The sequence below is a fragment of the Bacillus cereus group sp. BfR-BA-01383 genome (genome assembly GCF_022663495.1).
Lineage (GTDB): Bacteria > Bacillota > Bacilli > Bacillales > Bacillaceae_G > Bacillus_A > Bacillus_A cereus_AU.
The window spans coordinates 1-57671 of record NZ_JAKUFP010000003.1 but is presented as its reverse complement, the minus strand read 5'-3'; the positions used below and the strand labels follow the sequence as shown (position 1 = coordinate 57671).

Below are 57671 nucleotides of genomic sequence, written 5' to 3'. Positions count from 1 at the left end.
TCCGTATACTGATTCTCTGCATTTAACTTGCTAACTAAATGCTCTAACAATACTAGTTTTTTCTTCTTTTGACCTGAAATCCATTTTAAGCGGTCTTCTTTATCGAAAAAGTTACGGATGGTCGTATCTCTAAATTTCATTTCACTTTCGGTCATTTTGTTACCCTCCAGCAGTTTTTATATACTACAACTTTATTGTTTGTCCTTAGCATTTTTCTTCATTCTTCCACTTACAACATCAATAACGTAATATCCACTAATTAACACATAGTAGAATGTAAGCATTCCAAATATATCTTTCATACTTGTGTATTCTTTTTTATCAAACAAGATAGGTGAAAGGGCGTAAACAAGAAAGATTATTAGCGGATTTACAATAAAATAATAAGTAAGTTTTCCTTTCATCATATCAACTCCTCTACTCTATGTTTCTCTGTAAATTGTTGTAATTCCTGTTCTTTCATTTAGACTGCACATGCGATATGGTGAAATTAAGGAGAAGGATGCCTGGAGATAACATTCCACTCTAAAATTGATAATTTTTTCTTATCTATTTTAATCTACTTTCGAATTTCTTTTTCTGTTCCTATCCCATGTTTAACTATGAAAATCCTTATTTTCATTATCAGCTCTAGGTATTCTGAATATTAAGTCAAATGATGTTACACTAAAATATAAGTATTTTGATAGATACTTTTCACACATATCTCAGCTGTATCCAAAAAAACTTTTCTTACATCAGGAGCTACTACCAAACAAAAAAAACAGACTGTTATGTTCCTATAACAGTCTGTTTTAATAATCAATTTGTTTTAATTATATCTTCTTTTATTCATCACTAACATCAGTAATCCAAATACAATCAAAGCTCCACCTAAAAATGGTTCATATGCTTTATGACCACCAGTCTGTGGTAACTGTTTTCCAGCACCTTCTGATTTTTCGGGTGTTTGTCTTTCCTCTTTTGCGTTCTCTGAAGGTTTTACTTCTTCTTTTACCTCAGGGTTTTCTTCTTTCGGGTTTTCTTCTTTCGGGTTTTCTTCTTTCGGGTTTTCTGAAGGTTTTACCTCTTCTTTTACCTCAGGGTTTTCTTCTTTTGGATTCTCTGAAGGTTTTATCTCTTCTTTCACCTCAGGGTTTTCTTCTTTCGGGTTTGCTAAATGATTTTCTTCTTCTTTTATCTCTGGCTTTTCTTCTTTCGGAGTCTCTAAATGATTTTCTTCTTTTATCTCTGGTTTTTCTGGTTTCGGTTGTTCTTCTAACTCTTCTGTTGTTTCCCAATTCTCTTCTAGAGTTTCTTCTTTACCTTCGCCTTCTACTTTCGGCTTTTCTTCTTTCGGAGTCTCTAAATGATTTTCCTCTTCTGTTATCTCTGGTTTTTCTGGCTTCGGTTGTTCTTCTAATTCTTCTGTTGTTTCCCAATTCTCTTCTAGAGTTTCTTCTTTACCTTCGCCTTCCACTTTTGGCTTTTCTTCTTTCGGAGTCTCTAAATGATTTTCCTCTTCTGTTATCTCTGGTTTTTCTGGTTTCGGCTGGTCTTCTAACTCTTCTGTTGTTTCCCAATTCTCTTCTAGAGTTTCTTCTTTACCGTCGTGTATCTTCACATTTGTAATATCATATCCATTAACTTTCGATTGATATCCCGATACTGGTTGTTCTTTCACTTCATACTTATAAGCTTTTCCTTCAGAATCAAAAACTCGTAAGTTTTCAAACTCATATTTCCAATCACTTGTTTCCGTTACTTCTTTCGTTTCAATTACTTTACCATTTTGTATTAAATCTACTTTAATCGCTTTTGGACGATCATTTACTTTGTCGCCTTTCCACGTTTTCGTTCCTGCAATAGATGTAGTTGCATTTAAATCCCCTTCAGCGCCACCTTCAGCTGTAATATTTTCAACTTGGGCAACTTGTGAATCAGAGACTGGTTCATTATCTGCTACCTGATATTCAATCGCATACTTATTTTCCAGTTTCTTAATTTTCTTTCCAGCTTCTGTTATATCAGCTTTGTAAGAAATCGAAAACCTAGTACCATTAGCTTTGTCTTTATTGAAAATAGCTGTAAAAGTCATATCATTCACAAACTCTATTGTTCCATATCCTTGACTCTCAAAATCTTTTAATGAAAGTGACTTTTGGCCTGCTGCATTATCGACACTGATAGAAAAGCTATCTTTATTAAACTTTTGGCCTTCTTGCAGACTATCAGATAACTTAATGTCTGTATTTAAAACTTCTTTGTTATAATTGACCATTAAAAACCAACGAACCTCATCAGTGTTATCTGGTTGAATATCCCCGGCTTTGTAAGAAAACGGTCCTTTATGATTTTCTCCACTACCTCCACCACTGCTTGGTCCAGTAATCGTTACTTTTTGCATTTCTAGATTTGTTCCTAGGTTAGTTTGAATTTCTTTCTTTTGATCTGTTTCCACATTTGTAGCTTGAACATTTATAGTAAAGAATCCTCTAATATTATTACGCGTACTTACTTTTTCATTAAATATACATTTTGCAACGCCTGCTGATACTTCACAAACACCATAATCATCTAATGGTATTTTCCCATTAAACCCTTTAAGTTCTGGCGGTAATGTTAATGTCAATACATCTCCAGGCTGTAGCTTATAACCATCTTTTTCACTAAAATTGACATTGATTTTAGTTCTTTCTCCATAATATAAATCTGTTTTTTCAATGTTAAAACTATCCACAAATCCCATTGCATTTAACTCTTGTGCTTTTGCAATTGTTGGCACTAAACTTTGAGCTATAACAACCACAAAAATTAAAAAAGTTGAAATCCATTTTTTTGAATTGATATTCATATTTCCTCCTATTATCATTAAATAATTATTGCTCCTTGCTACAACAATCGAACGAACTTACACTCCGCCCTTAAAAATATCGCAACAAAAAGTTTTTATATAAGCTCCTTTTAAAAATATTAAAAAAAGTTTTTCTTTTTCTTATCCTTTAATGAATAGCATTCTAAACTAGTAATTAAACACATTAAGTGAATTGATTCTATACAATTGTATAGACAACTTACTCTCCAAAGTGATAACACCTCTCTAATTAATTAGAGAGGTGTTATCAACGTATTTCTAGCTATTCAAACATAAAAGAAACGATAAAAACTAGTTGTTTGACTCCATTACAATATTATTCATTTATAAGAATCAAAAACGGACCGAACCGTTCGGTCCGTTTTTGATTCTACCATTTGTTCTACACTATTACAATATTATTCATTAAAATACCTTTGAATATTTTAATGCAATCTCTATTTCACCAAAATAATTCTCACTATACAATATTCACTGACTTGTAGGATAGTAATACTTTTCATAAAAAATTGTTATATAGCCTTTTATGTTCCAAAAAGCTCACAGATCAAACGCACTTTCTTCTTTATTATTTAACAATTTTGATTACGATTCCTCAAAAGGTAATTTTATCTTTAAAATCATGTTTTACAAAATAACCCCCAAAAATAATTGTACCATTGTCTATATTTATAACTGGCGTAACTATAACTATTCTACTAAGCTCAGATTAAATGTAATCCAACAACAATTCTTTCGTTTGGATTCCATAATAAATGTTCACCCCTCCGAGAATTTGGCAAACCTCTATCATCTACAATTCATTACAATATCATAATAAAACGAAAATTTCTACATTTTGTATATTTTATCCATATAAATTTACCTAAACAGATTCTCTTTTTCATGAGTAAACATATATAGAACTTAACTAATATATCATAAATTTATTATTCTAAATAACAAAATGAAAATTATAAAATTTCACATATAAAAGCTTCTTTTTTATATTAATAAACCCTTTTATACAGTAGGCATTCCGTTTCCTACTCATTCCCTTAGTACATTTGAATTAACTATGGGCATACATATATTCCCCTTTGTTTCTAAGTACTTTTTTATTAAATTATAAAATAATATGTTTACCATAAATATACACAACTTATTATATATACGAGTAAAAAATACAGAATCAATTATATTTACAAGCTTGTAACTTGCTTTAAATAAATATGTATATAATAATATGTAAGTAACATTTAATTCTTGTAGCATGAGAAAAGCAAAAAACTTATGACTTGCTATACATTTATCATTTTATAGTAAACATATATAACAACAAATAATCTAAAAAAACTAATTTTAAGAATATAAAAAATCCAAAGTGAAAAAAATAATAATTCGAAATCTTAAATTTGAGAGGTACATTGATCATGGTTAAGGTAGATAAGGTAAAAGAAAAAATAATTGAAAAATCTTTATATCTATTTAATACGCAGGGGATTTCCCGTACATCAATTCAGCATATAATGGACGCTACTTCTCTGCCTAAAGGCGCTATTTATCGACGATTTAAAGGTAAAGAAGAAATTGCATTGGCTGCATTTCATAAAAGTGGAGAAATTATATGGAAACATTTTTATGAAGCTATAGAAAGTAAAGAGAAAGTCATCGATAAAATCATTGCTATTTTCCTTGTATACCAAGATGCAGCCAACAACCCTCCAATACCTGGTGGGTGTCCTTTACTTAATGTTGCAATTGAAAGTACAGATGTCTTTCCTGAGTTACATATGGCAGCAGCAAAGGGATATGATAATACAGTAGCACTAATGGAGTCTCTTATTAGAGAAGGAATAGAAAAAAGGGAATTTAATAATGATATAGATGTTCTATCACTTGCTTCTTTTCTTTCTTCTTCTATGCAGGGAGCTATTATGGCTAGTCGAGTATCAAAAAATAATATACACCATCATTATTTTCTAGTACAAATAAGACAACTTCTTAATTCATATTCAATGTAAAAAGAGACACAACATATATGTTATTAAAATTAAGATGGTTCAAGTCGGAGGAAGGCACCTTAGGGTGTCTTTTTTATATAGCGCATAATATATTATTATTATATAGTGATTTATATTAGACAGGAAAATAATATGGATTTCCAATTATACATACCAACCCCCTTTCAAGGGGTGCCTGAAATCGGATTTATTATATTAGGAATTGTAATTTTGTTATGCACTGGACTAGCGCTTTTCTCAGCATGGATTCAAAGTCTAATTCCTAATCAAATCAGACATCTGATTAAAATTTATTTTATGGTCCTAATACTTGTATTTATTACCATAGCAATTAAAAAAACTGGATATATAACAGCTTTATTTTAAAAGTAGTTATGAGTATGTCTTTCTTTATGACGTAGCGTCAAAGAAAGGCAAATTTACAATGCTATGCCGACAATCTTCTCAAAAGGAATTTACTATATTCCTAACCTCAAAAATTATATAAATAATTATTACTTCAAAATCGATACAGTAGGTGAAAAATATGTTTTACGATGAGCAAAAGATTATTGCTGAAGGTTTAAAATCACCATATTACTATAAAAATATTTTATTAGAGGAATATCACGCTTAGTTTGAGCAAATCTTAAAATCTATCCAGCATGACCTAAAATTGTTTCACAAAAATTTAATTTATACAAAGAAAATTTTTGATTTTATTAATTTTAAATTTAAAACTGAAGTTGTATTTCCAGAGCTGCAAAAAGCCGCCGCAAAAGGATATAATAATACTATATTATTAATAGGATCTCTTATTGAAGAAGGAATAGAAAAACAAGAGTTTAAAGAAGATGTAGATGTTTTATCACTCGCGTCTTTTCTTGCATCGTCAATGGAGGGAGCTATTATGGCTAGTCGAGTGTCTAATAATAATGAATACTATCATTATTTTATTGAACAAGTGAAATATCTTCTGACTTCTTATTCTAACTTTACATCTAGTTGTAGTTGAACGCCTATCTCTGACCTAGAGTTAAACGGCTACATTTTTAAAAGTACAAGTTAGAAATACTATATATTCCCATTAACTTAATGATATAAAGTGAAACTTTAATCAGTGGGGGTTTTGTTCATCCCCCACTGATTATTAGCCCTCATCAATCGGGCGTTTACGGGCAGTTAATGCGGGATAAACTACTCCCAAAAGTATAAAACGTTATTCTTTCTAGATAAGATAAATTAGAAAGAATAACGTTTTTTTGTACTTGAGGGTATTATAAAACCTCTTATGTTGATGGTGATGACCACTTTGTTCAAACGGTCACTTCTTATAGTAATAAAAGGATTATCTTAATTTGACAATCCTTTTAATAAATAAAGTTCAAATAATTCTGCGATTTTCTCTTTTTCTAGCGGTTCATGGTTTTTTTCCCAATCAAAAATAAGCGATACGTATAAGCGAAGCATAATAAATGCTGTAATTTCTGGATTACATTTGCTAATTTCACCTTTTTCAATCGCCATTTCTAAATAGGATTGAATAACAGAAACGATTTCCACATCAACTTGTTGCATCACTTCTTGTACTTCTTTCGTTCCCATATCGCGCTCTTCTTGAATTAATTTAATCATGAGCTGATGTTCTTTTCTAAATTCTAAGATGCTATATAATGCTCTATGTACATTTTCAAAAAATGAAATATCTGGACGAATTGCATCTTTTGCAACTTGCCTCATTTCTGTAATTAAATTAGAAATAATTTCGCCAAACAGTTCTTCTTTATTTTTGAAAAAAGTATAAATTGTTCCTTTTCCAACATTCGCTAATTTCGCTACTTGATCCATCGTTGTTGCTTTATAACCGAACGCTGAAAAAGACTTTGTTGCAGCTTCAATAATAGAACGCTTTCGATCTATCGCCACATCTTCACCTCCAAAAATGACCAATCGGTTAATATAGTCAATTAGTACACTTTCGATATTACCACACGCTTACATTCTATACAAGTTCTCTTTTTTAATTATTCCCAGTATAAAAAAATTCCAGTCAAGTTATATAATACTGTCATAGTGTATCAGAAGGAAAGGGAAAAAGAAAAGGTGTTCTTAAGATATACAACTCAAGAACACCTATTTATTATTTCAACATAGAAAGCATAATCTTCTCTAACTCTTCTTTATTTACATTTTTATCGAACACTGCTTCTCCCGGATCATCTAAACTATGATTAATAATGACAATTTGATACGAGCTATTTTTCCCTTTTGCAGGAACAATCATCTTCATACCTTGTAAATTACTATCCGAGTTATGAGTAGCATAGAATATTTGATTTCCTTCTAATTCGTACTGTTCAATGTTTTCTTCTACAACAAACAAAGCATGGAACGGGTCTTTACTTTCTCCAAATACTTGTGATTGATACGTTGTATAGTTTCCTTTTCCGTTTGTATACTCTAATTCAATAATTAACTCAGGTCTTCTCTTAATAAAATAACTTACCCTTTCATCCTTCAGATTGTATCCTTCGATTGTGTAAGTTGGCTTCTTAATTTGAAAATCGACATGTTGCTGAGCTTCCTTTACCGTGTAATTTATGGATTCATGCACTTTGTCATCAAACGGTTTTGATTGATTATAAAGTGCATATAATTTGTCACGATCGGCTTTTGTTAAACGCTCTTCTTCAAAATATGATGTATCGGATTCATAGTTTCCCGTAGCACCTTTTTTCTGTATATTAAGTACTTCTTTATACAATTTTATGTACTGTTCGAACTCATCTTTCGTTAAAGCCTTTTCAGCTAAATATAAATAATCTGTCTTTTTTTCATATACCCTGTTTGAATAGCTGAATTCTTTCCTCGCATTTTCTTCTGTACCAAACAGCATATCTACAGCATTTTGGAAAGCATCCTTTGACTGCTCTACCTTATCCTTTTGTTTTTCTTTCCCTTCCGTTGCACTTGCATTGAATAAAGAAAGGGATGCAATAGCAACTATAACAATAACTCCAAGTAAAGAAAGACGATACGATTTCTTTTGGAACTTTTTAATCATAACGATTCTCCTTTTTAGTGTTCGTTTATTTCTACTTAAATTTGCTAGACTTGGTGCTTGATAGGAATAATGCTCTAAAAGGGTAATAATTGTATGACCATATGCAATTTGCTCCTCTTTATCTATAAAAGTAAGCGCATATGCATCACATGCCAATTCTTGATCTTCTCGCATACAAAAATAGGCGTACCAAAGAACTGGATTGAACCAATTTAATAGGAGTAAACTGTACATAATCCAATTTACAGCTACATCGTTTCTCTTAATATGAGCTAACTCATGATAAAAGACATATTGTAATTGTTTTTCATTTAATACCTGCATATGTTTTTTTGATAGTAATACTTTCGGACGAAAGAAGCTAAAAACAGTTGGACTCGAAATCTTTCCTGCTAGACGTAATGAAACTGCCCTCTTCATTTTCATGGACTGCTTACAGCGATTAAATATTTTAACGACCTGTTCATCCGTAATATCCGGTTGTTTCTTGACGTACGAATATAAACGGCTATTTGTAACAAACGTTATGACTGCTAATACGATTACCCCAGCTAGCCAAACATATAGAGCAAGTTTGTATAAAGAAAATGTAGTATGTTGTTCCGCACTCGTGCTTACTTTCTGTTCACTATTTTTTGCCACCGTTTCAGAATTTGATTTCAATTCCACTGTCTGGTCGCTTTCTATGTTCACCATATTCTCAGTAGACGGCGTATTTTTTTGAATAACTTCCGATACACTAGAACTATAGGAAAGTAATGAATAAATGCTATAAGAGCTATCTGGTGACCATGGTAAAAGAAGTCTTATCATTAATACGATCCACAACATATATTGCCACCGGGGCGTTAACTTATTTCTAAATAGAATTTTTATACATAAAATAAATCCAACTAATATACTAGCCATAAGTGACGTTTCTATCAGCCAATTAAAAAAATGAGGAAGGTATACATTTATAAGCATGTCTATCATTTTTATCTATCCTTCCTCTTGTTCTCCTCTGTCTTCTCATCTAAAATGCGTTTCAGTTCATTAATATCTTCTGAAGACAATTTTTCCTCTTTTAAGAAATTGACAAGTAACGGCTTAAACGCCGCGCCGCAAAAACGCTTTAATAAAGATTTCGTTTCAACTTGTAAATAATTATCTTGTGATACTAACGGATAATATGCGTACATACGCCCTTTATCCTGATGATAAGAAACGGCTTCCTTTTGTACCAACCGATTAATTAATGTACGGATTGTTTTTGGTTTCCAGTCCATTGCACCTTCTAGTTCTTCTATAATTTCATTCGCTGTTTGTGGAGAATTCGACCACAGTACTTTCATAATTTCTAATTCTGCTTCAGATATTTTAGGTAATTGATTTGTCATCGTATGTTTCACTCCTCGGTATTACATTTGTAATCCACTTTAAAGATTACAAATGTAATACTTAATTGTCAACCATATTTTAGAAAATAGATTTTATCCCTGTATAGATAAACCTTACTTACCAACAACAAAATTTCTCTTTTTCAAATAATCAAATGAAAAAACAAGAAAATCTTTACAATTAATAGTAATATAGAAAATAGACGAGTTTATCAAAATAGTGGAGGCTTTTTCAGTCATGATGCGTGCGCTTCGTTTAAATATAAAGCAAGCTTTTTGTAATCGTGTTTCTTTAATTATTATGTTTAGTGGATTAGCTCTTATTTCTATTTATCATTATTATTATGTAATTCGTTATATTGGAGACGGAACGGATGCGTTTGTAACAACAGCTTTTAAATGGATTGGATTTCGGGATAATGAAATGGATGTTTATTTATTATTAATGCCCGTTATTGCCAGTCTCCCCTTTAGTACGAGTTACAACTCGGATAAATCAGATGATTTTAAACCGTTTATTAGTAAAAGGATTTCTTTATTCCCTTATTCAGTTACGAAATATATCGTTACATTTTTTTGCGGAGGAATTCTTTATACGTTTCCATTCATCTTATCGTTATTATTTTGCATTTTAACCATTCCAAACGGAGCACCTGCCTTCGGTACTGGCATAATAAACGACAATGGGATGTTCGCAAACTTATATTACGATTCTCCCATCACTTACATTATTGTATATATCGGCATTAATTTTTTATTTGCAGGTTTAATGGCTCTTTTAGGACTCGCTGCATCTGCATGGTCACAAAAAGACTATATGGCGATTCTATTTCCATTTGCAGTTACCTCCATTCCTTACGTCCTGTTAAATACAATATTCCCTACAATCGGCGGGGCACCTATTCATTTATATGATCCGAAACAACCATTGCAAGGCATGTCACCGTATATTTTAATGATGCAATGTGCTTTCTTCCTCTTCGTTAGCCTATGCATGTACATAAAAGGCGTACAGCGTGATAGAAAAAGGTACAAAAGAAGACTGCAAAGAAGAGATCGGTGTAGAAAAGCGTTTCAAGCATAAAAAACCTAATTTCCACACGTTATCTTGGAAATTAGGTTTTTTTTATTCATTTACGGCGTACCAGCCAATCCCCATAAAATAACGACCGACGCAAAATAAATTGCTTTAATACCTACAACTAAACATAATGAAATAATTGCATATTTACTTAATTCTCTTCTTGCGCCTATTAAAGTGAAGATAACTGCCAAACTAAATGTTATATAGGACGCGGCTGTATTTATTAAGTTATACGTAATGTCCAAATTTTGAGTAAGTCCTGTTATATCGGCAGCAAATTGAAGCAAGACAATACTACTAAAAAACATCGCTAGCTGGTTCATTAATTTTCCATGTATTTGTGCTTGCATCGTTAACCCCCTCACAAAACAGAATATTCAATTAATTTTATCACCATATTACAAAAAAAGGAATTCCCTCTTCATAATTATATAATGAGGCAAAAACAAAAAAGAACGCTTAGTCACCTAAGCGTTCCCTACTTTAAGAAGCCTTCTTCAAATCAATTTGAGCAAGTACTGGGTCGTGATCACTTACACGTCCGTGCTCTGTCATAATGTTTGAGTTTAAGTGTACTGGGTCTACAATTGTGTGCGGTGCGATGTTGTTTGTTACTAAAATATGGTCTAACACTTGTGCATTTCCTTCATGAATGTACGTGTAACGATTCTCTTTCGGCACTGTGTTTAACATGTCTTTTAAAATTGTTCCTTGCAGTGCTTCTAACGGTTTAGAGAATTCAAAGTCATTCATATCACCTAACACAACAACTGGTGCATTCGTATTCTTTTTCTGAATACCTTGTACGAAATGATTTACTTCTTGTGCTAACTGGATTCGTTTTTCTTCACTCTTTAATACGAGCGGTTGTACTTTTCCAAATGGCGTTGCATCTCCTAGTTTTGAGTTTAAGTGGTTTGCAACGACAACAACGTTTTGTCCTTGGAACGTAAATTCCGCTGCTAACGGTTTACGTGTACTTTCAAATAACGGATTTTCGTCTCCGATGCGTACTACATTTTTATCAAGTAACTTCGGTACTGTTGCTAATTTCACGCGTGATGGGTTATAGAAGAAACCGACGCGAATGTTAGCTCCTGGTGCTCCTCCGTCTTGATTGTTGTTTGGAGCAATCTCTACATACTCATACTTCGGACCACGAATTTCTACCACTGCATCAATGATACGTTTTGCGCTTAATGAAGCATCTGTTGTACCGTCATTAATTGATCCATTATTATCTTGCATTTCCTCTACACCGATAATATCTGGCATTTTTAAATTGTATTTAATAGAATACGCTAACGCTTTTACTTTTTCATCTGTTGTTTCTTTCTTATTCGCCGAGAAGTTTTCGATGTTATATGTAGCAACTGTTAATTTATCAAGACGCGGCTGAATATTTGCCCCTACCTGCTTAAATCCACCGTCTACTACAGATGGTAATTCTGTTACTGGCGAAATACGGAACGAACCGTAATCATATCCTACTACCCCTGTTATATCTCCAGTGAAAGTATCGCCTACTTTTGCCACATAATCACGAGGTACTTTTACAGAAAGACGCTCTGGGTTTAATTGATTTTCATCTAAAAGAGGTGTGCCATATTTCGTTACTACTTTATCACCGCCATTTTGTACTGTTACATATAAATTCCCGTTTTTCTGAGGAGCAATAACTTTTGGCGTTGGCATCGTAACGCGCATACCTTCTACACTTTCATAAAAATCGATTGCATCTTCAGTTGGATCAAATAAACCGAATGCATCATTATCAATAATTTGATCAGGGATTTTCACACCGTTTTCCCCTAGTACAATCGGTGCTGGTAAAGGTTGATCTTTTGCGATTACAGCAACGCGGCTCGCCTTAATCTCAGTCGTTGTTAAATCTGTTTCAAACCGTTCTGCATAGCCAGGCCCAACATATTCTTCTACTTCTCCATCAACTTGAATAAGATCTCCTACCGCTACATTCGCATCTTTTTTGTATACGTAAATACCTTCTGATGTAGCTGGGTCATTATCCGGTTTATTATCTTCTATATAAAAACCATTTTTATCAAGCGCTGTTACAACGCCTTCCACATTGTTTACTTTCTTCCCTTTGTAAGGAGAAATATGTGATTTCCCTTGAATATCATGAATACGAACTGGTTCGTTGTTTACGATAATAAATGAAAATGTCGAAACTGCTGAAGAAGTAAGCCCTTCTTTTTCTGCAATTGCTTTAATTACGCTATTTTCATTCACTATGATTTGTCCGTTATAACGAACGCTTTTATTTGTAGGATTAGAGCCATCTAACGTATAGTAGATTGTTGCTCCTTCTGTGTTTGTTGTTAATGTTACCGCTGTTCCTTTCGCAACTTCTCCTCCATTTGGTGACGCTACTACATCGCTAACACGGTTTTGTTCTTCTCCTTGAAACTTATGAGCTGTTACTGATTTTAAGCCAGGGCTACTAAAATATAATTCAAGCGTCCCTGTTAACTGTACTTTCTTCCCGATATTTTCAGGGTGATCTTTTAAGTTTACTGCTGATCTCACATCGCCTTTTGGCAACTGAACAGGCATTATTTTATCTGGATTCGTTTCGTTTGGCGAATCAGCAATTGCCACGTTTGTGTCGTCAAACTTAGCCGGATCCTTCGTGTATTTAGAAGGACTTTGCGTATATCCAACGATATATCCTTCCACTATCCCCTTCGTTTTCCCTTGCTGCTTAAATACTTGAATTGCTTTTTCTACTGACATAGAAGTAGTTTCTTCCGCCTGCGCTAAAGTTCCAGTAAATGAAAGCAATAGCAAGAGTGATAAAAAGACACTTAATAATTTCTTCACAGCCATTTCCTCTCCCTATTTCATATTTTCTCAACATGTCTATCATATCAAATGATTCGTTATATAGAACGTCATTCCGACAAATTTTACAAAAAATTTATTTAATTTACAAGCTTTCAAACTATAATACAAAATAATAATTTTACACCTTCTACGAATGTATTTTATAATATGAAAGAATGAAAAAACAGAAAATATCGAAATTTCATTGACATGTAAAATGGATTCATTTAAATAGGAGTGATTGGATGGAAGTACAAACAGAAACATACCGTGCAGCTATGAATGGAACATTAGAACGTCATTTTTCAGATATGATTGCTGTTATACCAACTAGAATTACAATTGATCAGCTAAAACAACGGCTAGAAACTATCTCTACTAAAGTTGATGAATTAAAAATTGTTTATAGTGATGAGACAAGCCTTATTGTTGAGTTACATATGGATGAAAAAGTCATACCGTATGAACTGCATATTGATGAAACGAATGATCCAGAAGAATATAAAATGTACAATAGACAAGATTCCACAATAGTAGATCGTACTTTTGAAGATGCGGCTTTCGGCACTGAAATTTTCACTCGTACGCTATTTGTAGGCGATGTACTGGACTGCTTTTTCCAGCAGTTACAATTTTTATGGCACCTCGCACCAGATTTGTTATTTGTAATCGATTCAAGTGCAGCAATGAAAGTGATATCTAGAAACTATATTGAATATCACGTTGAAAATGAATTGTTACCTGACATTCCTGACTTATACGTTATTCATTCCATATATGAAGACGATAAAGAAGGCGAGCCTACGCAATATTGGTTTCATACACACGGCCTTTTAAGAGCAGGCGTAACTGAAATAGAATTAATTATTCCAAATCGCATTTCTTCCTACTACGGCATTGGCGATCTTTTTCAAACATTTGCTAATAATGCCGTTGAGAATGGCCAAGTCCCAATGAATGAGCCTATCGTTATCGCACATAGTCAGCAAGGTTCCATACATACAGTAGCTGTTCCGTGGGAAAAAGGTTTATCTTATATCGGACGTAAAACGAGTATGGATCAATTATCTTCAATTGAAGATGAAGAAGTGAAATTACAACCAATAGATGCACAAAACGTATTCCTTGGCGGGATGGATGCCCGAGATGAATACCATCAATCTCCCTCTGTTCTCTTGTTCCAATATAATACTTCAGGAGAATATATAGAAAGCTTTTTCAAAGAACACGAAGAAGCTACAGGGCTCATGTTCTATAAAACAAATAGTGAAACGGCTCGTATGGCTTATAATGCAAAAAATACTTTCGGGTATTTCAGCAACATTTTTCAAATTGAACAATCAAATGAAGATTTCCGTTTCCTCGCTAAGTTTGGTGTCTCTTACGAAGAAGGAAAAAGTGAACATATGTGGTTTGAAATGCAAAACCTTACGGAAGATCTCATTCAAGGAATACTCATTAATGAACCGTATTTTATAGAGGAGATGCATGAAGGGAACTCTTATCATTTAGATTTTGACAACTTAACAGAGTGGGTTATTTATGCGGGAGATGCCGTTATAAAACCAAATAACTTATATATGTTTATTGGTTAACAAGTATTTCATATAATAAAAGAAACGCCTTCAATTATATTGAAGGCGTTTCTTTTGAAGTATTTTATTGTGCTATTAATTCCGTCTCCATTACTTTCTCCAAATGAGATACTACACGCTGTGCGGCTTTCTCACCTTGCTCAATACAGTCCGGAAGACCAGAACCAGCGTAAGAACTACCTGCCAAGTATACACCTGGCAACTCTTTCTCCATAAATGTTGTAAGTTTCTTCATTCGCTCGTTATGGCCTACTGTATATTGAGGCATCGCTTCTTTCCAGCGGCTCACAAGTGTGAAATCTGGATCCATTGTGACGTCCATCGTCTTTTGTAAGTCCTCTAAGACGAGCTGTACAATTTCCTCATCGGTTTGTTCTACAATCGCTTCATCACCAGGTCGTCCAACGTAGCAGCGAAGGAGTACTTTCCCTTCTGGCGTTGTATGCGGCCATTTTTTATGTGTCCACGTACATGCTGTAATCGTATAATCGCTATTTCTTGATACAACAAATCCTGTCCCATCAATATCTCGCTGAATGGCTGATTTCGGGAAAGTAAGTGCCACGTTTGCAACTGATGTAGACGGCATGTTGCGGAAGAAACGGAACTGCTTGTACTGGGCAAACATAGATGGCAATACTTTATGCGAGGCTGCCATAACAATCGCGTCTGCTTCGATTTCTTTTCCGTTACTAAGCGTAATCGTATAAACGTCAGCAAGCTTCGCGATTTTTTCAATACGTGTTCCCTTCATTACCGTACCTTCATGAATCTTCACTTCAAGAGATTCTACTATAGATTCTAAACCGGTTTTCACCGTTTGGAAGATTCCCTTTTTCGGTGCAGCCTTCTCTTTTTTCGGAGCAAGCGTACGCATGCCAAGTGAAATACTACGATGTTTTTGCTCCATTTGATATAACTGCGGGAATGTAGACATAAGACTTATTTCATCAATATCCCCCGCATAAACACCCGATAGTAATGGTTCTATTAAATTTTCAACTACTTCATTTCCGAGGCGATGTCTGAAAAACTGCCCGAGTGATTGGTCAGATACTGGTTTTGATCTAGGCATTAACAGATCAAAACCAGCTCTTAATTTACCAATTGGGGAGAACAAACCGGAAAATAGAAACGGAGTAATTTGCGTTGGAATTCCCATCATTGAACCACTCGGCATTTTATATAACCGATTGTTGACGAGGACGAATGATTTACCGGTCGTATTCTCTACAATTTCATCACCAAGGCCTAATTCTCTCACTAATTTAGCTGCACTTTCTTTTCTTGCTAAGAAAGAATCCGGTCCGCGTTCAATTGTAAATCCATCTTTTCGAACGGTTTGAATTTTCCCGCCAAGTTTACCCGATGCTTCTATAAGTAATGTATCGATCGGCAAGTTTTTTTCATGAATATTTTTTTGTAAGTTATACATTGCTGTTAACCCAGTGATGCCACCGCCGACGATCACAACTTTTTTCCTCAAGTAAGCTCCCCCTTTCTTTTTACAATACAGATTCTTTTTTCTTTAATACAACATCTGTTAAACAATCAATAAACGCGTCCGATGCATTTGGCATTTCTGGACGATAATATTTCGCGCCAATTTCATCCGTTACAACTTTACACTCAAAGTCATTGTCATATAAAACTTCTAAATGTTCCGCAACAAATCCAACTGGTGCATATACGAATGAACTGTATCCATACTTTTCATTTAGTTCTCTCGTTAAATCTTGTACATCCGGACCAATCCAAGGATCTGGTGTATTTCCGGCACTTTGCCAGCCAACTGCATAATTTGCTACTTCAGCACCGCGTGCGATATAATCAGCTGTTTCATTTAATTGATCTGGATATGGATCGCCCATTGCGATAATTTTTTCTGGTAAGCTGTGAGCAGATACGATTAACACTGCTTTTTCACGTTCTGCTTCTGACATACCGTTATATATACCTTTCACTGCATCAACCCAGTACTGAATGAATTTCGGTTCTTTATACCAGCTATCGATGCCATGAATGGTTAAGTTTCCAAGTTTCTCAGCTTCTTCTTGCGCTCGTCCAACGTATGATTTCACACTAAATGTAGAATAGTGAGGCGCAAGAACAAGTGCAATTGCATCTTGTATACCGTCGTTATGCATAGCTTGTACTGCATCTTCAATAAACGGTTCAATATGTTTTAAGCCAAGATACATATGGTACTCTACTTCATCTTGCATTTCATTTAAACGCGTCTCTAACTTCTTAGCTTGCTCTAATGTAATAGTAGCTAAAGGAGAAATACCACCAATTGCACGGTAACGCTCTGTTAAATCTTCTAGCATTTCAGGACTTGGCTTTCTTCCTCTGCGAATATGTGTATAGTAACGTTCAATATCTTCTTCTTTATATGGCGTTCCGTATGCCATTACAAGCAAACCAATTTTCTTTTTCATACAGCAATTCTCCTTTACTTCGCTAACTGCCCTTTAGAGTATTCATGAATAAATGTAGTTAAACGTTTTAATGTATCTGGATTTACTTCTGGGAATACGCCGTGACCTAAATTAAAGATATAACCTGGCTGCTTCATCCCTTGATCTAAAATAGCTTTTACATGTTCTTCAATAACGGGCCAAGGTGCTAATAAGAACGAAGGGTCCATATTTCCTTGTACCGCCTTATGAACGCCACGTGCGCGTGCTTCTTCGATTGGTAAGCGCCAGTCTAAACCGACTACATCAAGCGGTAAGTCGTGCCATTCGTTCACTAAGTGTGCAGCTCCTACGCCGTGCATAATCATCGGAACACCCATCGTACGAACTTCCGCAAAAATACGCTCCATCGCTGGTTTAATAAATACGCGGTAATCTGCTACATTTACTGTTCCAACCCAAGAATCGAAAATTTGAACTGCTTTTGCTCCTGCGTTAATTTGCGCTTTTAAATATGTAATAACCATATCTGCAAGCTTATCCATTAAAGCGAACCAAGCTTTCGGCTCAGCGTACATAAATGCTTTCGTATTATGGTAGTTTCGAGAAGGACCGCCTTCAATCATATAGCTCGCTAACGTAAATGGAGCTCCTGAAAAACCGATTAACGGTACATCTAACATCTCTGTCGTTAATAAACGAATCGTATCTAGAATGTAAGGTACGTCATCTTCTGGATTGATTTCTCCTAGTTTTTCTACGTCTTGTAAAGAACGGATTGGATTATCAATTACTGGGCCAATACCAGATTTAATTTCAACATCCACACCAATTGCAGGTAGTGGTGACATAATATCTTTATAAAGAATTGCTGCGTCTACATTATATTGATCAACTGGTAACTTTGTAACGTAAGCACACAACTCTGGATTATGTGTAATTTCAAATAGAGAATATTTTTCTTTTATCTTTCTATATTCCGGCTGTGAACGACCTGCTTGACGCATATACCATGCTGGTACATACTCTGTACGTTCCCCCCTACATGCTTTTAAAAATGTCTCATTTATAGTTCTTACCAAGACCCTTGCTCCCTTCCTTGCCAATGCTTCGAATACGTGCGATATTTATCTTTTTTTACTATACAGCTTGTAAAAACAAAATGCATAATATTATGTACGTTGTTCATGAAATTGACACAAACATATGTAAAACCGCTTACTATTTTCACAACATTCTTATTATAGCACAGAGAAAAACTATGGTTTAGCTACTTTTGACTTTTCTCCTTCGCGATTCGTTTGTGTGTTATATGGTACAACGTAAAAACTCGGTTTTGAAAATATGTTAACAAACTTTTCCTCATATTCTCCAGCACCTGTTACAGTGCCTACATGCGTATGAATTCCGTTTTCCACTCTGTAAATTCGATACATAACTCTTTCATCTGGAAGTGGTGTCCAGCTTAATTTTGTTTTAAATAAACCGAAAGGACTAAACGATAGTTTCATTTTTACATCTTCAATCCTGCGCAATCGAATCGGAGCACCGATTGTTTCCACTCCTTCTGGTTTCATAAACTTCTCTTTATGCTCTACATTTGCCTTCGTTAAAATTTTCTTAAACAATTTCGTTGCGGACGCACTTTCCCCTTGCAACTGATGCTCTTTATCCGTGCGGTCATAACCAATCCAAACAGCGCCCACTAAATTCGGCGTATAGCCAACGAACCACATATCTCTAGCTCCGTTGTCGTCATTTGGCAATGAAGTTGTACCCGTCTTTCCAGCTAATGCACCGTTATATACCCCTGCTTTCGCTGTCCCTTCCTTCACAACTCCTTCTAACATTTTCGTCATATACCATGCCGTTTGTTTCGAGAAAATATTCGTTTCTACTTTTGGTGATTCCCCAATGACTGCACCGTGTCTATTTAACACTTTATCAATAACGTGAGGCTCAATAATATTGCCATTTGCTAAAAATGCACGATACATTTTCACAAGATCCAACGTTGAAACGCCATTTTTCAGCCCGCCAAGCGCTGTACTTAGACCAGCGTCTGCAATATGAACATTTCCTTTCTCTAAATATTGCTTTCCTTCTTCTACCCCTAACTCATTTAATAAAGAAACTGCCGGTACATTCGCTGATTCTACAATCGCATCGTACATCGTCATTTCTTTCGAATACTCATGATTGTAATTTCGAGGCTCATACCCTTCAAAAGAACTTCTTTCATTCGTTAATAAAGAATATGGATTATACTTTTTCGTTTCTAGTGCTGGCGCATACACTAGAAGTGGTTTTAAAACAGAGCCCGGTTGTCTTTTTGCAAAGACACGATTAAACCCTCTCGGGACGTACTTTCTTCCGCCAATCGCAGCTTTAATCCCGCCCGTGCGATTATCCATTAATAAAAATGCCCCTTGCGCCCCATTTTCTTTACCAGGGAAATTTCTTGCATCTTGAAACTGGTTATACGCTACCTTTTGAATCTTTTCATCCATCGGTACGACAAACGTATATCCTCCGCGAAGCACTTCTAGATGAGATAATCCGTATAAACGTGCTGCTTCATCTATGACCATATCAATGTACGGCATATATGCGAGTTCATTCTCATCTAAGTTTTTATAAAGAGCAATTGTCTTACCTTGATAACGAACACTTTCTTCTGCATTTAAATAGCCTTGTTTATGCATCAGTGACAATACGAGATCACGGCGCTCTTTACTCTTCTCCGGAGATAAGTACGGTGAATATCCGTTTGGTGACTTCGGGAGACCTGCAAGCGTTGCTCCTTCTTCTACTGTTAAATCCTCTACATTTTTATTAAAATACAGCTTTGCTGCCGCTTGAATACCGTAAGCCCCATGGCCAAAATAAATATGATTCATATACATTTCAAGAATTTGCTGCTTCGTATATTTTTGCTCTAATTGAAGAGAAATCGCGACCTCTTTTAATTTACGAGTCAATGTTTTTTCACGAGTTAAAAAGACATTTTTAGCAAGTTGCTGTGTAATCGTACTACCGCCCTCTACCTTTTCACCAGCTAACGTATCTTTATAGAGAGCACGCAATATAGATGGATAATCAACCCCTTGATGCTCATAAAAACGAGAATCTTCCACCGCAACAAACGCTTGCTGCACATACTTCGGAATTTGCTCGACTGGTACGAGTTCTCTATTTTCTACATATAATTTCGTAATTTCTTTTCCTTTCTGGTCAACGATACGTGATGAAGAGTGGAAAACGAGCTGTTTTTCATCCATCATATAGCCACCAGCTAACACAATAAGTTTATAAATTACAATTGCTAATACAAACGTTGCTAACCCACCTAATAAAGTCCACTTTACTTTCTTCATACATCGGCCTTCTTTCCAAATGATGGTACATTTATTATTTGAAAAAGAATTATCTTTATGTATATAATCTTCGAAGTTTTTCTAAAGAGTTGGTATAATAAAAACAAACTATAAAGGGGGCATTAAAATGAAGGCGATTATTTCATACGAAACACCTCTAGAACAAGCACATTTCACTGCAAAAAATGATGAGAAAAATATGTTTTATAAAGAAAATACTGAAGAATCTGTAGAAGGCTCACTTCAGTATGACGTACTAGACGCTGTTGGCGAATTTAAAGGACAACCTGGCTATATCGTTTGTAACAACATTTCTGTAACAGACGAAGGTCGCCCTGTATTTGAAAACCGTTTTAAAAACCGCGCAGGCCTTATCGAAAACGAGCCTGGATTCCAAGCGATCCGCGTTCTTCGCCCATTAAGTAACGATACATATGTCATCTTAACAATGTGGGAAACAGAGCAAAACTTTAAAGACTGGACAGAATCACGTTCATTCGAAAATGCTCATAAAAAACGCCCTGCACAAGCAGAGGGACAAGCTCCGGCGCATCCACATGCGGAAGGGCAAAAAAGCATTTTCTCTCGTCCATCTTTTGTGACTACTTTTGATGTGTTAGTTTAAGTTTCGGAGTTCGGAGCTCAGAGCTAGCGACGCATGAAATTATATCAACGATTTTCCGAATATATCTATCATATCTTTGAATATATCAACGATTTTTTCAATATATCTATCACATCTTGAAATATATCAACGATTCGACTAAAGATATCGATTTTACGACAAAAAAGGAAACACCATTACACACTGGTGTTTCCTTTTTCTTTGTACCAATTATATATACGAAGTGCGTCTTGTTTACGCATATGTTTTACTTCATATCTATGCCCCGCTACTGCTGACGCAGCAGTACACAACTCGTCTTTCTTTTGAAAATAAGATTGATTGTATCCAACTACTTGCACATGTCTTCTACGCATGATCCCTGTATATTTCGCAAGACGACGGTACACCATCGTTAATTGATTTTCTCTCATCATATAACCGCCGCTTGTGTACCGAGCGTATGCAAGTATTGTACATACGATACTTAGCGGTATCAGAGTGAACAATGCGGTATGTTGTTTAAAATATATACTCGCACTGACAATTGGTACAGCGAGCACCGCACTTGTAATCCAACCCATTATTACGTAACGGCGTAATGCCGCTTTCGGTAAATGAACGATTTCCTCTTCCATTTCATACGGCAATTGTAAATAGGTAAGTAACTGCTGTACATCTTTTTTCTTCATAAAAGGGTGTAACATCACTTCATTCCCCGCGGATTCTATACTTTGAATGACTTCCACTTCGACAGAGCAATAACCGAAAGGCTGCCGAAGAATTCCTTCTTTCACAGTAATTGCTTGAATGCGGTGTAATTTTAACACAAACTCTTTCTTATCAAATAGCCCTTGAACGATACGAATTTCATTTCTGTTTCGCTCAATTTTAAAGTTCGCATATTTCAACGCATAGCCGGCTGTAGAAATGACCCACGAAATTGCCATTAAAATCGCGGCCATAACGATTAATTCATATACACCGTTATCCATCACATACGCTTCCACTTTATTTATGAGACATTTTGGTAGAAATTCATTAAACTCTGAGTAAATAAGAAGTAGTCCAGAAAATACTAATCCGAATTTACCAGATGTAATGGCTGCGAATAAAATTTCTTTCGTTGTTAACTGATACACCGTCTTACTTTCTTCTGCTGCGGGCACTTCTTCAGTCACAACACTTCTTTCTTTATGTAATAAGGCAATTAGTTCCTTCGCTTCATCCTCTTTAATACCCGCTAACATCACTTCTGGCTCAGTACCGCCGCCAGCTACTTCAATATTTAGTTTCGTAAGTCCAAATAATTGATAAATAACGTTAGAAGACGTACTAATATTTTGCACACGGTCTTTATTTAAGTAGCTTTCTTTCTTAACGAACACACCATGTTTTATATGTAAAATATTATTTTCAACCCAGTACACTTTAAAATACCATTTTACAGCTGAGAAAATAGCCATAATAGTTAAAAGGAACAATAAAACAAAATAAAATAAATACCACGGTTCATTCTCGTCTGAACGAAATAGAACAAGAAAAATAAAAGGCAATAAACCTGCAATTCGAATACCTAATACTATCGTGATTGGATGTTGCCTCTTATACATCCTCATCACTCACCTTCGCAAGTTCCCCAATTTGTCTTTTCAACTGTTCTGCTTCTTCTTTCGTTAAACCTGGAATACTATGAGAAGTTGCCGCTGTTGAAATATGTAATTCTGCTAAATTATACTTTCTCATAATTGGTCCTTGTTCAATCGTTACGTGCTGTACACGGATCATCGGAATAAGCACACGCTTAACAACGAACATTCCCTTTTGAATCTCAATCTCTTCTTCATTTAATCTGTAACTATAATAGCGCTGACGTAAATTCGGAAACACAAAATAATCAAGCGGGATAAACGTAATAGCCCCTGTTACTAGCAGCCCAAACAACCAGCCCCACCAGTTAAAGTTAATCATAAAAAAGAAATACGCAATTACGACTGCTAGTATAACCGCCGCCCCAATTAAAGCGTGAATTCTCCACACTTTCAGCATATTAGCATGAATCTCCCTTTCTAACGGCTGCATCTCATCACTCCAATTATATGAATTTATTAATTATATATTAGGCGTTATATACAATTTTGTAAATTTATAGTTTCCTACATCTTATCGAGTATTTCTTTAAAATTCCCTTCATTAATCGAATACACTTGAAACTGAATATAATCTATCTCATTCGTATCCTGATGAGCAAATGGCAAAACAGTAAATCTTGCTGCCGATCTCCCTAACATATCTATAATCATAAGAGAAACATCAATATATTCGAAGTCTACACGGAATGTTACCGCTTCTCCCGTACATTCATAATCTTTAATCGCATCATACGATTTATTTGCACTAATCAACATCACTTTGAATAGTTGTTTCAAATTTTCTGGTTTGAAATTAATCATATATACAGCTCCTTTTTTCAACAAAACACTACGGAAATAGTGTAATCTTATACTTTCCTAGCTTCACACATCCAATATATAAAAAATAAAGCTAGTTTTTTATAATTTTTTTGATATAATTACTTACGGGAAAAGGGAAGAATTTTGTCTTCCCTTGTGTTTTTATTTGCATCTAGTATTTTTGCTAGATGCCTTTTTTTATGCTAAAAAAGATATCCTCAAGTACTTTGAGGATATCTTTTCATCAATTTAGTGCATTTCAACAATTGTACCATCTTCAAATACTTTGAATACGCCAGTAAATCCTGATCCAGCTGCACCTTCTATTTTATATGTCGTACGCACTCTAATTTGATAATATTTCTTTCCATTTTCTACTTGCGTATCCTCTAGCGTGTAATCATATTCTTCTTTATATTCATTTTTGATATATCCTTTAGCTTTTTCAAAAGTAAATTCATCTTGATTCTTTCCTGTCTCTACTTTTTGATTATTCTCTGTTTCTACCTTTTGGTTCTTTTCTGTCGTTACTTTTTGAGGCTTTTCTGCCTCTACCTTTTGATTATTCTCTGTCGCTACTTTTTGAGGCTTTTCTGTCACTACCTTTTGATTATTCTCTGTCGCTACCTTTTGAGTCGGTGCTGTATTCGTTTTTTCTGGTTTCGCTGCTACTGTTTCACTCTTTGCATTTTTTTCTTCTTCACCGATTTTCGTGATTAATCCTGCTGCTTTTTTATTATATTCTTCAAGGTTCTTGTTATCTTTTGTGTCTGAAACTAGCTTAGTTAATAACTCTTTCGCTTCTGAATAACTTTTCTTACTTATTAACTCTTCACTTTTCACCAGTTGCTCACTATACTTCTTTTTTTGTTCTAAGATGGCTAGTAACGCTGTTCGTTCTTCCTTTGCTTGTTTTATAAGCGTACTACTTCCATTCTTCACACTCTCTACTTTTTCGAATGATTTAATAGATTCTTCCACCTTTGTTTCTTCTTTTAGCTTCATAGCTTCAATCATTGCTTTCGTTTGTTCTACAAGCACTTTTACATCTGAATCATCTTTTTTCTCATCTAGTGCTTTTTCAAATGATGATAAGGCTGTTTTATATTCTTTATTCGTTATTGCGGTATTTCCCTCATCCATCGCTTTTTCAAAATTCCCATCACTACATCCAGCTAACATTAAAAATGTAAGTCCAATTACTGTTAATAATTTTTTCATTTTCTCTCCCCCTATATATCCCTAAAACAACAACTTCATATGTATAAAAGTCTGTGTAGCAATTAGACTGAAAGTAAATATGTACTACATTGTGTGTGGGAAAGGAAGTACATTTCATTTACTATCATTACTTAAAACTCCTAAATAGTTGGTAGTCTTCTTCTTTCAAGACAGAAAGGAATTTTAATAATGCGCATAAAGAAAGCTCTCACTCAGACTCTTTACTACACACACTCTTATACACATAGAAAAATCATTTTTAGTTTATAGTTTGCTATTTCTTTAACTTTACATATTCTCGGTTAATTGGAAATACGAACCACAGTTCGTAACATACCGAAAAACAACAGAAAACAAACCGTAACAAAAGTCACTATTTGTAACTTATTCGTAACACAAATGTAACATAAGGTTTTTGAACATACAATAGTTTTTTTACATTATTTTCCCCTGTCTACATTTTTAGGCGCCAATAAGGTTCCAATCTTTAGTATAAATACGCGTTTTTCGTAACAGCGTGTAAAGGATCCCGCTCCATTTCCACTAAGTTGACAAATAAAAAGTACCTCAAAATTATTAAGGTGATGTATATGAGGCAGGAGCCTATATATCAATCACTTGTGACTTTCGTTCCTTAACTTTTTCTTAAAAATTCAACTTTGCATGTATTACGAAAGTTTTTTGGCAACAAAAAAAGGCCTGTCCCAAAAGTTGAACTTCAGACTGAAGTTATGTTTTTACTGAGTAAAATTGCAATAGTACATGAAATTTTATCGACCACAACTCCACATATATCGACGCAAATTGAAATATATCGAACATAACTTGCATTATATCGACGTTTCGACAAAGAATATCGACTTAACTACAAAATACGACAATAATAACTTCCCTATTTAATAAAAGAAGCCGTCCCAAAATACCTTTTGGGACGGCTCCTAAAATCATGCCATATAACCGCTAGTTTTTATCACTTTTTTGATATAATCACATACAGGACACAGGAAGATCTTTATCTTTCCTTATGTTTTTAATTTGCATCTAGTTCTATTGCTACATGTCTTTTTATTTTACATAGACGCGGGGGATTATATTGAAGAAATTTTCCATTAGTTATTTCACTTGCTTACTAGTTTTCTCTATTGTTATGAATGTTTTACAGTATGCACTAGTTCCAAATTATGCGGATTCATGGGGACCGATTTGGGTATCTATTATTATGTTTTCAATTCTTGGAAGCATTCCTGTTCTTATCGGTTGTTTATTAGGGGAGTTTTGTTATAGAAAAGTAAAAAGAAGTCACGAATTAAAAGTTGGAATTCCTGTATTTATACTGTTAGGTATTTCCTACAATCATTTATTCTTTACGTGGTTTAGCGATAGAGATTTTCTATCCTTTAATTTAGAAGCCTTTTTGAACACCGGCCTTCCTATTACTTTATCATCTTTATTGTTTTACCTTATAAGACGGCGTTAACTCTTTCATCATTACATAAAAAAATGTTATTACTCCCGTTGAACTGAGTAATAACATTTTTATTTATAAACTACTTAACAAATTTGCTTCCAACTAGCATCCTTCACATCTTCGCTAGTTGGTTTTCTAACTGATCCCACACAACATTCCTCACAAGCACCGAACGCAATGAAGTTTTTCTGTGCTTGTCTTAACGAAGCTTCATTTGCTCCACCTTCAAAGTCATGATCGTTAAACTGAACAGGATCATCTTCCCAATAACATATTTTACAGATTTCATATGTACCTGGTGGTTCTTCTTCTAATGTTTTATATCCGCAACATGGACAAGTGTATTTCATTATTTTACTCCTTTTATTTTTACTAAAAATAATTATACCTATTTATTAGGTAAAGTTTTCAAGGACAATATTAAATTTAGCAATACTACTATTGAAGACAGTAAAGTATCCCATAAGACTCCTCGATATAAAGGAAATATCATTAAAAAAATGAAACCACCTATCCCCTAAAGAATATAGGAAACAGATGGTTTAAATGTTTTATTAGAACGTAGTACTTTCTTTTTTATAATATTCTTTTGAAATCTCTTCATAAAACGCTGCCGATGTCGAGTAGAAATAAGGTGCTAACCATAAGAAACCGATTCCTATAGTAAGAATACTTAAAACGAACCAGCCAAGGAAGCTTAAGCATAGTAAAAAGTAATCCATTTTATGTCCATTCATCATACGGCGACTTTCCGTAATTGCTTGATTTGCTGTGTATTCTGGATGATCATTCAAAATAAAATACGTCATAGAATAAGAAAGTGATTTAATAATACCCGGGATAATAAGAAGTAATGTCCATAGAATCAAGTATACATACATTAGTAAATATGTTAAAAATGCCTTCATAAACTTACTTCCATCGCTAAACCATCTAAACATATGACCAATACGAGCATTAGTCCCACGAATTACATTTAAAACAAGATAATAGGCCCCTACTGTTAACGGACCGATAATAAGCATTACAATAATACTTACTGTAAGCGAAGCACTTGCTTCTTCCCATCCCCAAAGTATCGAGAAAACACCTGTCGTTAAAAGCTCAACAGCTCCAATAAGGATTCCAAGTAAGAAGGTTGCCCCTACCGCGAATCCCCACTTACCTTTTAATGCATCAAGTGCTTCTCTTTTCAACTGACTTATCATATATAACCTCCTAAAAATATTTCTACATTATTATACCATTTATATCAAAAATTCCACAAAATTCCCTGAAATAGAAGCATACTACCTTTTTTTACAAGTATTGATAAATGCGTGCTGTATTTGTACTAACATATAGATGAAACCAAGAAAAAACTAGTCTAAATGTAAACCACTCATTTTTCTATAACAAAAAAGCCTGCCTTTTATAATAGGCAAGCCTTTTCAAATTAATCCTCACTTATTCTCTTCTTATACCAATCTTCCATTCTCTCCGCATCTTCTACTCTCGTATGCTCTAATTTATACTCCGATGACGCACTAGAAAACTTATACGTACATAAATTTGCGCGGCGCTGGAAATATGATTGTGTTTTTTCAATTGATTGGACGTGCCTTCTTCTTACAAGTCCTGTATGTTTTCCAATACTACGATGTACAATTGTAATTTGCTCTCCATTTACACTGTAACCATTTGTTTTAAAAGTTGCGTATCCAAGTGTAAAGATGAGGATTGCGAGCGGTAATAATGCCCACATGATAAAATACTTTTCAAAGTATATGCTTGTTCCCGTAAGCGGGATTGCTAGCATTGCGAAGAATATGAAACTATCAATGAGATAGCGGCGTAATGCTGCTTTTGGTAATGAAATAATGTTTGTATTCAGTTCATATGGCAATTGTAAATGAGTGAGTAACTGTTGCACACGATCTTTTCGAATAATCGGATGTAGTGTAACTTTTTCCTCTTTTCCCTCACTTTGAATGACTTCTACTTGCACAGCACAGTAACCGAGCGGTTGGCGTAAAATGCCTTCTTTTATTGTAATACCTTGAATACGATGTAACTTTAGTACGAGTTCTTTTTTCTCAAGTAATCCTTGCGAAATGCGTACTTCATCATTTCTTCGATTCACTGTGAAATCCCCATGTTTTAACGCATAACCGATTGTAGATATAATCCAAGAAACGACTAGTAAAATAGCTACCATGTAAATCCAGCCATATATGTCGTGGTCCATTACATAAGATTCTACGCTATTTTTGATCCATTTCGGAATGTACTCGTCCACTTGGTTATAAACGAAAAATATTAAAGAGAATAATAATCCAAACTGACCAGATGTAATAGACGCTAATAAAATTTCTTTCCAAGTTAACTTGTATTCTGTCGCTTGTTTTTCCTCTGTAATGATTTCTTTTTCTACTGCATGTTCTGCTACTTCGTCTAACGCTTCTTCTGCTTTTACTTCTGGAGTCGGCTCATTTAGTAAGGTAATAAGCTCCGTCGCTTCATCTGCCGTAATACCAGCTAAGCTCACTTCTGCATCATCGCCTCCACCAGCTGTTTCGATTTGAATTTTCTTTAAACCGAGCATTTGATATAGCACGTTAGAACTTGTATTAATTGTTTGGACACGTTCTTTATTTAAGTAGCTCTCCTTTTTCACAAAGAGCCCTTGTTTAACATGTAATACGTTATTTTCGACCCAATATGTTGTGTAATACCATTTTTCAAATGCTGAAAAGATGGTAAGTAAACCGAATCCAACGGGAATTAAATACCAAAAAGGAAATTTCCCGTTTAAGCTAAACATGAAAATAATTAATGGTATAAAATCTGTTATTTTTAATTCTAATAACATCGTGATGGGATGCTGCCTCTTATACATCCTCATCACTCACTTTCGCTAATTCTGCGATTTTCGTTTTTAACATTTCTGCTTCATACATCGTTAAGCCGGGAATACTATGAGAAGTTGCTGCTGTTGAAATATGTAATTCTGCTAGTCCATGTTTTCTCATAATTGGCCCTTGTTCAATCGTTACGTGCTGTACACGAATCATCGGTACTAATACACGTTTTACGACGAAAAGACCGTGCTGAATTTCAAGCTCTTCTTCATTTAATTGATAGCTATAATAACGTTGACGCAATTTCGGAAACGTAAAGTAATCAAACGGCGTATATGCAATTGTTAATCCGATGAGCACATAAAAAATCCAAGCCCACCAATTAAACTTAATCATAAAGAAAAGATATGCCAAAATGACTATAATACTTATTCCTAGTTCAATTAAGGAACGCGTTTTCCACACCTTGACCATGTCAGGGTGAATTTCATTTTTCAATGGCTCCATGTAACCACTCCAAACCTAGTAATATAATATATGAATACTCTCAAACTATATTTTACATATTTTTACACAAAATTGAAATTTTATTATTTATCCACTTTTTTCTCAGGAATAAATATCCGAACCAAAGTAGCCAAACTAAACTAATTAACGCTAGCCAGCTCTTATCACCTTGAAAAGCATCTATAGCACTTGGGATTCTATAAACTCCTACAAATCCAAGAAAACCGAGCCACCAGTTTTTTGCATTTTCATTTTTACTCCCTCTTCATTACGTTTTTCACATTTTGAATCCAAATTTCTTTATACTTTAAATCGAATCCTATTAATATGTAATTACTCATGTTATCAATAACAAGCGCTAACGTATGAGCATTCTCCTCCGTTGCATCTTGTGACACAACGTCAAGTTCCACACCTTTCTTCAATAAATCGTGGAATCCATTTAAAAACTCCTCTTGTATTTCAAATAAACGTTTCTGATATTTTTCATTTCGCGTCGCACTTACGATGAATTCATTTATAACGCGTAATATACCTTCTTGGCCTTTATACTCAGACAACATTTGTAAGCCATCTGCGATCAACTTTTCTGCAAAGTTTTCTTCCGTATATTGGTCTTTATCGAAGTAACTCACAAATTGATACCCAGAAAAAATCTCCTCAAATAAAAAGTCTACTAACGCTTCTTTAGAAGAGAAATGATAATAAATGGCAGGTTTTGATATGCCTACTTCTTTCGCAATCATGGAAAGACTCATCTTCTCAATGCCGTGCTCTGCCATTAGTTTAAATGATGCCTCTACAATGTGCTGTGATGTTTGTAAATTTTTTGTCATACTGTACCTCTTTTATTTTTACTTACCGGTCGGTAAGTAAATTGTAAAATGAAACAGAATGATTTGCAAGTTAATCAGCTTTTGGAAAGGAAATTTTTGATGAATCTAGAAAAGTAAAAACAACATATAACAATAAGGAGGACATTCATATGGGATATGGTGGTAGCGGCGGTGAAGATGGACAGGCTGGTAAGAGTGGATTTCCATTCATCATTGTACTCTTTATCGTATTGATTATAGTTGGAGCTAGCTATAGCGGACTTGGCTTCTAAGAAAAGATTAAGCAGTTCTCAACTTAGCCGGGCACACAAAATAGAAAGCCCTAGTTATATGTAACAGCTAGTGCTTTCTATTTTGTGTGTTTCATCTATATTTATAACTCGAAATCATTATTGATCATCCACAATAATATATGCTGTTCTGATTGGCCCATGCACACCTACAACAAGGTTCATTTCAATATCTGCGCTATTTGACGGACCAGAAACGAAGTTCACACAAGCCGGCAGGTTTTCTCCCGCTTTATTTTGATCATGAATCAGTTTTGTAGCTTGGGTTAATCTTGGTACGATCGTACTTTTAGGAACGATTGCAATGTACGACTCCGGAAGCAAACTAACATGCCTTCCTTTTAACCCGTCATTAAATAGCACAACGGTTCCTGATTCTGCCAAAGTCATATCACTGAACGTAATGCCAAGGTCAGCAGCTTTCGCAAACGCTATGTCCTCTTCTTTATGATCTAATCCCCATATACGAAATTGTGTTGTACCTTCATTTTTGAAACATGGAGTAAGACCATACTCATTAAAGCGCTCATCATTCGCATACATAGCAGATTTGATATTCCAATCTTTTATAAAAGACCCCAATGTTTCAACAAGATTTTCCTTTGTTGTTCGCTTCACTTCTGTATGAATTACTTCGCAGTGTTCTATTAACTTTAATACAAGTTCGTCTTGCGAAAGTCCGTCAAAAACATTCCACTGCGGGGAAACAGACCATGTCGGTTTTTTCACTGCTTCTGGACGTTTCCTACCAAGCTTTTCTGATAATTGGAGTAAAAATTCCTCACGATTTTGGATGTCCATCATTGTTCTCCTTTTCGTGTTTTTTAAACCACTCTCGAAACGGTTGTTTTTTCGGAACTGGAAAATCTCTCGCATCCGTCCAATCTTTTAACGGCCCAATGCCGCGCTCGATTTTATCTCCTTTTGCAAGAGGTCTTAATGCATACGGAGCGCTCTTCGCTGCAAAAGAAAATAATCTAGAACTATTCACCACTTTTTCAAAGCCTTTCATAGCCACGTCCCAAGCTACAGGTGAGTATTTTTCTTGTACAATGCGGCTCCGATGTTTAATTAATAAGTCGTGTAACGGGATTTTCACTGGGCACGCTTCTGTACAAGCACCACACAGGCTAGACGCATAAGGTAAATCCTTATATTCATCATATCCCCCTAAAAGCGGTGTCAACACAGCTCCAATTGGCCCTGGATAAATAGAGCCATATGCATGTCCACCAATATGCCTGTATACAGGACACACGTTAATGCATGCTGCGCAACGAATGCACTGAAGGACACTTTGGAATTCTGTTCCTACAATATCAGAACGGCCATTATCAACAATGACTAAATGAAATTCCTCAGGTCCATCTGTCCCGCCCGGCTCAGTTAACCCTGTAATATAACTTGTTAACTTTTGTCCTACAGAACTTCGGCATAAAAGTGTTACTAAAACATCAAGCTCTTCCCATGTCGGAACGATACGTTCCATCCCCATAACTGTAATTAACGTTTTCGGAAGTGTCGTCGTAAGTCTTGCATTTCCTTCATTTGCTACGATAGAAATTGAACCAGACTCTGCAACAGCAAAGTTACATCCAGTCACCCCTATATCCGCTGCAAAAAAATCATCACGTAAATATGCTCTTACAAACCTCGCCATTTCCGTAGGATCAGATGTTCCAGTGTAATTTAACTTTGTTTTAAATATTTCACAAATATGTTCTTTATCTTTGTGAAGACACGGAACAACAATATGTGACGGAGGATCGTGGTCGTTTACTTGTAAAATAAATTCCGCAAGATCTGTTTCTAACACTTCCGCTCCAGCTTCTTCAATCGCTTCATTTAAACTAATCTCTTCCGTTACCATCGATTTTGATTTCACAATTTTTTTCGCATTTTTCTTTTTTACAATCTCTTTTACATATTCCCTTGCATCTTCTGCAGTCTTTGCAAAATAAACAAAGCCACCGTTTTTCTCAATATTTTCACTCAGCTCATATAAATAATAATCAAGGTTTTCTAATGTATGCTTTCGAATTTCTTCTCCTAAAGCTCGCCATTCCTCCCAATTCCCAAGACTCTCAGTAGCTTTTAATTTCTTGACTCTAAGACCATCTTGCGCTTTCCTGACAGCCTTTCGCATAAATTGATCCCCAATGCCTGTTTCAGTGCGCTTATGAAAGGGATCGTTCCCAATTTTCATTCCCATCTCTATATCCACCTCTTATTTTCGATCTTCATTTAATACTTGAGCAATATGTTTTACATCAATTGGATAACCATTACGCGTTAAACGTCCTTTTATATTCATTAAGCAACTACAATCCATCCCAATTAACACTTCCGCACCAGTTTCCATAATATGCTTTACTTTTTCATCAACCATTTGTTCAGAGATTTCAGGCATTTTCACTGAGAATGTCCCCCCAAATCCACAGCAATCATAATTATGCGGCAGTGAAACAACTTCCAATCCCTTTACACATTTTAATAATTTTTGCGGTGGTTCCTTAATCCCCATTAATCTGCTCATATGACAAGATGTATGAACCGTTGCTTTTTTATGAAACTCCGCACCTAAGTCTTCTTTCCCTAATACTTCAACAAGAAATTGTGTGAATTCATATGTTTTATTTGCAAGTTCAGTAGCTTTTTTCTTCCACTCCGCTTCACTTTCAGAAAATAAACCGGAAAACTCGTGAACCATCATAGCGCAAGATCCCGACGGCGCCACAACATATTCTGAACTAGCAAAGGCTTCAATCATATGTTTTGCAGCTGTTTTTGTTTCTTTAACATACCCGCTATTATAAGCAGGTTGTCCGCAGCAAGTTTGAGTTTTTGGAAAATCAACTTCACAACCTAAATCTTCAAGAATTTCTACAACATCTCTTCCTACTTCTGGATAAAAAACATCTGCAACACAAGTAATAAATATTGATACTTTCATATTTTGCACCCCTAAATACAGTAAAGTAAGCTCAAGTAACTTTATAACCAAATCTACTTTATCTGTATATTATTGGTAAAAAAGTGAAACTTTAATCAGTGGAGGTTTTACCGCCCACAAATAGCTGGATAAAATAAAAAATATGAATAGAAATACAAATAAAAAAAGGCACCCTAAATGTGATAATTTAGAATGCCTTCTTTTTATAAAACAAATTAATTTTTAGTAAGCAATCGCATACGATAACAATTCATCGTCACTTCTCCAAGCCTTTGCAATAATTGATAATTTGCGTACGCGCCGACCGGGGCACCGATGATCGGGACGAGCTGAAGCATCTTCGCTAAATCGATATAGTCTCTGTACTCTGTTTGGAACTTTTCCCAGTCCATATGATTTTCTTCTTCTGTATCCCACGTTTCAATTGCTTTCCATACTTCTTTTCGGTGGTCGTCACTTGAAAAAGCGAGTTGGAAAACGTGAAGAATAAAGAGGCGTTCTTCTTTGTCGCTCGTATCAAACCCGTACAATGTTGCTGCATCGAATAAAAACTTTATTTTAATGGTGAGTAAAAGCGGAAAATCGGCAAGACCGAGAAGAATTCCGCCTGCTCCCGTTCCAGCTCCTTCTGCTGCAGCTATTTTTTTGTACTCATCCATTTTTTTACGGACTTCATCGTCACGTCTTTGCAGTGACCAGTTCGTCTCTTTTAATTTCGGCTTTATAAAATTTGATCCGGCACTAATCGTTTGCACCATCATCCGAATCGTTTCTGTTAACACTTTTTGTACTTTCGCCGGAATGAGCTGTTGTACTTTCGTCTGCACTTTTTTTGAGAACCGTGTCATCATAGAAGAATCTTTCATGAATGTAGCTTTCCACTGCTCCAATTCTTTTATAACCTTTTCTTCATATGTAATCATAGGTTCATTCCTTTCAGTTTAAACGCTCAATGCGTTTCGCACTGTATTGATACACGAAACCAATACTAAATAATATGCTTACGACAAATAAAATACCGGTCATTATGAAATCTTTCGTCGCAAGTGCAAATAAAATTGTAAATACAATGCTGCCGATAATAAGAATCGCATTTAATAAAGTAAGAAAATCTTCCTTCTTCTCGTCTTCCCCTACTGGATACAAATCAAGCCAAATTTTCATGCGGTGATGTTTCCAAAGGGTTAATAGCTGATAACCGATTAAGTATAAGAAGATAAGGCTTACGATAAATCGCCCATATAAAAATGGAATAAAGTAAAGAATGACTCCTCCAAGAGCGAGTAAGCGCACATATAATCCAAAATAGTTGCCAGATCTTAAGAACGTTCTCGTATATAAGTATAAATATGTACGTTTTTCACCGATCATCGAAAGAATGAAATCAAGCCATTTTCTACGGGATACTCGCTCTTTTAATGCTGGTACATCAACGAACATATTCGCAATGCGGTACAGCAGCATCATTTTTTTACCTTCTTCAGAAATTAAATACTCCCAGTTCAGCGGCTTTCCCTTCACCATTTGATGCAGGATAGTAAGGTATAACACCATGAGCAGAACGATTCCGCCAATGAAAAGAACGGAAGTACGTTCTACAAGGAAGTACACAAATAAGCCATTTAAGATAAAACGAATGAACCAATCGGCTCTTTGTACATTTTGATCTGTTAAAAATGACTTTTCCCACGCTACAAATAAATTCCACGCTTTTACAATGACAAACGCGATTACAAGCCATATATAAGCTGCTCCCGTTTGTTTCATTTGTTGGAAGTATAACGGGGCAAGGGCTGCTGCTACGATTGCGATTATGTATAACTGAATCATAAACGTAAAGAGAAATGCCTTTGTAAAGTAAGGCTTTAACTTTTCTTCAACTGGTAGTAAATAAACGAGGTCTGCTTCTTTCAATAACGTTTGAGTGGATCCAGCCGTTAAAACCAGTCCAATTAATAGTGCCATCACAAGCGCAGTTGGAAACGAAGGTGTTAACGTTTGTAACCATTGCTGGTAATAATACGCTCCTGCACCGATGATGAACACGAAAATAAACTTCAAATGATCATTAAATACGTATTTACTATATGTACGAACTTCTTTTAGAAAGTGCCGAAATCGTTCTTTCCATAATGCTGTGCTATTCATAATCTTCTTCCTTCGTTAACGCAATGTAAATATCATCTAACGTTGCACCTGGCATATTAAATTCGGATTGCAGTTCCGATAATGTTCCCATCGCTCTTACTTCACCTTGATGTAAAATAATGAACGAATCACAATAACGCTCTGCCGTCGCTAAAATATGTGTACTCATTAAAATACCTGCGCCGCTCTTTTTCATTTGATCCATCATTTGAAGAAGTGATTGAATCGCTAACGGATCAAGCCCGACGAAAGGTTCGTCCACTATATAAAGAGATGGTTCCACTAAAAACGCACTCATAATCATTACTTTTTGCTTCATCCCTTTTGAGAAATGAGACGGAAACCATTTCAAACGATTTTTCATGCGAAACTCTTGTAGTAGTTGTCCTACACGTTCTTCATATTGCTTTTCATCCACGCCGTACGCCATCGCTGTTAACTTCAAATGCTCTTCTAACGTTAACTCATCATATAATACCGGTGTTTCTGGAATGAAGGAGAAACTAGAACGATACGCTGTCATATCATCACGAATTGTTTTCCCATTAATTGTGACAGTTCCTTTTTTCGGTTCCATTAAACCGATAATATGTTTAATCGTCGTACTTTTACCAGCTCCATTTAAACCGATTAAGCCGACAAGTTCGCCTTTATTAACAGAGAACGAAACATCTTTCAGTACAGGGCGTTTCGTATATCCTCCTGTAACATTTTCTACACGTAATAACTCGCTCATACGACACCACTTTCTTCATTTATATTCATTCTATATTCATCTTACCAAAAATTGCACTATCCTACATAGTTTCGATGTCCTCAAAAAAAATTTAAATTCCTTCGTATATATTTTTACGAAAGCGGACATCATAATTAGTGAAGAAGGAACACATTGAAAAAGCAACCACCAATTGATGAGTATAACAACATAGTGAAGTCATCATGAAATGGGGTGTCCATGTTGGACAAAGAAATTTACACATAACCAGATTATTTGTTTCATTTTAGAAACGGGGTGTCTCCGAAAGAGCATATACTGTTTTATAAATAAACAATTTCCTTAAAAAAAGATTGCAATTCATTTCACTTGAAAATGGGGTGTCTACGGCAGAAACTTTAGCCGATTTACCGTGCATTTCTTAAATAAATGAGGTGTCTGCGAACCGTAAATTACAATAATGCTTTTTCAATCCATCTTCAGAAAACAGGAAGCTGAGTCAGCTTCCTGTTTTTCGTGTTTGTTCTCTTATGTAATTATGGTAAAATACGGCTAAGGCTATTTGAAAGGATGAGATCGATGAATCATACAGCAGATAATTGTATTTTTTGTAAAATTATTGACGGGCAAATCCCTTGTTCAAAAGTATACGAAGATGAACATGTACTTGCATTTTTAGATATTAGTCAAGTAACAAAAGGACATACTCTTGTTATTCCAAAAGTTCACAAACAAGACATTTTTGAGTTAACGCCAGAAATCGCATCACACATTTTTTCTGTCGTTCCGAAAATCACAAACGCAATTAAAGCAGAGTTTAATCCAGTTGGCTTTAACGTACTTAACAATAACGGTGAAAAAGCTGGACAAACTGTGTTCCACTTCCACCTTCATTTAATTCCACGCTACGGTGAAAACGATGGTTTCGGTGCTGTTTGGAAATCACACCAAAATGAATACACTATGGAAACTTTACAAAATATCGCAGGCACAATTGCAAATAGTGTGAAATAGTGACACTATAAGAAGACGTAATACATAACAAGTCGATTCCCCAAAATGATTAAACATTAGCATGACTTGTTTTTTCACTTAAAATGCTGGGGTATGATTTTCTGTGCATCGCACATACAAGAAATATATGCATACTTTTGTACATCATGAATACGAACGAAAAATAAGGAGGTCTCCTTTTATGTCAAAAGCTAAATCCTTTATCACAGGTGTCATTTGCGGCGGAGCAGTTGCTGGACTAGCCGTTCTTTTCTCAACTCCTTCTTCTGGTAAAGATATGCGCGGTAAGCTGAAAGAAAAAGGAACTGATATTAAAAAGACTTTAGCTGATATTACAGCTGATACAAAGTTATTAAAGCGTCAAATCGTTGAAACTGCTTCCGAAGGTAAAGAAGTATTTCAAGAACTAAAAGACGATATGCAAGACACGCTTTCTAACTGGAAACAAGATATTTCTCAAAACAAGCGCCATATCGAGAAAGAAATTTTGGACATTCAAAAATCAATTGAAAAACTACAAGAAGCTGTTCCAGAAAAAGCGTAAACAGATTCCTGCTTAGTTTTTTGCATATAACAAATATTTTTTAGATAAATTGACCTTAACACGGCATATCACATTGATATGCCGTGTTTTTATGCATTTACAATATATGTTATCACCTAACATGTATGGACAACACATGTATTCACGACTCATAAAACGCTTCCATAGTTATGCATGATTTGTATAGAATGTCATTTTTCCGAAAAATTTTCACAATTCTCACAAAAAGACTTTATTAATTTTTATTTTACTGGCATAATAGATAGTAATGAAAAAGAATGTTAAAGTGGGTGAGTAAATGAAAAGTGGAGAAAAAGATTACTCGGTAAAAGAAGCGATGATTTTCAGCCAACGCATTGCTCAATTATCGAAAGCGTTATGGAAATGCGTAGAGAAAGATTGGCAACAGTGGATTAAACCTTACGATTTAAACATTAATGAGCACCACATTTTATCAATCGCTTATCATTTAAAAGGGGCTTCTATTTCTGAGATTGCTAAGTTTGGAGTTATGCACGTATCAACGGCGTTTAACTTCTCTAAAAAGCTCGAAGAACGCGGCTATCTTATATTCTCGAAAAAAGAAGATGATAAACGAAATACGTACATTGAAATTACAGATAAAGGGGAAGAATTACTACTTCGCTTAATGGAGGAGTATGATCCTGAAAATAATTCTGTGTTTAATGGGGCTCTTGCACTTCGTAATTTTTATGGGAAGTTCCCAGAAAATATCGAACTGATTGCAATCCTGCGTAATATTTACGGACAAGACTTCATCGATATTTTTGAGAAATCGTTAGAAAGTATTGAGGAGAACTTTACGGAATCCGATCAAAAGTTAGTTAAGAAATAATCTATTTATTTATTTTTTCGTAATCATACTTAAGAATTCATTCATAAGTGGCTTAAATAAACCTTGTTTTGCTAGCGCTTCCGCAGTTTCGTGTACTTCGAGCTGATGTGGAAGCGCTTTTTCAAATTGATCTAACAGCGCATCGAACAATAAAAGCCCTTCTGCTTTCTCCACTACGTACTGTTCGTTCAGTATTTCACAAATTTTTAGTATACGTTCAATATCTTTTTTACGAGCTTTTTTCTTTATGATCAAAGAATAAAATGGACACTTTTCTTCATCAATCATTTTAAATAGTAGGTCTACGTAGTATTCAGCCTGTTCTAATCTTCTAACAACGTCCATTTTCTCCCTCACTTTCTAACACAAAGTCTTCTATTTCTGAATTTTGTAACACGAACAAAATATCGTGTGATACAATATATATATGTATTTTAGCCAAAAGGAGGTCTCGCCTCATGACACTTATAACAGTTGTTTTTGTCGCATTCGCACTTCTTGTTATATTTTACACGAATTTCATGACACATACACTGTGTGAACGAAAACAAATAGCTGCGAGCCGCCAACCCGGTGTCTTTCGGGTTATTAATGTATGTATAACAATTTTATTAATTTCTAGTTATATAGAAATTATATTTCATGGAAAGTGAGGAAGGAAAGCCCCTTCCTCATTTTTTTCCTCTATAAGCAAATTATACCTACTATAACCAATAAAATAAACAGTACAACTAATAAAATAAGTTGAGAATTCATCCCCATCCCCTCCTCTATTCTGTATATGCGACATGCGCCCAATATGGCACACTTTCAAAATCTGACACGAACTGGTTAAAATTTCTTTATCAATAGGAAAACGAGTCGAAATATGATATATTAAATTTTGTACATATTGCTTATACTATGAAATAAATGACACGCATCTTAACTTTATCCTCAGCCTCGGTAAGCCCTGTTAAGTGCGCTTTACCAGTATAAAAAGCAAAAGTATCAGTGAGACTTAATCGGGCTCTTATGAACTAAAGTTCATCAGTGTAGGATAAATTAAAAATACATAATAGTAGGAGTGTTTATTGAATGAAGAAAGCTATGCTTGCCTTAGCCGCAACAAGTGTAATCGCCTTATCAGCATGTGGAACATCATCATCCGACAAAATTGTTACATCTAAAGCTGGTGACATTACAAAAGAAGAGTTCTACACTCAAATGAAGCAAACAGCTGGTAAACAAGTACTAAATAACATGGTTATGGAAAAAGTACTTATTAACAACTACAAAGTTGAAGACAAAGAAGTAGACAAAAAGTTCGATGAAATGAAAAAACAATACGGTGATCAATTCGATACACTATTAAAACAACAAGGTATTAAAGAAGAAACTATAAAAAATGGCGTTCGCGCTTCATTAGCTCAAGAAAAAGCGATTGAAAAAACAATCACTGATAAAGAACTAAAAGAAAACTATAAACCTGAAATTAAAGCAAGCCATATTCTTGTAAAAGATGAAGCGACTGCGAAAAAGGTTAAAGAAGAACTTGGACAAGGTAAATCTTTCGAAGAGTTAGCGAAACAATACTCTGAAGATACTGGTTCAAAAGAAAAAGGCGGAGATCTTGGCTACTTTACTCCTGGTAAAATGGTTAAAGAATTCGAAGATGCTGCTTACAAGCTGAAAAAAGATGAAGTAAGCGAACCTGTAAAATCACAATTCGGTTACCACATCATTAAAGTAACAGACATTAAAGAACAAAAACCATTTGATGAAGTAAAAGGCGACATCAAAAAAGATCTAGTTCAGAAGAAAATGCAAGATGCTCAATTCATGAACGATCTTATGATGAAAGAGATCAAAAAAGCTGACGTAAAAGTTGACGATAAAGATTTGAAAGATCTTTTCGAAGAACCTAAAGCTGACAATAAAAAAGAAGAAAAGAAATAATGAAAAGATTGGGCTTAGCCCGATCTTTTTTGTTTTATAGTACATTTATCTGGCAAAAGCCTAATTGGTGCGGGCTAGTGTCAGTTTAAAATACAATCATCGCCATACTCTATCCCTTTAGGTATTATCTATAAGGATGTTGTTATAAAATACTGGATTGTAGCATACTTTTAATCAAACTTTATTTCAAAGATACAGCTAATATTTAGTTGTATCTTCCCCACTGATTACAGCATCATTTCATTTCTGTCTATCGATAAATTAATATAACTCTCTCCCTTACTCCATTCAACACAAAAAAACCTCGATTCGCGCAGCACGGAACCAAGGTTTATCTCATCATTATTGATTAAATTCAAAAACTATGTTAAATTAGTACAGAAACACGTTTATTAAAATATAAAGAACGTATTTACCCCTATCTTAATAGTACAACAAAATCTATTTTCAGTCAACCTCTATTTTTCACTTTTAAAGGAGTGCTTACGTATGAACAAAAAACTTGATCTAGAGCAAAAACGATTGGATACCGTAATAGAAACGATTACGGAACAAATTGATAAGTTGGAAAACGAAACTGGCAGACGCCGGGCAGAAGTAATCAACATCCGCAAACACTTTTGGGATGATGTGAAAATGAACACGGATACTTTTGACGATTATCTTGAAACAGTTATCAACTTAAGACAACAAGCTCAGTCACTTGCTGTAACACAAATTACACATAAGCACACTTTTAATCGACTCGCTGCACTAAAACGTATGCAGAAAGCACCTTACTTCGGACGCATTGATTTTACAGAAGAAGGCGAACCTGCCGCAGAGCAAATTTATATCGGTGTTGCTACCCTTACCGACGCAAGCGGCGAAAACTTTCTTATATACGATTGGCGTGCACCTATTTCGAGTGTCTACTATGACTATCCACCAGGGCCGGCTAAATATACTACGCCAGGCGGTGTCATTAACGGAACTGTAGAAAAGAAATTACAATATATTATTCAGGGCGGCGTGATTGATTCTATGTTCGACACGAGCCTTACAATTGGAGACGAAATCCTACAACAAGTGCTCGGAAAAGGTACAAACAAACATATGCAAAGCATCGTTGCGACTATCCAGCGTGAGCAAAATGAAATTATAAGGCACGATGAAGGACGACTACTTATCGTTCAAGGAGCTGCTGGTAGTGGTAAAACGTCGGCTGCTCTGCAACGAATCGCCTATTTACTATATAAATATCGCGAATGGTTAAAAGCAGATCAAATCATTCTCTTCTCCCCTAACTCCATGTTCAACAGTTACGTATCTAACGTACTACCAGAACTTGGCGAAGAGAATATGCAGCAAGTGACATTCCAGGAATATTTAAACCATAGACTAAGTAAGTCATTTGATGTGGAAGATCCATACGAGCAATTAGAATATATGCTAACTAAAACGAATAGTCCTGCCTATAAAACTAGAAATGCGAGCATTCGCTTTAAAGCATCTACTCAATTTTTTGAGATGATTAGAACGTACAGACAATCTCTTGAATCGTCTGGCATGTTATTTAGAGGAATGAAATTTAGAGGAAAACTGATTGCCTCTGCTAAAGAAATCGCAGAGCAATTTTACAATACAGACTCCTCCCTCCGTTTCCATAATAGAATTGAAAAGTTAACGGATTGGCTAAATAAACAAATAGATGCAATCGAAAAAGCAGAACTGAAAAAACCTTGGGTAGAAGAGGAAATTGAACTACTTAGTAAAGATGAATATCAAAAGGCTTATAAATATTTACAGAAAAAGGGCGAGTTTGACGACAACTCCTTTAATGATTATGAAAAAGAAACGAAAGTACTTGGACGTATGATTGTCCGCAAAAAATTGAAGCCACTTCGTAAAGGCGTTCAAACACTACGCTTCATCAATTTCACAGGCATATATAAACAACTCTTCACAGATGCATCATGGGTTACTGGAGAAAAACCGAAAGAATGGGACGACATTTGCTCACTAACGGTGAACATGCTTGATGAAGGAAAACTATATTACGAGGATGCAACTCCATTTTTACTTTTAAAAGAGTTAATTGAAGGCTTCCAAACGAACAGATCGATTAAACACGTACTCGTAGATGAAGCGCAAGATTATTCTCCGTTTCAATTCGAGTTTTTAAAACGTCTCTTCCCTGCCGCAAAAATGACGGTACTCGGCGATTTTAACCAAGCGATATTCGCCCATGCGAGTGAAACAGTTAATTTCAATACACTTACTAACTTATACGGGCTAGACGAAACAAACGGTATCAACTTGACTCGTAGCTATCGCTCAACAAAACCGATCATTGAATTTACACGATATCTCGTACCGGAAGGAAAGAACATTAACGCATTTGAACGTGACGGCGAGAAACCTACAGTGACTACAGTTTCTAATTACAGTGAACTGCATGACGACATCACTGCCAAAGTCGCAGAACTACAAAAACAACAGCACAATACGATCGCAATTATATGTAAATCCGCAGCCGAAAGTGCCGCTGCATATAAGGCGCTCGGCAGCATTGAAGACATTAAACTTGTGAAGAGTACCTCTGCTGAGTATGAGCAAGGTATTGTCGTTATCCCTGCTTATTTAGCGAAGGGTATCGAATTTGACGCTGTTATTATTTACAATGCAAATGATGAAGTATACAGTGATGAGAGCCTTCGTAGATTATTTTACACTGCTTGTACGCGTGCGATGCATGAGTTGCATATGTATAGCGTTGGTGAGGTTAGTCCTTTTGTACTCGGGGCTGATTCAGCGAGTTTTAAGTGTATAACGAAAACACCTTGATTTTTATCAAGGTGTTTTTCTCATTCTAAATGACATATCTTTACGTCGATACACACTTAACACGATCCCCATTAAAAGCGCATGAAATACAGTTGGTGTTAATCCATAGCTAATAAAAGGTAAGGATATAGAAGCAAGCGGCAATAAACCTAGTATCATTCCAACGTTATAAATGAACTGGACTACAAAAAGAGTCATTCCTCCAACGATAAGCAATTTACCATACCGATCATTTATTTTATAAGATATGACCACTAACCTTGCCACAAAAAGAGAAAGAATTAAAACAAGGACTAGTGCAAGCACATACCCATAATAGTAAGTCAAACTCGCAAACACAAAATCAGTATCTGGAGCAGGGATGAACTTTATATCTCCATATGTACCAAACCAACCTGCTGACGACATTACCTCTTTTAAACGTATATACATAAACCCCGCGCCACCTGCATCACGCTCTGGATTTAAATACCCTAGAAATCTATCCAAATGGTATCCTGAGGACCAGGATACGGATACCTTGATAATAAATAAACAAATGGGGACAATTGTAATAATTAATGCCTTTTTCTTTCCTAACTTACTCCACCAAAGCATAACGAATACCATCGTGATATAGATAAAAATTGTTGAAAGAGTTGATACAATTAAAAATAAATACAAAGAAAATAAATACAAAATCACAAGATGCATAACCTTTATCCTACTATTATTAAAAAAAGAAGCCCAAGCTAGAAAAAAGAATGGTACTGCCATTAAACAGTCAATTGCGATAGGACCAATTTTCATTAACGGCTCTCCAGTCATCGAAGCATTTGGAAAACAGTATAGCATTAAAAGGATGAGTACTCCGATTATGTAAAACAGCCATCCAAGTCTTTCTAACTTTCGATAATCAATCAGCATCATCCCAAAAGCTGTTGCAATGCCGAGAATAACAAATATCACCTTATTCATTAATAAATCATTCGTATGTCCAAGAGCTACTATTGGCAAAAATCCTAGCCCCATAGCAATCACTAATAAAATAATAAGGAACCAATCAGCCTTTGGCTTATGGAGTTTGTTAAGCTCTTGCCCAAGTTTGACCGGACTTCCCATTTGTTCAACAGCTTTATCTTCAGCAACTTCCTCACTTAACCCTTTCTCCATCCACGTGTTCTTCGCCTGTTTCAAGTGAAAATCTAGTTCAGTTGCCACAAAGCCCTTTGCTTCTTTTGATTTAATATGATTGGTAACTTCGCTTAAAAAACGCTCCCCTTTTTTATTCAATTCCGCCTCACTCCTGTACTAAGCCTTTTAATATAAACCGTGTCTTTGTAGAATCTTTCTCTGCCTTTCGTAACATCTTTCTTCCTTTATCATTTAATTGATAATATTTCGCTCCTGAATGATCCCAGCTAGATTGGATAAAACGGTTCTGTTCTAGACGATGTAATACAGTGTATAAAAAACCTTCATTTCCTTCGAATTTTTGAATCCCTCTCCCTCGCAATAACTGCGCCAGTTCATAGCCTGTTTTTTCATTACTGAGAAGTTGTAAAACTGCTAAAGAGATATCTTCTTCACTTTGGATTGAGTGATTGATTTTTTCGCGCACCTGCTTTCGAAGTTGATCAGAAAAACGCAAATGTTTAAAAGTTGTGTTCTCCATTGATTTTCGCAAGCCTTTTAATCGATCTTCCATTTGATTATTCCTCCAATCCTTTCTTCAAAAGCTCCTTAGCTTTTTTCAGTCTCGTTTTTATCGTGTTTTCCTTCACTTCTATTACAATCGAAATCTCTTTAATAGATAATTCTTCATAATAAAATAGATAAATGACTTCTCGATATTTTATCGGTAAATTCATTACTGCAGAAGCCAGCCTATTATCCTCTGCATTTTGAATAACCGTTTGTTCAACACTTTCTTTTTGACTCCCGATATACGTAGTATCATCCGCTGTCACGATTACCTTTTTGTTATACCAGCTTTTTATGTAGTCCTTACACTGATTAATGGCAATTCTCCACAACCACGTTTTTACATTTGATTTCCCTTTGTATGTATGAAGAGACTTATAGCATTTAACAAATATATCTTGCGTTAAATCCTCAGCAACCTCTTTATTATTCACATATGAATACACAAGCTGTAAGACTTCTTGTCCATACTTGTTCATTATTTCGTCGATAAGGTCCTCCTTATCTTCTATTTCAAACATCTCTACTGTTAATTCATCCACATCATTTCCTCCTTCCCATATATTAGACGACGCACTCTATGGAAAAGTTTTATAAATTCATAAAAAAATACGGTTAGCAATGTCCATACCGTTTTGTTAAACCTTTATTTCAAGTTTTATACACGCCATCATAGTCTAACTCATGGCTTCATATTCTCCTCTTCCTACTAAAATAGCGTTTTGTTTTAAAATCCGTTCCAGTAGTTGTCTGCAAATGTTTCAAAGTGATCATCTGTGAATTGCAGGTCATTTGCCATCGCTTCCGCAATTACATCGAATTTTTCTCGTGGGATATCACATTATCCTTCCTTTCTCTCAAACAACGATTTTGTTTTCATTTCACCAACACTAATTTCCAAATTTTACATAAATATATTTTTTTACTCTTTTAGTATATTAAATATAAGCTTCCTAAAAGCTGCTATACCATTTCCCTATCCTTATTAAGGATAGGGTTTTTTTTATTAAATTCTATTTATAAAATCACTCCAAATAAGAATTTTGTCAAAAACTTACATGCATCTGTTTTTCGTTGTATAATTAAATTATCAATATATTAGGAGTGTTAAGTGTGTCAGAAACAATAATGATTTTGTTATACATCTGTTTCGGAATGAGTGCGGTTTTTAGCTTAATAAAGGAATTTCGAAAGCCACAGAGAAGCCAGTTCCTGATTTTATTTGATTCTCTAATTTTGATAGGAGCTGTATTTTTAATAGCTAGTATTTTTATCTAAATTATATAACGGACACTCTCCAGGGAGTGAAGCAGCTAGCAAAAGCTAACTGCTTTTTTAATTTAACTAACACTTTTGTTTGATTTTCATCCGCCCATATTAGGATTGATACATTCCCACATATAATCATCCAATTCAATCTCTGCGTTCTTAATAATTTCACCCTTATAAAGATAGCTATGATTCAAACGCCCCACCCTAGAAACGTCATATAATAAATTCACAAAAATTTGAATAGTCCATAAAAAAAACCACCTAAAGGCTCCCCTTCAAGTGGTTTTCTCTCTTACGCTAACGCAGCTGCCTGTTCTTGTTGATCTACAGGAATGACAGCATCTGTTAATGCTTTTTCTAGTTCAGCTGTGTATTTCATTTGCTCTTCTTTGCTCCAGCCAAGTTTCGCAGCCATGTAGTTAATTACTGCTTCTTTCCACTCGTATACCCAGTGGATGTTGAAGAATACAGCGCCTCTGCGGCGTACGAAGAAGTCAACTGGCTTCGCTGTCATTTCGTAATCCATTGCGTATACAAGCGGGATTAGAACGTCAAGCGGCATGTTGTATTCTTTTGCTTCGTCTTTATGTTTTTTCGCTAAGTCGAACAGTACGTCAACGTTAGAGCCGTAGAATTTCGTGAATTCTTCCGCTTGCACTGTCGTTAAACCGTATTTCGTACCTTCGCCTGCTTTTTTCGCGATAAATGCCGGGAACCCGTGTGAACCACTTACATGACCACCAGAGATTGGCATATGTTTCGTATCGCTCTTCGGATATGCGCTATGACCTTCTTTTTGTAGTAAGTTCGTTACGTAGTCTACTACCATTTCAGCCATTTTGCGGTATCCAGTTAATTTACCACCAGCGATTGTAATTAAACCAGATTCAGAAGTCCAAATTTCGTCTTTACGAGAAATTTCAGATGCATTTTTACCTTCTTCATAAATTAAGGGACGTACACCAGCCCAGCTTGATTCTACATCTTTTTCTGTAATTTTCACGCTTGGGAACATGTAGTTAATCGCATTAATGATATATGTGCGATCTTCTGTTGTCATGTGCGGTACAGCTGCGTCTTTATCATAGAACGTATCTGTTGTACCTACATACGTTTTTCCTCCGCGAGGAATCGCGAACACCATACGTTTATCTGGTGTATCAAAGTAAATCGCTTGCCCTAATGGGAAACGTTTTTGATCAATTACTAAGTGAACACCTTTTGATAATTGAAGAACTTTTCCTTTTTTCGAGTTATCTTTTTCACGAAGTGTATCTACCCAAGGACCAGCTGCGTTTACAATTTTCTTACCGTAAACTTCATATACCTCTCCGTCTAGTAAATCGATTACACGTACACCACATACTTTTCCATCTTTATATAAGAAACTGTCTACTTTTGCGTAGTTAACAGCTTTTGCACCATGCTCAATTGCTTCTTTCATTACTTCAATTGTAAGACGAGCATCGTCTGTACGATATTCTACGTAGTAACCGCCGCCTTTTAATCCTTCTTGTTTTACAAGAGGCTCTTTGTTTAGCGTTTCTTCACGGTTAAACATCTTTCTGCGCTCGCTTCGTTTTACACCGGCTAAAAAGTCGTATACACGAAGACCAATTGATGTACTGAATGATCCGAACGTACCGCCTGTATGGAACGGAAGTAACATCCACTCTGGTGTTGTTACATGGGGACCGTTCTCATATACGATCGCACGCTCTTTCCCCACCTCTGCTACCATTTTCACTTCAAGTTGTTTTAAATAACGTAAACCACCATGTACAAGCTTCGTTGAACGACTTGATGTACCTGCTGCAAAGTCCTGCATTTCAAACACAATCGTTGATAAACCGCGTGTTGCTCCATCTAATGCAATACCAGAACCAGTAATACCTCCACCAATTACGATCACATCTAACTCTTGTTTATTTACCCCGTTTAATACGTCTTTACGTTGTTTACTTGAAAATTTCATGGTAATTCCTCCCTTTGATAACGAAAAAAGAGACCACAAACTCCGCTATAGATTTCGCCTCTATAGCGCGTTATGGTCTCTCCAAATCTCCTACCGAATTATTAACTTGTCACCATTATAACACTGTTTATGATTATTTGAAAGCTTTTGTTGCTTCAATTGCCTTTTTCCATCCAGCATATAGCTCTTCGCTTGTTTCCGCTTCCATTGCTGGTGTAAAGCGTTTATCCATATGCCACTGTTCTTTAATTTCGTCTTGGTTTTTCCAATATCCAACCGCAAGACCAGCTAAGTATGCTGCACCTAAAGCTGTCGTTTCGTTGATCACCGGACGCTCTACAGGAACGTCTAACATATCGCTTTGGAACTGCATTAAGAAGTTATTCTTAACTGCTCCGCCATCAACGCGCAACGTGTTCAGTTCAATACCTGAATCAGCTTCCATCGCGCATAATACATCTTTCGTTTGGTATGCTAAAGATTCTAGCGTTGCACGGATGAAATGCTCTTTCGTCGTACCGCGTGTTACACCAAACATAGCGCCGCGTACTTCGCTATCCCAATACGGTGTACCTAAACCTACGAATGCTGGTACAACATATACACCTTCAGTTGATTCAACGCGTGATGCGTACACTTCACTCTCACTTGCATCTTTAAACATACGCATTCCATCGCGTAACCACTGAATTGCAGAACCTGCTACGAAAATACTTCCTTCTAGTGCATAGTTTACTTTACCATCTAAACCCCATGCAATTGTTGTTAATAGGCCATGCTCAGAAGCAACTGCTTTTTCGCCTGTGTTCATTAACATGAAGCAACCAGTTCCGTAAGTGTTCTTCGCCATACCTTCACCGAAACAAGCTTGTCCGAATAATGCCGCTTGTTGGTCACCAGCTACACCTGCAATCGGTACATTTTGACCGAAGAAGTGATAATCAACTGTTTCTCCATATATTTCAGATGATGGACGTACTTCTGGAAGCACGCTCTTTGGTACTGTTAACATGTCTAGAAGCTCATCATCCCACTGTAAGTCGTGAATGTTAAACATTAATGTACGTGATGCATTTGAATAATCTGTTACGTGCGCTTTACCACCAGATAATTTCCATACAAGCCACGTATCAATTGTTCCGAATAATAGCTCGCCGTTTTCCGCTTTTTCTCTTGCACCTTCAACGTTATCTAAAATCCATTTTACTTTCGTTCCAGAGAAGTATGCATCAATTAAAAGACCTGTTTTTTCGCGAACCATTTCGCTATAACCTTTTTCTTTTAACTCATCACAAATTTCAACTGTTTGACGAGATTGCCATACGATTGCGTTATAAATTGGTTTGCCAGTCTCTTTATCCCATACAACCGCTGTTTCACGTTGATTCGTAATACCGATACCAGCGATTTGTTCTGGTTTTACGTCTGCTTCGCTTAAGCAAGTTGCGATAACCGCTAAAATAGATCCCCAAATTTCTTGCGCGTTATGTTCTACCCAGCCCGGCTTTGGAAAATGTTGTGTAAACTCTTTTTGAGCTGAATGTACAATTTCACCTTTTTTATTGAACAGAATTGCGCGTGAGCTTGTTGTTCCTTGGTCTAATGAAAGAATATATTTTTTCATATCGGTTTCCCCCTTATGCTACTTTTCTACTATTTGTAGTGCTTCCGCTTTTTTTACTTGTCATATAAGAGATTGCTAGTACAATCACAGTTGCAATAATCACATAAATAAGTGCTGAATTTTGTTTTCCTTCAAATACAACTTGATGGAATAAACCTGCAAGTGATCCACCTAAAATTGGACCAACTACTGGAATCCATGCATACTTCCAGTTTGAACCGCCTTTTCCTGCGATCGGAAGGAAGAAGTGTGCAATACGCGGACCTAAATCACGAGCCGGGTTAATTGCATATCCTGTTGTTCCACCTAATGATAAACCAATACTTACAATTAAGAAACCTACGATAAATGGATTTAATCCGTCTGCAAATTTATTTGCTCCAATTGCTAATATACCAAATACTAAAACGAATGTTCCAATCATTTCACTTAAAAGGTTTGCAAATGTGTTCGGAATTGCTGGACCTGTTGCAAATACACCTAATTTTGTTCCTGGATCTTCTGTTTCTTTCCAGTGTGGTAAGTAATGTAAATATACAAGAACTGCCCCGATAATTGCCCCAATCATTTGTGCTGCGATATACATTGGTACGTCACTCCATGGGAACGCTCCCTTAAAAGCAAGCCCTATCGTTAAAGCCGGATTCAAATGTGCCCCACTAATTGATCCAACTGCATACGCTGCAACCGCCACTGCTAAGCCCCAGCCCATTGTAATGACAATCCAACCAGAATCTTTCGCAAACGACTTCTTTAAACTTACACCAGCACAAACGCCGCCACCAAGTAAGATTAACAACGCAGTCCCTATTAACTCTCCTAAAAATGCTGACATAGTATCCCTCCGCAATCAATTTAAACGTTTTCAAATGTGATAGAAGTAAAATGAATGGCCATTCGTTTTTTTCAAAAGAAAAAAATCCACAGCTTACATGCTTCTATATAAAAGTATATAGAAACAATAAAATGTGGATCTCTTCTTTTCTCCGTCACGTTTATTAACTTGTCTATAATGTTAACCTCTCGTGAAAGCGGTGTCAACAGAATTTTTTCACATTTCCGTCACTTTTTTTGGTAATGTTTCCATAGTTCTTTCTTCGATGTCGTAATGGCTGTCGCACCAGCATTTAACGCTCTTTCCACATCCTCCACAGTACGAATGAAACCACCCGCTAAAATTGGCACACCAGTACGCTCTTTCACTTCAGCAATCACATCCGTTAACGCTCCAGGAAGTACCTCTATATAATTCGGCTTCGTTTTTTCTAGCAAATTACAGCTCTTTTCCATCGCACTAGAATCAATTAAAAAGATGCGCTGAATTGCGACAACACCCTTTTGCTTCGCCTTCATAATTACGTTCGCCTTTGTCGATAATAACCCGTATGGTTTATATTCTTGGCATAAAAACTCCGTCGCATGCCCATCACTTTGTAATCCATGGATCAAATCAACATGTAAAAACACCTTTTTACTATGCTGCTTCGCAAGTGACACAACACTCTTCAATTGCCCGACATGAATATCTAAAATAACGATATACTCATACGAACTATGTAATAGCTTTTCCAAATCTTTAATTTGCCTCACTGCCGGCAAAATCTTTTGTTCATGAAATTCCATTCTATATGTCCCCTTCCCGTCTATTCTTTATAGTACACAATTTGAGTGGAAAGAACAGCTAGTGTGGGGAAATTCCTTCATTATCTATATATTTTCTTCAACTTATCAGATCCCATACCACCTATAACCATTAATAGGAGAGGTAAAAAATTCATTATATATGGTGCATCTGCTAAGAGTGTTATATTTGCTCCGGCGAACGTATTTAGTACCCACACAACGATTTTTGTAATAAATAAAAATACGCCCATCATAAATAAACTATCAAAAAACACCTTCCATTTTGGATGCGCTAATTGTTTACTATCTTCAATTACTTTTTGCGTCAACTCTTCATCACTCCTTAGCAGCTCATCAATCGTAATACCGAACAGATCGCTTAAATGAATAATAATTTCAATGCTCGGATAGTTCTTTCCCGTCTCCCATTTCGAAACAGATTGCCTACTTACATGAATTTTTTCAGCCAAATCATTTTGCGACCAATTTCTTTTTTCCCTTTCTTCTTTTAAACGCTCGCTAAAAATCATACTGTGTTTATCACCTCTCTACGCCTAGTATGGTCAAATAAATGATGAAGAGTAAAGCGAGTTATCGTTGCATAACCTGCGCAACTTGTGCGTTACATCTTAAAATAGCGCTATGTAGTATGTAGATTTCATATACTATGCTCCAATAATAATTTCCCGAACAATAAATAGAAGACACTGTCCAATTTCGACGGTACATGAAATTATATTGAACGTAACTCCCATTTTATCGACGCAAATTGAATTATATCGACGTTTCGACAAGGAATATCGACTTAACTGCAAAATACGACAATAGTAGCAACCTATTAACGAGAAGAAACCGGCCATAGTAATGGTTCAAGTCGGAGGAAGGCACCTTTGGGTGTCTTTTTTATGGATAATCATGATCATTATGCTTTACCATAAAGAATAACGTTGATGTATAAAACATTTATTGGAAGAAGTAGACCCAAATCGTGTACATATGTTATGATGATTTAAGAGAAAGGCAGGTTTTAAATATGGAAAAACAAGCTGTTGTACTTACATTTAAGGAAGATATGCAGTCATACAAAACATTCTCTGTTATAAAAAAACTTCACCTTGAGCACCAATTAAAAGTAGATCAAATCGCCGTTATTAAACGAAAAATAGATGGTGAATTATCAGTAGAAGACTTTTTAGATATAACTGGTGCTGATAAAACAAATAAGGGCGGTTTAATCGGTATGTTTGTTGGAATACTCGGTGGACCTTTCGGTGTATTATTAGGTGGACTAATTGGATCCACAATCGGTATCTTTAAAGATAAAAAAGAAGTTACTCATGCATACTCTGTTTTTGAAAACACATTAAAATCGATTAAACCAGGGAAAACAGGGGTCATTTTGATTGTTGAAGAACAGACAGAAGATACATTAAATAACCTTATACAAGAAGGAAACGGGAAAATAGATCGTTATCCAGAAGCTACTTTACGTGCCGAAATTGAGGCAGAACGCAAAAAATTAAAATCTAAGTAATTAATGAATTACTATCGCGAATCGTGGTACTTAAAAGAGTCCATGATTCGTTTTTTATTAAATTCCCCATGGAGTTTTAGAAATATTTTCTGACTTGATAAATATAAAAGAAAAAGCATGAGGTTCAGTAAGTCATAAACTACTGAACCTCGCTTTTTTTTATTAACGCACCTAATCTACAGTTGTATCTTTTCTCACATTTCAACAGTAAACCACATTGTGCCATCTTATCTTGTTTCCTACCAACAAACTCTATATTATTCGTTTAAAAAAATAAATCTTCATCTTTTATAACCATTTTTACTTTGTTTCGCTAGTAATCAACTTTACACTAATCTTTTCTAATAGATGCTCACAATATATACGCCCAAAACTTCACTAAGAAATGAAGCTATTATAATAAAACCGAATCCTTATCACTACTCTGATTACGTTTCTCTCGCTCTTCTTCTAAGCGCTTCATATAAACTTCGCCTTCTTTTTCGATAAACTCATTATCCATATCTTGCTCTTTTTTCGAAGTATATAAAACCATGTAGCCACTCAATACGATCCCAACGATTACAAGATAAACCCACCATGGTAAAGTTTCCAAATCACTTCATTCCTTTCCTTAGACAAGCCTTATTAGTTTCACTCTATGAGGAAAGAAATGGATTTATGCTTAAATTTTTATTGTGGATGCTTCGCGAAAAATGCTTGTACATATTCCATAAACTCGATTGGTTCCTGACGAAACGGCGCATGGTATCCTTTTTCAATAATATGAAACGTACTATTTGCAAATAACTCATGATACAACTCACCATTTTTCCAAGAAACGCTCTTATCGTGTCGTCCCCATATAATTAAAGTCGGCACCTTAATTTTATCAGCTTCCATCGCAATACGGCGTTCTTTCATTTTCGTAAGCTGATCATAATGCTCTTTATCATCGCGGCTATTTTTCACTTCATTTTTATTATAGTCCGTAATCTCTGTTACAGTTTGTAAGTCTGTCGATAGCGGCGGAACTTCATAACTTTCTTTTTGCTGGAAAGACTCAATTCCTGTAGAATCTGCCAAAATGAGATGCGTCACTGCGTCTGGATATAAATACGCTAAATTAAGAGACATCTCTCCCCCCATCGAATGACCGAGCACCGCAAACTGATCGTATCCGAGCTTCTTCATTAACTTATAGTATAAATTCACTTGCGCAGGAAACGAATACTGAAAATCAACTGGCTTAGAAGAACGCCCAAATCCTAAAATATCAACTGCAATAATCGTATGATCTCTCGCAAGTTCCGGATAAATATCACTAAACCCATCAGAAGAACCACCAAACCCATGAAGCATTAATAAAGGCGGTTTCCCCTCACCAATTTGCTTAAAATAAATCGTCTGTCCATCAATTTGCGCCATACTCTCTTTCGTATGTAGCTTCATCATAACAGTATCTTTCACTTCTCCAACCTTCGCAATCGGCTTATCAACGAAGTTACATACTATAAGCAAAACGAGCACAATACCGCTAATCATATAAAACTTAAACCGTTTCAAAGTTCCCGTCTCCTTTCTCTTGTTGCTATTTAAAGTTTTTACATTTTTTGGTTGTTTTATGTCTCTTTTTAATTGTAACCATTATAGTTACAATTATATTAAAAAATATTACTCATTCCCATTACTGATGGTTATTTTGTAACTATTATAGTTACATATTTAAAGTAAGTCAATTATTTTCTTTACATGTATGATTTCAACTCGCTTCTCTCTTACATTCTACATATAGATATTTTCAACAAATACTATAATCGATTTCCAAAATACACTAAAAATTCAAATTTCAGAACAGTATAATATTAATTAAAGGAGGGGATAAAATTGGTTTTTAAAAGAATTTTATACTTCATTTTAGCTGAGAGTATTTTTATTTAAGTAATTTAATAGAAATAGGATTACTACCGATTATTTTAGGTTGTTGCTTTATTTTTTCTTATATAAAAATTAAACAAGAAATGGACATTATAAAAATAATTATTTTGAGTGTATTAGTAAGTTTTTTATCTTTTGCTTTCATGATTTTACTTAATAAAATGATAGAAAGAATTTTTAGTTTTTCATCAACTAAATTTATAGAAATTCTATTAGTAATGCTATGCTGTGGTATAGTGGTTTATATTTTAGAATTAGTTATAAAATTTATTTATAAACGGCTTTTCGAGAAAAGGAATATAAACGGTAAGCTTCAACAGTAAGCTTCTTTCATGGATCAGCTGTTTCTGAAATTACTGATGTAAAGTGACAAAAAAGTTATTAAAAAAATGCAAGTCATTCTATTCAACAATCGGGCCATTTAATGGAAGAAGACTTCCAAACAATCCATGCTATATATATTTTGTATGAGATCGTTAAGGAATGCACTTAAACTATAGGGCAGAATAGTTGAATATAGATTTTGTTTTCTGCCCCATTAAGCGTTTATAGTAACGTGGGCAATTGATCGATAAAAAGGTTGCTTTTTCACTAGCGGAGTTAAGTGGAAGATGGGATGAAAAACATAAGTATTTTAAAATAGATCAAAATGTATGAATTAACTAAATAACTTGTACCTTTCAAATGAACGAAAATTGCATTTACTATATTGTATATAGTTTTTTTGAAAGGAGGTATTTTTACGATGGATGGTAATAGTTCAACACCCTGTGGTTCTTTTACCACTAATCAATTGGGAATCAATATACAGCGAATATGCGACGGAGGCTCCGTACAATTATATCAAGCATTTACAAAATGTCTTCCTACCATTACACTCCGGCTGGCTAATGCTGGTAGCGGTTGTCCAATTACATTATTTGTAAAACAGGAAAAAGATTTTCACCGATTTCAAATTGAACCTAATTCTCAAATTTTTGCTTCTTTTGATTGTGTTAAGGAAGTAAAGGTTCAATGCAGTGATTCACCAGGAGGTAATTGTAACATATTTGGGGAATTACAAATTCACGGTTGTGTTTCTTGCGGCTAATTTTGAACAATAACCTTAAAATATCAACAAACAAAAAAGAGCAACCCCTCACGCTTGAGAATTCCCCGACAATCAATATGCATATCGATTTTTTTGAAAGGAGGTAATTATTTACGATGGATGGTAATAGTTCAACACCCTGTGGTTCTTATACGGCAAACCCCTCATTCTTCGCTTTTAACCGACAATGCGACGGTAGCTCCGTTCAAATATACCAAGCATTTACAGAATGTCTTCCTACCGTAACAATCAAATTGGAGAGTAATTTTAGTACCTGTCCCATTACATTAATAATTTCGAAAGAGAAAAAAGGCCATCAACAAGTTCAAATAGAACCGAACCAATTTTTTTATGCTTCTTTTGATTCTGTTAAGAAAGTAAGGGTTCAATGTAGTGATTCACCAGGAGGTACTTGTAGTATTTCAGGGGATATACAAGTTCACGGTTGTGTTTCTTGCTGCCAAAGCAGCGACGAATGTTCAGATGAAAGTTAAGGATGAAAATGCTAGTTCCGATGTAGGTTCTGGTGCAAAAAATCTATAAAACTTGGACATACTGATACTATTACTCTAAAAAGGTGTGTGATTGGTATGGAAAAGAATAATTTGTTCAAATGGAAACACTATCAGCCTGATATTATCTTATTAACGGTAAGATGGTACCTACGGTACAATCTTAGTTTTCGTGATTTAGTGGAAATGATGGAGGAACGGAGTTTATCCATTTCTCATACAACGATTATGCGTTGGGTTCATCAGTATGGTCCTGAATTGGATAAACGGATCCGACGTTACCTCAAACAAACAAATGACTCTTGGAGAGTCGATGAAACATATATCAAAGTAAAAGGTCAATGGATATACTTGTATCGTGCTGTTGATTCGAAAGGAAGCACAATCGATTTTTTCCTAAGCAAAACAAGAGATCAGAAGGCTGCAAAGCGCTTTTTCAAGAAAGCTTTGCGGTCTTTTCATGTTTCAAAGCCTCGTGTTATAACGGTCGACAAGAATCCAGCTTATCCTATAGCAATTGAACAATTGAAAAAAGAAAACATACTAAGATTAGTAGTGCAGGCCAAGGCATTGGTTCGCACTACTATTTTTTATATAGTAGAAGTGAAGAAAGGGTCGTGTATGCT

55 protein-coding genes and 1 pseudogene (1 of these 56 running past the window's edge) are annotated in these 57671 nt (G+C 35.4%); 17 read left to right on the top strand and 39 right to left on the bottom strand.

Annotation, left to right across the window (positions count from 1 at the left end; genetic code table 11):
- The 3 genes from MR065_RS04160 to MR065_RS04150 all read right to left on the bottom strand — a co-directional run.
- Positions 1-155, bottom strand: the 5' portion of a protein-coding gene (locus MR065_RS04160; protein WP_242212615.1) for a DUF2087 domain-containing protein. The gene continues 151 nt to the left of window position 1, outside the view; only the first 155 of its 306 coding nucleotides appear in the window; its start codon is at positions 153-155; its stop codon lies off the left edge, out of view.
- A 36-nt stretch (positions 156-191) separates the two neighbouring features.
- Positions 192-407 carry a hypothetical protein gene (locus MR065_RS04155; protein WP_242212614.1) on the bottom strand — a complete coding sequence of 72 codons (216 nt, stop codon included), beginning with the start codon at positions 405-407 and terminating at the stop codon, positions 192-194.
- 404 nt (positions 408-811) lie between these two features.
- Positions 812-2833 carry a Cna B-type domain-containing protein gene (locus MR065_RS04150; protein ID WP_242212613.1) on the bottom strand — a complete coding sequence of 674 codons (2022 nt, stop codon included), beginning with the start codon at positions 2831-2833 and terminating at the stop codon, positions 812-814.
- A 1433-nt stretch (positions 2834-4266) separates the two neighbouring features.
- Here MR065_RS04150 and MR065_RS04145 point away from each other — a divergent pair.
- Positions 4267-4857, top strand: coding sequence for a TetR/AcrR family transcriptional regulator (locus tag MR065_RS04145; RefSeq protein ID WP_242212612.1), 591 nt, complete (start codon positions 4267-4269; stop codon positions 4855-4857).
- Positions 4858-5581: 724 nt separating this feature from the next.
- Positions 5582-5851: pseudogene (locus tag MR065_RS04140) on the top strand (TetR family transcriptional regulator C-terminal domain-containing protein); the annotation flags it as partial.
- A 338-nt stretch (positions 5852-6189) separates the two neighbouring features.
- Here MR065_RS04140 and MR065_RS04135 read toward each other — a convergent pair.
- The 3 genes from MR065_RS04135 to MR065_RS04125 all read right to left on the bottom strand — a co-directional run bounded on the left by MR065_RS04135 (position 6190) and on the right by MR065_RS04125 (position 9279).
- A complete protein-coding gene (locus MR065_RS04135; RefSeq protein ID WP_242212611.1) occupies positions 6190-6762 on the bottom strand; it encodes a TetR/AcrR family transcriptional regulator in 573 nt (190 codons plus the stop codon).
- Positions 6763-6976: 214 nt separating this feature from the next.
- A complete protein-coding gene (locus tag MR065_RS04130; protein WP_242212610.1) occupies positions 6977-8875 on the bottom strand; it encodes a M56 family metallopeptidase in 1899 nt (632 codons plus the stop codon).
- A 2-nt stretch (positions 8876-8877) separates the two neighbouring features.
- Positions 8878-9279, bottom strand: a complete 402-nt coding sequence (locus MR065_RS04125; RefSeq protein ID WP_242212609.1) for a BlaI/MecI/CopY family transcriptional regulator — start codon at positions 9277-9279, stop codon at positions 8878-8880.
- 238 nt (positions 9280-9517) lie between these two features.
- Between MR065_RS04125 and MR065_RS04120 the strand changes: the two genes are divergently transcribed.
- Positions 9518-10363, top strand: coding sequence for a hypothetical protein (locus MR065_RS04120; RefSeq protein WP_242212608.1), 846 nt, complete (start codon positions 9518-9520; stop codon positions 10361-10363).
- Positions 10364-10413: 50 nt separating this feature from the next.
- Here MR065_RS04120 and MR065_RS04115 read toward each other — a convergent pair whose 3' ends face one another.
- On the bottom strand, positions 10414-10713 hold the full coding sequence (locus MR065_RS04115) for a hypothetical protein (protein WP_242212607.1): 300 nt from the start codon (positions 10711-10713) through the stop codon (positions 10414-10416).
- Between the two features lie 133 nt (positions 10714-10846).
- The gene (locus MR065_RS04110; protein WP_242212606.1) at positions 10847-13213 is read right to left on the bottom strand and encodes a DUF6359 domain-containing protein; all 2367 of its coding nucleotides are present in this window, start codon (positions 13211-13213) and stop codon (positions 10847-10849) included.
- Positions 13214-13455: 242 nt separating this feature from the next.
- Between MR065_RS04110 and MR065_RS04105 the strand changes: the two genes are divergently transcribed.
- Complete coding sequence (locus tag MR065_RS04105; RefSeq protein WP_242212605.1) at positions 13456-14805, top strand: DUF4026 domain-containing protein; 1350 nt, start codon at positions 13456-13458, stop codon at positions 14803-14805.
- A 64-nt stretch (positions 14806-14869) separates the two neighbouring features.
- Here the strand turns inward: MR065_RS04105 and hemY are convergent, their stop codons facing one another.
- The 4 genes from hemY to MR065_RS04085 all read right to left on the bottom strand — a co-directional run bounded on the left by hemY (position 14870) and on the right by MR065_RS04085 (position 20602).
- On the bottom strand, positions 14870-16291 hold the full coding sequence (gene hemY / locus MR065_RS04100) for a protoporphyrinogen oxidase (RefSeq protein WP_242212604.1): 1422 nt from the start codon (positions 16289-16291) through the stop codon (positions 14870-14872).
- 19 nt (positions 16292-16310) lie between these two features.
- A complete protein-coding gene (gene hemH, locus MR065_RS04095) occupies positions 16311-17246 on the bottom strand; it encodes a ferrochelatase (RefSeq protein WP_242212603.1) in 936 nt (311 codons plus the stop codon).
- A gap of 14 nt (positions 17247-17260) precedes the next feature.
- On the bottom strand, positions 17261-18307 hold the full coding sequence (hemE, locus tag MR065_RS04090) for a uroporphyrinogen decarboxylase (protein ID WP_242212602.1): 1047 nt from the start codon (positions 18305-18307) through the stop codon (positions 17261-17263).
- A 177-nt stretch (positions 18308-18484) separates the two neighbouring features.
- A complete protein-coding gene (locus MR065_RS04085) occupies positions 18485-20602 on the bottom strand; it encodes a transglycosylase domain-containing protein (protein WP_242212601.1) in 2118 nt (705 codons plus the stop codon).
- Between the two features lie 127 nt (positions 20603-20729).
- On the opposite strand from MR065_RS04085, the gene hmoB reads away from it, so the two are divergent.
- Positions 20730-21227 carry a heme-degrading monooxygenase HmoB gene (hmoB, locus tag MR065_RS04080; RefSeq protein ID WP_097905903.1) on the top strand — a complete coding sequence of 166 codons (498 nt, stop codon included), beginning with the start codon at positions 20730-20732 and terminating at the stop codon, positions 21225-21227.
- A gap of 176 nt (positions 21228-21403) precedes the next feature.
- Here the strand turns inward: hmoB and MR065_RS04075 are convergent, their stop codons facing one another.
- From MR065_RS04075 to MR065_RS04060, 4 genes are all read right to left on the bottom strand, one after another.
- Positions 21404-22819 (bottom strand): PH domain-containing protein, encoded by a 1416-nt coding sequence (locus tag MR065_RS04075; protein WP_242212600.1) that lies wholly within the window; start codon positions 22817-22819, stop codon positions 21404-21406.
- Complete coding sequence (locus MR065_RS04070) at positions 22812-23288, bottom strand: PH domain-containing protein (RefSeq protein ID WP_071723779.1); 477 nt, start codon at positions 23286-23288, stop codon at positions 22812-22814. The genes MR065_RS04075 and MR065_RS04070 overlap by 8 nt, the downstream gene beginning before the upstream one ends.
- Positions 23289-23362: 74 nt before the next feature.
- A complete protein-coding gene (locus MR065_RS04065; protein WP_242212599.1) occupies positions 23363-23659 on the bottom strand; it encodes a protoporphyrinogen oxidase in 297 nt (98 codons plus the stop codon).
- Positions 23660-23908: 249 nt separating this feature from the next.
- Positions 23909-24880 (bottom strand): hypothetical protein, encoded by a 972-nt coding sequence (locus tag MR065_RS04060; protein ID WP_242212598.1) that lies wholly within the window; start codon positions 24878-24880, stop codon positions 23909-23911.
- Positions 24881-25973: 1093 nt separating this feature from the next.
- Here MR065_RS04060 and MR065_RS04055 point away from each other — a divergent pair.
- On the top strand, positions 25974-26357 hold the full coding sequence (locus MR065_RS04055) for a hypothetical protein (protein ID WP_088057828.1): 384 nt from the start codon (positions 25974-25976) through the stop codon (positions 26355-26357).
- Between the two features lie 74 nt (positions 26358-26431).
- On the opposite strand, the gene MR065_RS04050 is transcribed toward MR065_RS04055, so the two are convergent.
- The 5 genes from MR065_RS04050 to MR065_RS04030 all read right to left on the bottom strand — a co-directional run bounded on the left by MR065_RS04050 (position 26432) and on the right by MR065_RS04030 (position 30531).
- Positions 26432-26698: a CPCC family cysteine-rich protein gene (locus MR065_RS04050; protein WP_242212597.1), complete on the bottom strand. Its 267-nt coding sequence runs from the start codon at positions 26696-26698 to the stop codon at positions 26432-26434.
- A 204-nt stretch (positions 26699-26902) separates the two neighbouring features.
- On the bottom strand, positions 26903-27556 hold the full coding sequence (locus MR065_RS04045) for a DUF975 family protein (protein ID WP_242212596.1): 654 nt from the start codon (positions 27554-27556) through the stop codon (positions 26903-26905).
- Between the two features lie 227 nt (positions 27557-27783).
- Positions 27784-29226 (bottom strand): PH domain-containing protein, encoded by a 1443-nt coding sequence (locus MR065_RS04040; protein ID WP_242212595.1) that lies wholly within the window; start codon positions 29224-29226, stop codon positions 27784-27786.
- Positions 29219-29695 carry a PH domain-containing protein gene (locus MR065_RS04035; protein WP_242212594.1) on the bottom strand — a complete coding sequence of 159 codons (477 nt, stop codon included), beginning with the start codon at positions 29693-29695 and terminating at the stop codon, positions 29219-29221. Before MR065_RS04035 ends, MR065_RS04040 begins: the two co-directional genes overlap by 8 nt.
- A 254-nt stretch (positions 29696-29949) precedes the next feature.
- On the bottom strand, positions 29950-30531 hold the full coding sequence (locus MR065_RS04030; protein WP_242212593.1) for a TetR/AcrR family transcriptional regulator: 582 nt from the start codon (positions 30529-30531) through the stop codon (positions 29950-29952).
- A 149-nt stretch (positions 30532-30680) separates the two neighbouring features.
- On the opposite strand from MR065_RS04030, the gene MR065_RS04025 reads away from it, so the two are divergent.
- Positions 30681-30803: a YjcZ family sporulation protein gene (locus MR065_RS04025; RefSeq protein WP_242212592.1), complete on the top strand. Its 123-nt coding sequence runs from the start codon at positions 30681-30683 to the stop codon at positions 30801-30803.
- Positions 30804-30920: 117 nt separating this feature from the next.
- Here the strand turns inward: MR065_RS04025 and MR065_RS04020 are convergent, their stop codons facing one another.
- The 6 genes from MR065_RS04020 to ecsA form a co-directional block, all read right to left on the bottom strand.
- Positions 30921-31622, bottom strand: a complete 702-nt coding sequence (locus tag MR065_RS04020; protein WP_242212591.1) for a LutC/YkgG family protein — start codon at positions 31620-31622, stop codon at positions 30921-30923.
- Entirely contained in the window at positions 31603-33033 is a 1431-nt protein-coding gene (locus tag MR065_RS04015) for a LutB/LldF family L-lactate oxidation iron-sulfur protein (RefSeq protein WP_242212590.1), read from the bottom strand. Before MR065_RS04015 ends, MR065_RS04020 begins: the two co-directional genes overlap by 20 nt.
- A 15-nt stretch (positions 33034-33048) precedes the next feature.
- The gene (locus tag MR065_RS04010) at positions 33049-33774 is read right to left on the bottom strand and encodes a (Fe-S)-binding protein (RefSeq protein ID WP_242212589.1); all 726 of its coding nucleotides are present in this window, start codon (positions 33772-33774) and stop codon (positions 33049-33051) included.
- 215 nt (positions 33775-33989) lie between these two features.
- Entirely contained in the window at positions 33990-34697 is a 708-nt protein-coding gene (gene ecsC / locus MR065_RS04005; protein WP_097904099.1) for an ecs operon protein EcsC, read from the bottom strand.
- Positions 34698-34710: 13 nt separating this feature from the next.
- The gene (gene ecsB, locus MR065_RS04000) at positions 34711-35922 is read right to left on the bottom strand and encodes an ABC transporter permease EcsB (protein WP_242212588.1); all 1212 of its coding nucleotides are present in this window, start codon (positions 35920-35922) and stop codon (positions 34711-34713) included.
- The gene (gene ecsA / locus MR065_RS03995) at positions 35915-36658 is read right to left on the bottom strand and encodes an ABC transporter ATP-binding protein EcsA (RefSeq protein ID WP_097904097.1); all 744 of its coding nucleotides are present in this window, start codon (positions 36656-36658) and stop codon (positions 35915-35917) included. The genes ecsB and ecsA overlap by 8 nt, the downstream gene beginning before the upstream one ends.
- A 558-nt stretch (positions 36659-37216) precedes the next feature.
- Between ecsA and MR065_RS03990 the strand changes: the two genes are divergently transcribed.
- The 3 genes from MR065_RS03990 to MR065_RS03980 all read left to right on the top strand — a co-directional run bounded on the left by MR065_RS03990 (position 37217) and on the right by MR065_RS03980 (position 39051).
- Positions 37217-37651 (top strand): HIT family protein, encoded by a 435-nt coding sequence (locus MR065_RS03990; RefSeq protein WP_242212587.1) that lies wholly within the window; start codon positions 37217-37219, stop codon positions 37649-37651.
- Positions 37652-37832: 181 nt separating this feature from the next.
- Positions 37833-38195 carry a YtxH domain-containing protein gene (locus MR065_RS03985; RefSeq protein WP_071711168.1) on the top strand — a complete coding sequence of 121 codons (363 nt, stop codon included), beginning with the start codon at positions 37833-37835 and terminating at the stop codon, positions 38193-38195.
- Positions 38196-38493: 298 nt separating this feature from the next.
- Positions 38494-39051 carry an HTH-type transcriptional regulator Hpr gene (locus MR065_RS03980; protein WP_242212586.1) on the top strand — a complete coding sequence of 186 codons (558 nt, stop codon included), beginning with the start codon at positions 38494-38496 and terminating at the stop codon, positions 39049-39051.
- A gap of 9 nt (positions 39052-39060) precedes the next feature.
- Here the strand turns inward: MR065_RS03980 and MR065_RS03975 are convergent, their stop codons facing one another.
- Positions 39061-39396, bottom strand: a complete 336-nt coding sequence (locus tag MR065_RS03975; protein ID WP_242212585.1) for a DUF1878 family protein — start codon at positions 39394-39396, stop codon at positions 39061-39063.
- Between the two features lie 113 nt (positions 39397-39509).
- Here MR065_RS03975 and MR065_RS03970 point away from each other — a divergent pair, with 113 nt between their 5' ends.
- The gene (locus tag MR065_RS03970) at positions 39510-39704 is read left to right on the top strand and encodes a hypothetical protein (RefSeq protein ID WP_000172690.1); all 195 of its coding nucleotides are present in this window, start codon (positions 39510-39512) and stop codon (positions 39702-39704) included.
- Between the two features lie 31 nt (positions 39705-39735).
- Here MR065_RS03970 and MR065_RS27565 read toward each other — a convergent pair whose 3' ends face one another.
- Positions 39736-39849, bottom strand: a complete 114-nt coding sequence (locus MR065_RS27565) for a YjcZ family sporulation protein (RefSeq protein ID WP_313895149.1) — start codon at positions 39847-39849, stop codon at positions 39736-39738.
- A gap of 279 nt (positions 39850-40128) precedes the next feature.
- Here MR065_RS27565 and prsA point away from each other — a divergent pair, with 279 nt between their 5' ends.
- Both prsA and helD read left to right on the top strand, forming a co-directional pair.
- Positions 40129-40989, top strand: coding sequence for a peptidylprolyl isomerase PrsA (gene prsA / locus MR065_RS03960; RefSeq protein ID WP_242212584.1), 861 nt, complete (start codon positions 40129-40131; stop codon positions 40987-40989).
- A gap of 489 nt (positions 40990-41478) precedes the next feature.
- Positions 41479-43815: an RNA polymerase recycling motor HelD gene (gene helD / locus MR065_RS03955; RefSeq protein ID WP_242212583.1), complete on the top strand. Its 2337-nt coding sequence runs from the start codon at positions 41479-41481 to the stop codon at positions 43813-43815.
- Positions 43816-43821: 6 nt separating this feature from the next.
- Here the strand turns inward: helD and MR065_RS03950 are convergent, their stop codons facing one another.
- The 8 genes from MR065_RS03950 to MR065_RS03915 form a co-directional block, all read right to left on the bottom strand.
- Positions 43822-45087: an FtsW/RodA/SpoVE family cell cycle protein gene (locus tag MR065_RS03950; protein ID WP_242212582.1), complete on the bottom strand. Its 1266-nt coding sequence runs from the start codon at positions 45085-45087 to the stop codon at positions 43822-43824.
- A gap of 7 nt (positions 45088-45094) precedes the next feature.
- The gene (locus tag MR065_RS03945) at positions 45095-45502 is read right to left on the bottom strand and encodes a PadR family transcriptional regulator (protein WP_242212581.1); all 408 of its coding nucleotides are present in this window, start codon (positions 45500-45502) and stop codon (positions 45095-45097) included.
- 4 nt (positions 45503-45506) lie between these two features.
- Positions 45507-46040 (bottom strand): sigma-70 family RNA polymerase sigma factor, encoded by a 534-nt coding sequence (locus tag MR065_RS03940; RefSeq protein WP_242212580.1) that lies wholly within the window; start codon positions 46038-46040, stop codon positions 45507-45509.
- A 1022-nt stretch (positions 46041-47062) separates the two neighbouring features.
- Positions 47063-48745, bottom strand: a complete 1683-nt coding sequence (gene glpD, locus MR065_RS03935; RefSeq protein ID WP_242212579.1) for an aerobic glycerol-3-phosphate dehydrogenase — start codon at positions 48743-48745, stop codon at positions 47063-47065.
- Between the two features lie 133 nt (positions 48746-48878).
- Positions 48879-50369, bottom strand: coding sequence for a glycerol kinase GlpK (gene glpK, locus MR065_RS03930; RefSeq protein WP_242212578.1), 1491 nt, complete (start codon positions 50367-50369; stop codon positions 48879-48881).
- A gap of 13 nt (positions 50370-50382) precedes the next feature.
- A complete protein-coding gene (gene glpF / locus MR065_RS03925) occupies positions 50383-51204 on the bottom strand; it encodes a glycerol uptake facilitator protein GlpF (protein WP_088232657.1) in 822 nt (273 codons plus the stop codon).
- A 227-nt stretch (positions 51205-51431) separates the two neighbouring features.
- Positions 51432-51992: a glycerol uptake operon antiterminator GlpP gene (glpP, locus tag MR065_RS03920; RefSeq protein ID WP_242212577.1), complete on the bottom strand. Its 561-nt coding sequence runs from the start codon at positions 51990-51992 to the stop codon at positions 51432-51434.
- An 80-nt stretch (positions 51993-52072) separates the two neighbouring features.
- On the bottom strand, positions 52073-52522 hold the full coding sequence (locus MR065_RS03915; protein WP_242212576.1) for a helix-turn-helix domain-containing protein: 450 nt from the start codon (positions 52520-52522) through the stop codon (positions 52073-52075).
- A 503-nt stretch (positions 52523-53025) separates the two neighbouring features.
- On the opposite strand from MR065_RS03915, the gene MR065_RS03910 reads away from it, so the two are divergent.
- A complete protein-coding gene (locus tag MR065_RS03910; RefSeq protein WP_242212575.1) occupies positions 53026-53526 on the top strand; it encodes a co-chaperone DjlA in 501 nt (166 codons plus the stop codon).
- Positions 53527-53920: 394 nt separating this feature from the next.
- Here MR065_RS03910 and MR065_RS03905 read toward each other — a convergent pair whose 3' ends face one another.
- Both MR065_RS03905 and MR065_RS03900 read right to left on the bottom strand, forming a co-directional pair.
- A complete protein-coding gene (locus MR065_RS03905; RefSeq protein ID WP_000449226.1) occupies positions 53921-54121 on the bottom strand; it encodes a sporulation YhaL family protein in 201 nt (66 codons plus the stop codon).
- A 77-nt stretch (positions 54122-54198) separates the two neighbouring features.
- Positions 54199-55071: an alpha/beta fold hydrolase gene (locus tag MR065_RS03900; RefSeq protein ID WP_242212574.1), complete on the bottom strand. Its 873-nt coding sequence runs from the start codon at positions 55069-55071 to the stop codon at positions 54199-54201.
- A 383-nt stretch (positions 55072-55454) separates the two neighbouring features.
- On the opposite strand from MR065_RS03900, the gene MR065_RS03895 reads away from it, so the two are divergent.
- The 3 genes from MR065_RS03895 to MR065_RS03885 form a co-directional block, all read left to right on the top strand.
- Positions 55455-55766, top strand: coding sequence for a DUF4029 domain-containing protein (locus tag MR065_RS03895; protein WP_313895151.1), 312 nt, complete (start codon positions 55455-55457; stop codon positions 55764-55766).
- Positions 55767-56188: 422 nt separating this feature from the next.
- Positions 56189-56533, top strand: coding sequence for a hypothetical protein (locus tag MR065_RS03890; protein WP_242212573.1), 345 nt, complete (start codon positions 56189-56191; stop codon positions 56531-56533).
- A 590-nt stretch (positions 56534-57123) separates the two neighbouring features.
- The coding region (locus tag MR065_RS03885) for an IS6 family transposase (protein WP_242212572.1) at positions 57124-57671 on the top strand (548 nt) is incomplete at its 3' end.

What these genes read in the sequence shown, in the direction of transcription:
- MR065_RS04155 (WP_242212614.1), bottom strand. Translation starts at nt 407, where the DNA reads ATGATGAAAGGAAAACTTACTTATTATTTTATTGTAAATCCGCTAATA.
- MR065_RS04150 (WP_242212613.1), bottom strand. Translation starts at nt 2,833, where the DNA reads ATGAATATCAATTCAAAAAAATGGATTTCAACTTTTTTAATTTTTGTG.
- MR065_RS04145 (WP_242212612.1), top strand. Translation starts at nt 4,267, where the DNA reads ATGGTTAAGGTAGATAAGGTAAAAGAAAAAATAATTGAAAAATCTTTA.
- MR065_RS04130 (WP_242212610.1), bottom strand. Translation starts at nt 8,875, where the DNA reads ATGATAGACATGCTTATAAATGTATACCTTCCTCATTTTTTTAATTGG.
- MR065_RS04125 (WP_242212609.1), bottom strand. Translation starts at nt 9,279, where the DNA reads ATGACAAATCAATTACCTAAAATATCTGAAGCAGAATTAGAAATTATG.
- MR065_RS04120 (WP_242212608.1), top strand. Translation starts at nt 9,518, where the DNA reads ATGATGCGTGCGCTTCGTTTAAATATAAAGCAAGCTTTTTGTAATCGT.
- MR065_RS04115 (WP_242212607.1), bottom strand. Translation starts at nt 10,713, where the DNA reads ATGCAAGCACAAATACATGGAAAATTAATGAACCAGCTAGCGATGTTT.
- MR065_RS04110 (WP_242212606.1), bottom strand. Translation starts at nt 13,213, where the DNA reads ATGGCTGTGAAGAAATTATTAAGTGTCTTTTTATCACTCTTGCTATTG.
- MR065_RS04105 (WP_242212605.1), top strand. Translation starts at nt 13,456, where the DNA reads ATGGAAGTACAAACAGAAACATACCGTGCAGCTATGAATGGAACATTA.
- hemH (WP_242212603.1), bottom strand. Translation starts at nt 17,246, where the DNA reads ATGAAAAAGAAAATTGGTTTGCTTGTAATGGCATACGGAACGCCATAT.
- MR065_RS04085 (WP_242212601.1), bottom strand. Translation starts at nt 20,602, where the DNA reads ATGAAGAAAGTAAAGTGGACTTTATTAGGTGGGTTAGCAACGTTTGTA.
- hmoB (WP_097905903.1), top strand. Translation starts at nt 20,730, where the DNA reads ATGAAGGCGATTATTTCATACGAAACACCTCTAGAACAAGCACATTTC.
- MR065_RS04075 (WP_242212600.1), bottom strand. Translation starts at nt 22,819, where the DNA reads ATGTATAAGAGGCAACATCCAATCACGATAGTATTAGGTATTCGAATT.
- MR065_RS04070 (WP_071723779.1), bottom strand. Translation starts at nt 23,288, where the DNA reads ATGCAGCCGTTAGAAAGGGAGATTCATGCTAATATGCTGAAAGTGTGG.
- MR065_RS04065 (WP_242212599.1), bottom strand. Translation starts at nt 23,659, where the DNA reads ATGATTAATTTCAAACCAGAAAATTTGAAACAACTATTCAAAGTGATG.
- MR065_RS04060 (WP_242212598.1), bottom strand. Translation starts at nt 24,880, where the DNA reads ATGAAAAAATTATTAACAGTAATTGGACTTACATTTTTAATGTTAGCT.
- MR065_RS04050 (WP_242212597.1), bottom strand. Translation starts at nt 26,698, where the DNA reads ATGAAATACACTTGTCCATGTTGCGGATATAAAACATTAGAAGAAGAA.
- MR065_RS04045 (WP_242212596.1), bottom strand. Translation starts at nt 27,556, where the DNA reads ATGATAAGTCAGTTGAAAAGAGAAGCACTTGATGCATTAAAAGGTAAG.
- MR065_RS04040 (WP_242212595.1), bottom strand. Translation starts at nt 29,226, where the DNA reads ATGTATAAGAGGCAGCATCCCATCACGATGTTATTAGAATTAAAAATA.
- MR065_RS04035 (WP_242212594.1), bottom strand. Translation starts at nt 29,695, where the DNA reads ATGGAGCCATTGAAAAATGAAATTCACCCTGACATGGTCAAGGTGTGG.
- MR065_RS04030 (WP_242212593.1), bottom strand. Translation starts at nt 30,531, where the DNA reads ATGACAAAAAATTTACAAACATCACAGCACATTGTAGAGGCATCATTT.
- MR065_RS04025 (WP_242212592.1), top strand. Translation starts at nt 30,681, where the DNA reads ATGGGATATGGTGGTAGCGGCGGTGAAGATGGACAGGCTGGTAAGAGT.
- MR065_RS04020 (WP_242212591.1), bottom strand. Translation starts at nt 31,622, where the DNA reads ATGGACATCCAAAATCGTGAGGAATTTTTACTCCAATTATCAGAAAAG.
- MR065_RS04015 (WP_242212590.1), bottom strand. Translation starts at nt 33,033, where the DNA reads ATGGGAATGAAAATTGGGAACGATCCCTTTCATAAGCGCACTGAAACA.
- MR065_RS04010 (WP_242212589.1), bottom strand. Translation starts at nt 33,774, where the DNA reads ATGAAAGTATCAATATTTATTACTTGTGTTGCAGATGTTTTTTATCCA.
- ecsC (WP_097904099.1), bottom strand. Translation starts at nt 34,697, where the DNA reads ATGATTACATATGAAGAAAAGGTTATAAAAGAATTGGAGCAGTGGAAA.
- ecsB (WP_242212588.1), bottom strand. Translation starts at nt 35,922, where the DNA reads ATGAATAGCACAGCATTATGGAAAGAACGATTTCGGCACTTTCTAAAA.
- ecsA (WP_097904097.1), bottom strand. Translation starts at nt 36,658, where the DNA reads ATGAGCGAGTTATTACGTGTAGAAAATGTTACAGGAGGATATACGAAA.
- MR065_RS03990 (WP_242212587.1), top strand. Translation starts at nt 37,217, where the DNA reads ATGAATCATACAGCAGATAATTGTATTTTTTGTAAAATTATTGACGGG.
- MR065_RS03985 (WP_071711168.1), top strand. Translation starts at nt 37,833, where the DNA reads ATGTCAAAAGCTAAATCCTTTATCACAGGTGTCATTTGCGGCGGAGCA.
- MR065_RS03980 (WP_242212586.1), top strand. Translation starts at nt 38,494, where the DNA reads ATGAAAAGTGGAGAAAAAGATTACTCGGTAAAAGAAGCGATGATTTTC.
- MR065_RS03975 (WP_242212585.1), bottom strand. Translation starts at nt 39,396, where the DNA reads ATGGACGTTGTTAGAAGATTAGAACAGGCTGAATACTACGTAGACCTA.
- MR065_RS03970 (WP_000172690.1), top strand. Translation starts at nt 39,510, where the DNA reads ATGACACTTATAACAGTTGTTTTTGTCGCATTCGCACTTCTTGTTATA.
- prsA (WP_242212584.1), top strand. Translation starts at nt 40,129, where the DNA reads ATGAAGAAAGCTATGCTTGCCTTAGCCGCAACAAGTGTAATCGCCTTA.
- helD (WP_242212583.1), top strand. Translation starts at nt 41,479, where the DNA reads ATGAACAAAAAACTTGATCTAGAGCAAAAACGATTGGATACCGTAATA.
- MR065_RS03945 (WP_242212581.1), bottom strand. Translation starts at nt 45,502, where the DNA reads ATGGAAGATCGATTAAAAGGCTTGCGAAAATCAATGGAGAACACAACT.
- glpD (WP_242212579.1), bottom strand. Translation starts at nt 48,745, where the DNA reads ATGAAATTTTCAAGTAAACAACGTAAAGACGTATTAAACGGGGTAAAT.
- glpK (WP_242212578.1), bottom strand. Translation starts at nt 50,369, where the DNA reads ATGAAAAAATATATTCTTTCATTAGACCAAGGAACAACAAGCTCACGC.
- glpF (WP_088232657.1), bottom strand. Translation starts at nt 51,204, where the DNA reads ATGTCAGCATTTTTAGGAGAGTTAATAGGGACTGCGTTGTTAATCTTA.
- glpP (WP_242212577.1), bottom strand. Translation starts at nt 51,992, where the DNA reads ATGGAATTTCATGAACAAAAGATTTTGCCGGCAGTGAGGCAAATTAAA.
- MR065_RS03915 (WP_242212576.1), bottom strand. Translation starts at nt 52,522, where the DNA reads ATGATTTTTAGCGAGCGTTTAAAAGAAGAAAGGGAAAAAAGAAATTGG.
- MR065_RS03910 (WP_242212575.1), top strand. Translation starts at nt 53,026, where the DNA reads ATGGAAAAACAAGCTGTTGTACTTACATTTAAGGAAGATATGCAGTCA.
- MR065_RS03890 (WP_242212573.1), top strand. Translation starts at nt 56,189, where the DNA reads ATGGATGGTAATAGTTCAACACCCTGTGGTTCTTTTACCACTAATCAA.